Below are 57,671 nucleotides of genomic sequence, written 5' to 3'. Positions count from 1 at the left end.
TGCCTGTTTGTAGCCAGTGAGTTTATGGGATGTAGTGATCATCAGGGACAAGTTGTTACGCCCGGTGTCAATCGAGCACGGGTTAAGACAATAACTCAGGTAACCGGTACAGCCAGCGTAAGTATGATTAGTGCCTTTTCGTATGATGTACAGGGGCGACTGAATTTAATCACGGCCTATCAACTGCCAGACAGTGCCGTAGCTCCGGTGGAAAATACGATGTATCAATACGATTCGCAAAGTCGATTAATCCAGGTTCGGCATACTGTAGTTCGCCGTGGGGCAAATTCAGAAACGTACACGCTTACGTACAATAGTGCCAATCAAGTGGCGGAGTTATCAAACTCGCTGTCAACGTTCAGTATATCGCCCCAGTATAATTTGGGGAATGTGGTAACTGGTTACAGCAAGGGAATTTCTGTGGGTGGCCGATAGGCCACCCACAGTGGTACGCTCACGTTCACCGGAAAAAACGTAACGACTGCCTTGGATGTATTTTCGGTGTTCCGGACGGGTGGATCACCTACTGCTCCTGCTGTGTATAGTAGATCAGTCAATACAACGTATACATTCGATGACAGACTCAACCCGTTCTATGGCGTATTTATTATTCCTGCTCCAGGTGTATTTCATTCCTTCGCGGGTGCAGGGAGTTTCGGTCCTTATTACACATTGTATGGTGGGACTGACAATCTGTTTAATTTAAGTCGAAACAATGTCTTATCGGCTGTAACCGCAAATGGAACGATAACCTACAGCTATACATATAATTCGTCAAGTCTTCCAATCAGTCGGATAACTACCACAGCTGCGGGTGTACTATGAGTACGAATCGTATTAGACTGGTGATCCCCCCTATCTACTAAGCGCTACTAGTAGCGCTTACACTAAAAAGGCCAGCACGAAATTATTCATGCTGGCCTTTTTGCAATCTTACAAATATGTTCCATGAAATCCACGTGAAACAGTGACACATTAAAATATATCACTGTTAACATTCGTATACTGCAGTATACTGCTCTGTATTAATTAAGAGCCAGCTGGTGTGTACTCTTGAAAGGACCCGTCTGTATAGAAAACCAGAATTCGTTCAATTCGTCGATCAACTGCAGTTTCTTCCTCGGAGTAGATTGATTGTTCAGGTGGTAACTCAGTCCGTTGTGGCTGTCGACCAGCGAGCTGGTTAGCTGAAACAGGATTTGTTGGTACGTTTCCATATACTTCTCGATTACCTGTCCCAGTAGTCGGTTGGCGGTTGGGCATAGAACGGGCTCCGTAGCTCGGAGCCGAGAATTGATTATCACTCTCGTCTTCCATAATCCAGTCGTATCCCAGATCTGGAAAGCGACGAATTATTTTCTGAATAATATCGAAGCTAGGGCGGTTACGTCCAGATAAAATATGCGAAATACTTGACCGCTGAACGCCAATTTCGTCGGCAAAATAGGAAGGCGTTAGATTTTTGTCAATCAGTATCTGTTTAATTTTGTCATTAATTGTCATATATCAACTGTTTACATATTACACATCACAAATGTATTGATCAAACAATAATTACAAATGTATAATTATGAATGTAAATATAATAAAAAAGCCCAATCCGTTACGATTGAGCTTTGTAATATTACATATATAAACAGAAATTCTTGTTAGTTATTAGACAGTTACGTTATTCTCCCGGAGTGCGTCATTCAGCGACGTTTTCAAATCAGTTGATTCTTTTCGCTGGCCGATAATGATCGCACAAGGAACGTGGAATTCTCCGGCTGGGAACTGTTTAGCATAACTTCCTGGGATCACCACTGAGTTAGCAGGAACGTACCCTTTATATTCTACTGGCTGGTCGCCCGTCACGTCAATAATTTTAGAGGAACCTGTAATGGTCACGCCAGCACCTAGAACGGCGCGTTTTCCAATATGGGCTCCTTCAACAACGATACAGCGCGATCCGATAAAGGCACCATCTTCCACGATAACGGGTGCTGCTTGGGGTGGTTCCAGGACCCCGCCAATACCAACCCCCCCACTGAGGTGAACATCTTTACCAATCTGAGCACAGCTACCAACTGTCGCCCACGTATCAACCATAGTCCGTTCATCTACGTAAGCACCTATATTAACATATGAGGGCATCAAAATAACGCCGGGTGCTTGGTATGATCCATAGCGAGCCACAGCTGGCGGTACGGCTCTAACTTTGGCTTCGGCGAAATTAGACTTAAGGGGAATCTTATCGTTGAAAGAAAAAATGCCAACCTCGTCCGCTTTCATCTCCTGGCTAACGAAGTATAAAAGGATGGCTTTTTTGACCCATTCGTTTACGGTCCAATCGCCCCCTTCGGCCGTAGGTGGAGTTGCTACCCGGAGTTCTCCCCTATCTAACTGATTGATTATATCCCTAATTAACTGAAGTGATTCGGGTTGTTTCAGCAGGTCTCGGTTCGACCAAATTTGCTCAATTTGTTCAATCATTGGTAAAGTAATGGTTGTATTTATGTATCATAACATACTGATCTATAATGTTTTATAAATATCAGCAAAATTTAATTCGGTAATAAAATAGAGCTGATAGATGATCAGTAAGGCGTTCTCAAAGGTATATAGAAGACATGTATAGTTGAAACATAAGCTGAAAAAAAGTGAGAATGATGATGATTTCAACGCCCCTGTTCTATCAGTGTAAGCGAATAAAGAAAACAGCTATTTGGAGCGCGGAGCTATAATACACTCGAATCATCAGTTAGCCGTTCACCCGACGGTGTCGAATGAACGGAATGCAGTCTATGCCAGTGCTCGGCGTACCTAGTGCAACTTGGTTCGATTCTCAGTCAACACGATTTTGCTGAATGGCCTGGGTCGTTGTAATGAACGGAGGCTATTAATCATTCGTAACGTGTCGTGCTCGAGTAGTCCATAATATTATATAAATATTATATAGTGAAGCTAACTCGGAAGAACTACATGAAAACAGAACCAAGCCAATTGGGCGAATCTATAAGGATTGGTTAATTGCTTATGTCTTCTCCTACTAACTTGCCAAGATGATAGGATGAGTAGTTCAAATAGATTGTCCCTGATACGTATTTACTCCAGTCTGAATTCGTCGTTGGGATGATACGCTCTATATACCTAGAAAGAAAAGAACTTGTACAAGAATTAATCGATCCAGATAGACTAGGTATCTGAATAGACTGTACGTTTTTATGTAGGCAGGAACAATGCCGCAATGGATCAAACTCTAAAATAGCTAAGTTAAAATGGTTATAAACGCCTAATATGAGCTTAAAATGGCCATTTAGTGCAATAACAGAAGTACATTTAATTTAGTAAAGACTCCTACCCCCCATCGATAGTATGAATAATAAGCCTCAGAAATGTGTAGTATATGCTACAAACAATCATCATTAGTAACACAACGATATACATTAGCAATCATACCATTACCGGTAGTAATTAGTTATGATTTTAGCTAATTTTAGTATAAAAATACTAACTTACTAAGTGTTGATTGGCTAAATTGAACCCTTTTACTAATTCGTTTCTCTTAAGAGTACTAATTGCTAAAGTATGCTATTATTATAAGAATACTAATGCTCATCCCCTTTTGTATCGGATTTCATTAGGGATATTAAAAGCTTATATTTGCCGCGGAAATAAACAATTCTTTTTAAGTCCATGGAAAAAATCCGCGTTGCGATTAATGGCTTTGGCCGCATTGGTCGCTTGTCCTTTAGAAGACTGCTTGACAAAGAAAACATCGAGGTTGTTGCTATCAATGACCTGACAGATAACGCTACGTTAGCACACTTGCTCAAATACGATTCCGTTCATGGTAAATTTCCCGGCACGGTTACCTCAGACAGTGAGAGTCTGACCGTAAATGGTCAAAAAATCAACGCTTATGCCGAACGGGATCCAAAGCAACTTCCCTGGGCTGACCTGAAAGTTGATGTAGTATTAGAATCAACCGGCCGTTTCGTTGACGAAGCGGGTGCAGGTCAACACCTGACAGCCGGTGCGAAAAAAGTGATCATCTCCGCTCCTGCTAAAGGAAACATCCCAACCGTAGTACTGGGGGTTAATGATGATACGCTGACGGGTGACGAGACGATCATTTCGAACGCTTCGTGCACCACAAACTGTCTGGCCCCGATGGCGAAAGTTCTGGACGACGTTTTCGGTATCGAAAAAGGATACATGACGACGATCCACGCCTACACTGCCGACCAGAATCTGCAGGATGCTCCCCACTCTGATCTGCGTCGTGCCCGGGCCGCTGCGTTGTCGATCGTTCCAACCTCGACGGGTGCTGCTAAAGCCGTAGGTCTGGTACTACCTCAGCTGAAAGGCAAACTGGATGGTAACGCGATGCGCGTGCCAACACCAGACGGATCGCTGACCGATCTGACGGTTGTTCTGAAGCGGGAAGCTAGCGCCGAAGAAATCAATAACGCAATGAAGGCGGCATCGGAGGCTGGCCTGAAAGGTTATTTAGAATACAACGTTGATGAAATCGTTTCGATCGACATCGTGGGCAACCCACACTCGTGTATTTTCGACTCGAAACTGACGACAACCAACGGTACGCTGGCAAAAGTAGTTGGCTGGTACGATAACGAATACGGTTATTCAAGCCGGGTGGCTGACCTGATCGCGAAACTGTTCGCATAAGCAACAAAAGCCAAGGGGGGCTGCCAATGGCAGCCCCCCTTGGCTTTTTCATTACCCCAAAACGGGCGCAGCTAATCAGCTGCGCCCGTTTTTACATTGCAGGTAATTGATCGAAAATCCTTTGTCGAAAAAGATCTGCTCGTACTTCGTTTTTATCCCTAAGTGGATTGCGTTTAATGGCGAGTTGTACAGGTCCGTCGTGTATTGCAAATCCGTAAAGCCCGTCTCCTGGACCGTCTCTAAACTGTAAGCAAATAACTCTGGATTGTCAGTCTTCAGGTGTAATGTACCACCAGGCACTAACAACTCTTTATACGTGGCCAAAAATCGCGGATGAGTCAGTCGGTGCTTTTCCTGCTTAGGCCGAGGCTGGGGATCGGGGAAGGTAATCCACAGTTCATCAATCTCGCCATTGACGATGAACTCCCGCAGAAAGTTAATGTCCGTGCGTAGGAAACCAACATTCTTTAGGCCCAGTATCTCAGCCTGCTTAGCCCCCCGGGCAATCCGGTCACCTTTAATATCAACGCCCAGAAAGTTCTTGTCAGGAAAAGCCTGAGCCAGACCAACTGTGTATTCACCTTTGCCACAAGCCAGTTCAACGACAAGCGGTTGTGAATTACAAAAGTAATCTACCTTCCAACGGCCCTTTATATCATTGTAAATCTCTTTTCCTCGCTCAACAACTATTGAACTTTGTGAATTATAATCAAATCGGTGTTGTTTCCTTCGTGTCACTATTGTAAATTATGTAGTTCAGCAACAATGTAATTACTTCCTGTTACAAGAATCAATTCTTTGCTTGTTGACATTTGTAAAGCAGCATCTAGCGCATCATTCACGCCTGGGTAGCACATACCTTGTTTACCATGTTCAATTGCTTCTCGTTGTAATTGATCCGCTGGTAATGCCCGTGGCGACTGCGCTTGGCAGAAGTAATACGTTGCATGATTGGGTAAAATAGACAGTACTTTCTGCCGGTCCTTATCACTTACTAGCCCGATTACAATCCGTAATTTGTCATACGACAGCGAGTAAACCGTTTCTAAGAGCGCCGTTAATCCGGCCTCATTATGGGCTGTATCAGCGATGACACGAGGGGATGTCTGTAACGTCTGGAAGCGGCCCAGCAGACCATTCGACGTAGAAACAGCGCCCAGGCCCTCCTGCTGAGCCGCCAACGTCACGGGGAATTTTGGTTGCAATACCGCAACCGTAACCAGTACCGTCCCCAGGTTTTTGAGCTGGTACAAGCCGATTAAATCCAGCAGAAATTCGGAGTTTTCGGAGCGGGCAGTAGTATGGCGCGAATCACCAGCTTGATCTGTTACGGCGACTACCCTCACCCGTCGCTTCCCTTCGATCAAGCCTAGGTCGGCGATCTGATACCTCTGGTCAGCGAACATAATGGGAGCCCGGTTCGCTTCCGCGATTGAGCGGAAAACTGGCTCCGTTTCGGGATGGGTTTCACCAATGATCACCGGTACGTTTGGTTTGATGATACCCGCTTTTTCGCCCGCGATCTGCGGCAGGGTATCCCCTAATATATCGGTATGATCATAGCCAATATTGGTGATGACAGATGCCAGTGGAGTAATGATATTGGTCGAATCCAGCCGTCCTCCCAGCCCAACTTCGATGATCGCTACATCCAGGTTTTGTTCGGCAAAGTAGGCAAAGGCCATAACGACGGTCACCTCAAAAAAGGATGGCTCAACAGTCTCGATCAGCTCCCGGTGTCGGGTGACGAAGGCCGCGACCTCGGACTCGGGAATAGGCTGACCGTTGATGCGAATCCGCTCGGTGAAGGATTTCAAGTGAGGGGACGTATACAGCCCCACCCGATACCCAGCCGCTTGATAAACGGCCGCCAGCATGTGGGAGGTACTTCCCTTACCGTTCGTACCGGCTACGTGAATACTTTGAAACTGGTGCTGGGGATTTCCCAGCGCTTCGCACAGGCGAATGATGTTGGTGAGGCCCGGCTTGATCGCCTTCGGGCCAATTCGATGAAAAACGGGGAGCCGACTATAGAGGTAGTCGATTGCTTCCGGATACTGCATTTATTTAGAGGTAATGATAAACGTAATCGTTCCGGTAGCGCTGGGTGGTGTAGCGCCACCTTTGGGCCGGAGCCGGAGACGCTGTACCGCTTTCCGGTACACATCCACCACGGAAGGGCTAACGGTGGTCTGACGGGTTCGGACGTTGACAATATCCCCGCTCCCGTCGACTTTAATTTCAAAAACAATTTTACCGGTTTCGTCCGAATCGTCATTCACGCTCGGACGTCCGGCCATCGCCCAGCCTGATACGTCAAAGGCAACACCAGTACTGGACCCACCCGGCGTACCGTATAAAGACTTAGCATCAATCTTTCCGTTCGGATTTCCTTTGTCGCCAACCCCACTGGCATCGTCGCCATTGTTATTTCCGCCCGTACCGGACGCTTTTCCTACGGTTCCATTGGAGCCACCGCCCCCCGAGGAGCGTTTAAAGAGCGCGTCATTATTTACCGTTTCGACTTTTTTGGTCGGCGGGGCGGGGGGAGCAACCCGTTCGACGGGCGCGGTTGTCTTTGTCGCCACTTTGGTGGGTTCAGGCCGGGGTGGGCTCGTTACCGGGCTTTCGACCTTACTACTAATGTCCGGCTTTTCGGTGGCTGTTTTAGCCGATTTAGCATTCTCCGCTTTAGCAACGGGCGTCACCCGCGTTCGTTCCAGCCGGGGAGTTGTGTTGGTTTTGGGGTCAGGCCGTTTATCAGACGGACGGACATCGACGGGATTCGGCGAATCCGACGCTTTGTTTCGCGTCTGAATCCGGCCACTCCCCCGGTCGTCGGTGCCGAAGTTCACTTCGACGAACTGAATAGGCGGTGGCGTCATGGGCATTGTCTGCGACAGATGCACGAGTAGCAGGACGATCACCAGCGCCACATTAATGGCCAGCGCCCCCGCCAGGGATTTCAGCCGGATCTCTTTTTCGTTTTCGAACGTAATACGGTTCATGCGGCAAATCGGTTTCAGGTCTATAACGTAGCATCAGCCCGCTTCGTTTATCCCACAACGAGCCGATGAACGTATCCTATAAACAAAGTAACAGAAAATCCAGCACAGATGGCCGACGCGGGTGCCCGCTTCATTGGTTATGTTTGCAAACTCAACTGTTTAATCATTACGTATGCCCGTTCTACAGCCCCTCCTCTCGATCACCGAGATTCTGGTTCAGCAAGGCGTTACCGATGTCATTGTATCCCCCGGTTCGCGCTCGGCCCCGCTCACGCTCGCCGTGGCCCGGCACCCCCGGTTACGGGTTCGGGTACTGGCCGACGAACGCTCGGCCGGCTTTGTGGCACTGGGACTGGCTCAGCAACAGGGTCGGGCGGTCGCCGTCATCTGTACGTCGGGCAGCGCCGTTTACAACCTGGCCCCCGCCGTCGCCGAAGCGTTTTTTCAACAGGTCCCCCTCCTTCTCCTGACCGCCGACCGCCCCCACGAGTGGCTGCACCAGCAGGACGGACAAACGATGGACCAGATCGGTGTTTTCGGCGGGCAGGTAAAACGGAGCTACGATCTCCCCGCCGATTACACCCACCCGGACGCCCGCTGGTTTATCGAGCGGTCCCTCAACGAAGCTATCAATCTCAGCCAGTCGGCCCCCTACGGCCCAGTCCATATCAACGTACCGGTCCGGGAACCGTTCTATCCCACCCCTAACGAAGTTTTTGACTACGGACGCCCCCGAATCATTGACGTATTGACAGCACAGCCAACTCTGGCCCCCAACACCTGGCATACCCTCCTCCGGGAATGGGATCAAAGCGAACGAATTCTGATTGCGGTGAGTCAGCACCCACGGAACCCGGCGCTGTTAAAACTGCTCGGCGAACTGAGTGAGGAATGGGGCATTCCGGTAGTCGGGGAAATTACGGCTAACCTGCCACGTAACGACCGATTCATTACCCATAGTGATACGTTTCTGTCCGGTCTGCCGGTTGATCTCGGTGAACAGCTTCGTCCTGACCTACTAATTACATTCGGCAATTCCTTTTTGACCCGGAATCTGAAAACGTTTTTCCGGACTTATCCTGCCCGACGGCACTGGCACCTGCAACCTACCACAGACCGAATCAACGATTCATTCCAAAGTCTGACCACGCTGATTCCCGCCGATCCCCTGACGTTCTTAGGAAAATTGGTCGCTGACATTGATTACCAGCAGTTTTTACAAGGTGATGACGACACCGACGAGCCTGGAACATTTCTGGCAACCTGGCAGCAGGCTGATCGTCGGGCGGGCCGACTCGTGCAGCAAACGTTAAAGACCAGTCAAGCCCTCACCGACTGGGCCGCCGTGCAACAGGTACTGGAGCACCTCCCCACTGATTCTACGCTGCACCTGGCAAATAGTATGCCCGTGCGCTACGCGAATTTGTGCGGGGTAGACGAGTCGCAGCAGATCAGTGTCTGGAGCAACCGGGGCGTCAGCGGCATTGATGGGTGTCTGAGTACGGCCGTAGGCGCGGCCCTGGCTACCCCCGATCGGCTCGTTACGGTTCTCATCGGCGACATCGCCTTTTTCTACGATCGGAACGCCCTTTGGTCGGCCACCGTCCCGGCAAACCTGCGCATCGTGCTGCTCAACAACGACAGTGGACATATTTTCCGAATGATCGATGGGCCCGCCCGCCAACCCGAACTGGAAACGTATTTCGAAACGCCCCACGGGTACACAGCCAGGAACACCGCGGAAGACGCTGGTGTAGTCTACCACGTATGCAATGAACTGCCAGCGTTACAGTCCCTCCTCCCCGACTTTTTCCAACCAGGCGACCGGGCGCAGCTCCTGGAGATCACAACCGATAAACACCAGAATCAGGAGCAGTTTGCCCAGTACAAAAACGCTTGGCAAAGAAGCACGAACAACTAAAACTACAGTTATAGTTGTTCGTGCTATAGGTAGTAATAATTAGAATAGAGATTGTGGACACACCTGTTATATGCTGGAACAACATGAAGTGGATAGTTCTATTGCTGGCCAGTTTCCTAGGGGTTGGTTGTAGCAGGCCACCAAGCCTGCCTTCAGGCGGCTTTAACATCACCAGCTTACGGGATGACTCTACCTGGTACGCCACTGGGCAAGCAGTCAGCGCGACACCATCGTCTTGCCCGGGGAATCGGTTCGACTTACTGATCAAGACTGACCTACCAATCAAGGGCAGTCAGTCAGGTAACGTTGCCACGGGCTGTCAGGGCGACTGTATGCCTACCCAGCGCCTTAACATCGTTGCTATTCCCCTACGGAAAGGCCGTTATCGCATCGCCAGGCTTGACCCGTATGGAACCACGGAGGCTAAGCCATCTCATTACTGGCTGCTGACCAATGGTTCGGGCATTTTACGTGCCTTTCTGCTTCAAGACCCCAAATCCAGTTGGCTGCGAGTCAATCGATACGATCCTGCTTCGGGACTTATTGACGGGCAGTTTGCGCTGAACTTGGCGGACACCAGCGGTCAAACCGTTCGTTTCAGCAAAGGTCTGTTTCGCGTCAGACTCCAGTAGCAATCGCTAGCGACAGTACGTTTGTCGTTCTCGACGCGCCAGCTCGTCCCCGGCTGTTTCCCCCCGCTGCCAGGCCGTACACGCCCCTGCCGTATTCCCCGCTGCCCGTTCGGCTGTACCTATATAATAATAGAGCTGATCCACCGACGCGTCGAGTTGCTCGGCCCGGCGAAACGACGAGACCGCTTTAGCGGCCTGATTTTGCTTCAGGTAATAAATTCCCTGACTACGATAAGCCCAGGCATTTTGGTCGTCCAGCCGTAACGACTCGTTAATCAACGGCAGGGCCTCCGCGGGTCGATTTAGCATCAACAACAAGTAGGCTTTGTTGTTCTGGTAATAAGGCTGGTTAGGCTGAGTCGCCAGCGCCCGGTCCACAAAGGCCAACGCTTCGGCGTAGTTCCCCTGACGAGCCAGCAGGAGGCTCTGGTTGTTCAGGGCTGCGTCCTGCTTCGGATTGAGTTGAATAGCTTTCCGGATATCGGCTTCGGCGGGGCCATAGGCTTTCTGATTAAAATACAGCGCGCCCCGGTTCGTCAGCGCTTCGACGTTGTTGGGGGTCAGTTGAATCGCCCGGTCGTAAGCGGCCTGAGCGGGCGCGGTCTGGTTCAGCCGCACGTACGTATCGCCCAGCCGGGTCTGGTAACCCGTTGAGTCCCGGTAGTCTTTTTCGATCCGCTGCAAATCGGCCAGACTCCCGGCCGCATCACCCATTTCCAGCAGCACCTCCGCCCGGTTCAGGTAAGCTGCGGCAAAATCAGGATCGCTATCGAGGGCTTTGGTATAGTCAGCCAATGCGCCTTCCCGGTCGCCGTTCCGGAATTTGGCCAATCCCCGGTTGTTGTACGCATCAGCAAAATCGGACTTTTTCTCAATGGCTTCGGTGTAGTAGCGGATGGCTTCCCGGTATTCACGCTTCTGCAACTGAAGATTCCCTTTCAGGAAAAACTGAGCGGCCTCGTCGGTCTGACTATTACAGTTGGTTAGAAACAACGTACTTTGTCCTACCAGCAAGATACCTAAGGCTAGCGTGCGCAGCCGCGGGTCAATTCTGAACTGTATCATTGATCAATAACACCAGCCATTTCACATGCGTTTCGTTCAGGACATCCCCCATCCCCACTTCCGCATTGGGCTTTACGCCTGGAACAGCAAATATATCGTCAAAATCGAAGCGGGCCCGTATGAGCAAACGTATAAGGTCAGCGAACTCGACGTAGCCGATATAAACGATGTGCTGACGATGCTGGATGAACCCTTCCTCACGGCTGTTTCCCAGCGCTTTCAGGCCATGGATACCGACTGGCAAGCAACGGGTGCGCGAAACGATACGTTTTTATAAAGAGTGAAAGAATGAGAGAGCGAAGCCATCCGGTTAGATCGCTCTTTCGCTCTCTCATTCTTTCGCTCTTTGTCTCTGTTCGATAACGTATCGTTATCGCCCATAACCAGAAGTTGGGCATGGGCTGAACCTTTTCCCTGAGTATTTGCCTTATACTTGTACCTGAAATACACAAGAACCAGACGCCGAACTCAATCGGCGTTTCGTTTTATTACATAGTCTTTTAACTCTATAGAGAATATACTTTATGGCTATTCACTTGACGGATCGGGTAAGCGAAGCCGCCCGGCGTGACATTCTGGATCTGGACCGTAGAATTAATTCGTTCCGCTCCGGCGAGATAGCCGACGAAGCATTTCGCAAGTTTCGACTGACCCGCGGAGTCTATGGCCAGCGGCAGCCGGGCGTGCAGATGATCCGGATCAAACTACCTTACGGCCGGATTACCGCCGACCAGCTCGTGCGCATTGCTGATCTGTCCGATACGTACGCCACCGGAAACCTGCACGCGACCACCCGGCAGGATATTCAGCTTCACTTTGTCAAGCTGGAGGATTCGGTACAACTCTGGGCCGATCTGGAAGACGCGGGTATCACCCTGAAGGAAGCCTGCGGCAACACGGTTCGGAACGTAACGGGCTCGGCCCGCGCGGGTATCGATCCAGAAGAACCGTTTGATATTACGCCCTACGCCTACTCGATTTTCGATTATTTCCTGCGCAATCCAATTTGCCAGGATATGGGCCGGAAGTTTAAGATTGCCGTGTCGTCCAGCGAGAAAGATTCCGCTTATGGCTACATGCACGACGTGGGCCTGATTCCACGTCTGCGCGATGGACAGCGAGGCTTTAAAGTAGTGTTGGGCGGTGGCTTGGGGGCCCAGCCGTTCCCGGCGCAGACGGCCTTCAAGTTTCTGGAAGAAGATCGGGTGATTCCATTTATTGAAGGCGTTATCCGGGTTTTCGACCGGTACGGCGAACGGCAGAAACGCCATAAGGCCCGGATGAAATACCTCCTGAACGACATCGGTCTGGAGGAATTTCTTCGCCGGGTTAGTGACGAAACCCCTGCCCTACGCAGTCAGACCTACGCGGTTTCGCACGACGACGTCCCGGTTGTGCTGCCCCAGTACGGCGACGATAAAGCTCAGACGGGCAGCGTTACGTCGGAAGGAGAAAACGATACGGCTTACCAGACCTGGTTGAAAACAAACGTGTTTGAACAGAAACAGGCGGGCTGGTACGCGGTGCAGCTTCGGGTGCTGCTGGGCGATATGTCGTCCGACACCGCGCGGGCATTGGCCCAGGTCGTTCGACAGTACGCAGCCGATGATATACGGGTAACCGTCAACCAGGGCTACCTCCTGCGTTACGTCAAACCCGAACACCTGCCCGCCGTTTTCCAGGCGCTCAGCGCGCTGGGGCTGGCGAATCCCGGTTTCGACACTACGGCTGATATTACGACCTGCCCCGGTACGGATACCTGTAATCTGGCCATTTCGAGCAGCTACGGCATCACCCGTGCGCTCGAATCGATGATGCACGACGAGTTTCCGGACCTGGTCTTCAACGATGACATCAAGATCAAGATTTCGGGTTGCATGAACGGCTGCGGTCAGCACTCGGTAGCCAATATCGGCTACCACGGCTCGTCGCTGAAAAACGGAGCCTACGTGTTACCCGCCCTACAGGTGCTATTGGGCGGTGGTTTCAACGGCAAGGGTGAAGGATTGATCGCCGACAAAGTAATCAAGATTCCATCCAAGCGGGGGCCTGATTCGTTACGTTTTCTCCTGCGGGATTACGAAACCAACGGCTTTGATGGCGAGTACTACTCGGACTATTACGCCCGGCAGGGAAAAAACTATTTTTACCAGTTATTGAAACCGCTGGCCGATCTAAAGACGCTGGTTGATACGGATTACATCGACTGGGATCATACCGAACAGTATGTCACCGAAGTAGGCATCGGCGAGTGCGCCAGCGTCCTGATTGACCTGGTGGCCACCACCCTGACCGAAGCCGAAGAAAAATTAAGCTGGGCGCAGGAAGCACTGGCCGGTGAGCGCTGGGCCGACGCCATCTACCACGCGTACAACACGTTTATCACGGGTGCCCGGGCGGGACTGATGAGCCGTGACGTACCGACGAACACACAGCACGGCATCGTGTCGGACTTCGACCGGGTCTTTGCCGGTGAATCGCTGTTCCACCAGCAGGAAGGCGATTTTAAAGCACTCGTTTTCAGCATCAACAAAAACGAACCGACCGAAGCATTTGCCCGGCAGTTTTTGACCGAAGCCGAAGCGTTCCTCAGTGCCGTCCAGGCGTTCCGCGCTGACCAGATCGAACGCGAGGGCTTCTTCCCCGAGCTTCAGGAACTCGTCCAGGCCAAAGACAGCTAAATCAATGAGTGATTTGCGAATGAGCGAATAGGCTGACGTCTGCTTTATTCATTCACAAATCACTCATTCACTCATTGACCTTATGAAACTTACCCTTGTTGGTGCGGGGCCGGGCGATCCGGACCTAATCACCCTAAAAGGTATTCGGGCGTTGCAGCAGGCCAACGTAGTTATGTACGACGCGCTGGTGCACCCGGACCTGCTGAATCATTGTCATCCCGACGCGCTGAAAGTATACGTTGGCAAACGCCGGGGGGCTTATGCCTGCGTACAGGAAGATATCAATCCGCTGATTGTGCATTACGCCCGGCAGTACGGTCATGTCGTGCGACTGAAGGGGGGTGACTCCTTCGTGTTTGGCCGCGGTTACGAAGAACTGGACTATGCCAGACAGCACGGTCTGGAGACGGCCGTGGTACCCGGTTTGTCAAGTAGCTACGCCGTTCCGGCCTCCGCCGGAATTCCCCTGACAACACGGGGGCTTTCGGAAAGCTTCTGGGTAGTAACCGGCACGACCAAAGCGGGCCAACTCTCGACCGACCTCCACCTGGCGGCTCAATCCTCGGCGACGGTGGTCATCCTGATGGGGATGCATAAGCTGACGGAGATCATGGCAGCGTTCGACGAGGCCGGAAAAACAGCCACGCCCGTCGCCATCATCCAGAACGGCTCCCTCCCCAACGAGCGCGTTGTTACCGGACGAGTCGGCGATATTCAGCAACGAGTCATTGACAGCGGCATTGATAACCCGGCTATTATTGTCGTTGGCGACGTAGCGGCCCTGGGCAACGCGGCAACCAAAGCAAACTTACTCGCTCTGGACACCCCAACGGACGTTGAGTAACTGATCATGTTAGATCAACAAAAAGCCCTGACTCAGCTTGAGTCAGGGCTTTTTGTTTGGGTACTTTTGTTTACTGGCCAAGCGGCATATCGATCAGCAGGAGAATAGCTCCGTCCGATAACGCTTCAAATTCCATGTCACTATGGGTATCGGCCGGCTCGTAGCGAAGGGAAAGACCGTCTTTTTCGTGCAGCAATCGGTTGGCTACTTCAAATACGCCCCGCAGTACAAACACAAAAACGTTACGTCCTGCCGCGGGCACCGTAAACGTTCCTTCGCCCCGTCCATCATACTGGCCAATGAAGCCACGGCTCGTCAGTGCGGTATCGGAGCCAGCACCCGCTGATCCAAACAGGGGCAGCAACATATTTTTGGTGAGTAGCAGAAACCGGTAGTGCGTGACAGTAGAGCCAGCTATTGCCTCAGTCCGTCGCAGCCAGAACTGAAGGAACGTAATGGTTTCGGTTTCGTAGGGATTCGTTACGGAATACGTCGTTCCAGCTGGCAACGATAATACCCCCACCTGACCCGGTTCCAGAAAATCAGGAGTCGATCTGGTAGGTTCCGACGTGGATGTGGCTGTCGATTCGCGAATCTGGTACTCCAGTCCCCCCTCCAGTGGCAGCAGAATAACGTCGGTGGCGTCCTCCACCCGCAGATTCAACGCGGCTCCTGCCCGTAGGGTATCTTCATTCAGTAAGTGTAATACCCCGAACGGTTCTCGCCCCTCGGCTACGTACCGCCCGAAATTAAAGGTATGGTAAGTACGTACTAAATTGGTCTGCGAGCAGCCCCGCTGGTCGGCCAGATAGATTTGTGCGTCGGTTTGGGTATTCATAGGACGAGTGATCCGGGCTGGAAAGACCAGATGTTCAGGTTCGGCTGGAGCATCAGCAGATCCGTGCTGACTTCTTTTCCCTCCGCCAGCAGTTGGCGCTGATCACCATAGGCCACAAATAACGCGCTTCCTAACGTATCAATCCAGGTAATTGGATCGCTATAGAACGTAATAGCTACTTTATGCGCGTCTTTCTGGTTGATGTCGGACGCCAGAATCTCAAACTTGAACTGGGTAAACGGCACGGCTTCCTGACCCGACGCATTAAGCAGATCGGGAATGATCTGATTTAATTGTTGCAGATAGCCCATCGCCACACGGCTCGTCAGGTAATGCAGTTGCTCCGCTTTGGGCACGTTGGCGATCAACTCCTGAAGCGTCTGATAAGTACCGGCCTGGTCGTATTGCTGGGCCTGCATGTAAAACTCCTGGTAGGTTTCATCAAAAACGGCCCTGTCCCAGCGCTTTGCCGACGTACCATCAATAACCTTCCGGTAACTCAGCCGAATCAACCCTTTCATAAGTATCAAAGAGCGAACGTGTGAATGAGTGAAAGAGCGAGTCTTGCGTCAGCCTTCTCGCTCTTTCACTCATTCACACGTTCGCTCTTTACTTTTATCCATTTACGACGATCGTGTGTGCGAGCGTATAGCCAGCGGACAGACTTCCCGACAGGGTCGCCAGTTCGTTGGTGTACCCATCGCCGAAGACATTGTCGCGTTCGTTTAAGGTATCCTGCGCGCCTTTCGTGTATCCGTACGACTGTCCAGTCGTGTACACCGTATTACAGATATCGTATGGAAAGGCGATCTGCGTTACCAGCAGCGACTTACCCGCCGAATTGTATATATGGACGTGGACGTGCGGAGCCCGACCTGAGTACCAGCCCGGAAAAACCGTCGTAAAGTTCACCAGCCCGTTTGCATCCGTCGTCTGCCGCCCCCGCAGGAAATCAACGGTTGTGTAATTTACACTCTGCATACCTGTGCCACCGTATTCCGAGTAATTCCCGCCTTTGTCGCAGTGCCACACGTCAACCAACGCCCCCGCGAGTGCATTACAGCTATTATTGACATTCTTAATAGTAATGTTCATCGTCAGCGCTACGCCCGTCTGCCCATCGCGGATATCACTCCGCACAAATTTCGCGGGCGATTTCGTTGGAAAGGGACCTTCTGTTTCCGAGTTCGTTACGGTGCAGTTGCTGGCCGAACTGCCGTTGGTCGCCCCCGTCGAGGTGCTGGTACCCGTACTCGTTGAAGTGGTTGGATCAATATCTGTCTGGTTGCAGGCTGCCAGAGCGGCTACACTGAACAGGCTACCAAAGCCACGCTTTAAAAATTCTTTCCGTTCCATATTTTTCTATTGCTGCTATGCGGGTAAAACTTGACTGTACGTATAAAGAACTCCAGTAATGACCGGTATTTGTCTACTCAACGCGCTTCACTCTTCTGAGCATTACCCGGCAAAACTACTTATCGGTAAACGAAGCTGTTTTTCGGCAAATGGCTACGTAATCCTTTAAAGAGATTCCTGACGGGCTCAGCGGGGGTGGTTGTCAATTCCAACGATGAAGATCCAAACCTGAGTAGTTCTACGAATTCCGTTTATTTCCCGATACGTGTTTAGGCAACGCTTCGTTGCAGCAACCGATGCATTTTCGGTAAACGGAGCCGTTTCGCCCGAAGCGAGAAGTGTGCGAACTATGTCGTGTGCGGCTTATTTAAACACAAAATTGTAAGCCAGCGAGATAATCGGAGCCGCGAAGATCTGAAGTTGATACGAATTAGTTTTCCCATTCTCCGTACGAAAAAAGACAGAATAGGCGTTCGGTTGCCCGTACAGGTTATAGATGGTAAACGCCCAGCGGCCCTCCCAGCGCCGGTGCCGCATGCTGGGGTTGTAGATGTTCCAGGCCAGGTCCAGCCGGTGGTAGTCGGGCAGCCGCTCGTTGTTCCGCTCGCCGTAATACGGAAACTGCGCTCCGTTGATACTGACGTAGCCCGTCGGACTTGAATAAGGTCGTCCGGTGCTGTAGGCAAACGTAAAGCTAAAGGTGTTGTGCCGCCCCACGTCGATGGTCATATTGGCGTTGAGAGTATGCGGGCGGTCATAGTTGGCGCGGTACCAGCGACCCGCGTTGATCGCCTGCTCAACCGAGACGCCCTGATTCACCTGATTCAGCGTCCGGGCGTAGGTGTAATTCACCCAGCCCGTCAAATCCCCCTTTTTCTTACTCACCATCAATTCCAGTCCATACGCCACGCTACGTCCCTGCAAGAGTTGCGTTTCGGGGTACGGCTGTAACAAAAAATCAGCGCCGGGTTTATAGTCGATGATGTGCTGTGTGGCTCGGTAGTACCCCTCAGCCGTCAGCTCGTAGATGTTCCGGTTGAAACTAAGGAAATACCCCGCCGTTATAAGCTGACTCACCTGAGGCCGGATGTTGGCATCCGATGTTTTCCAGCGCGACGTCGGCAGGGGCGTTGTGGTATTGGTGACCTGTTGCAGATACTGCCGCATCAGGTTATACCCAAATTTCAGCGATGCGTTGGGTGACAGCGAGTACCGAAGCCCCAAACGAGGCTCGGGCCCGCCGTACACCTTGGCCACCTGCCCCGCCCGGTAGCGGATGGAATCGATCACCGAGAAGTCATCCCGCGATTCCCCGGCTGCGTAACGACGGACCAGCGCCGGCCCCAGTGATAAAAAACCGGAGTACCGCAGTCCCGCTGACAGGGCCAGCCGCTCATTGACATTTCGCTCGTAATCAGCGTGCAAGGCCAGTTCCAGTCCATTTTCGGTGGGCGTCGTTACGTAGTTTACCTGCTGACTCTGCCCCGGCAGCAGCGTACCGGGTTCGATACGGTAGTGGGTGGCGGTCAGTCCGACCTCCAGTTTCTGGTTCAGCTCCTGATAATTCAGGGTGGAGCTAACCTGCCGCTGTAGCACCGAGGAGCGCAGGCTAACCAGATTACCACTTAGTTCGGGCGATAGAATCCGGGGGACGTAATGTACGTATACCAGCGAGCTTTGCAGGTTCAGGCGGGGCGACAGGGCCGTAAACCAGCGAAGTAGCCCATTCACCGTCTGGTGATCGTAGCGGGTGGCGGTGCCGTTTACGTTGGGCAGATTTGCCAGCAGGGGCGTCTGGAATTTATCCTTGCTGCCGTATACCATACCCGTCAGCGTATTGCGGTCGTTTACCCGCCAGAACGCTTTGATCACGCCATCGCCGAACTGGGACCGAATTCCCCGCAGCCGCTCGCTCGCCAGGGGCAGCAGAAAGTCATTGAATGCTCCCCGACCCGATACCAGCACCGCCAGGCGATTCTTTACGAGTGGCACCTCCAGGGTCAGTTTATTAGAGACCACGCTAACGCCCCCCGATCCCCGCAGCGAATCCAGGCCGGGATTGCGCAGGGACACATCCAGCACCGAGGCCGCCCGCCCGCCGAAACGAGCCGGTACGTTGCCCTTGTAGAGATTGACCGAGCCAAGCACGTCGGGCGGAAACACGGAAAACAACCCAAACATGTGAGTTGGATTGAAAATTGGCGTTTCGTCGAGTAGAATCAGGTTCTGATCGGTGGTGCCGCCCCGAATATTGAGCCCGTTGGCGGCTTCCCCCACGCTGCTGACGCCGGGTAGTACCTGCAATCCCCGCAGCAGATCCACTTCGCCCAGCGCGGACGGCAGTTTTCGCAGCGCATTAATATTGAGCTGATTGACACCCAGGATAGGTTGACGTACTGTCTGGTCGAACCCCTTTGTGGTCACGATCACCTCTTCCAGGTGACTTTCGACCGTCACCAGGCTAATGTTCACGGTGCGGGGACCGGTGCTACGCGGAACAACCCGACGCACCGGCGTGTAGCCCACCAGCCGGACAATGATGATGTGCTCCTGGGGCGATACGTCGAGGGCGTAGTGGCCACGCTCGTCCGTGTGGGTTCCCGTCAGGTGTTTCTGGTAGTCGATGATCACGGCGGCCCCGACCAACGGTTTACCCGTGGCCGAATCGCTGACAATGCCACTGAGCCGGATCGTCTGCGCCCGAACAAGCCCACTCAGCAACACCCCTACCAGCAGCAGTCGTATACGTAGCACCATAAATCGGTTGTTTGACTATTCGCAAAAACAAGAGCCCCGCCCGGCCATGAAACTCGTTCACCAGCCGGGTGGCACCTGATCGGTCCGGGAGCGACTAGGGATACAGACGGCCGAGGGAATGCCCGAAAACCCTTGTCCGCCATTCCGGCTTAGTTCCAGGTTCGGCACCCGCCCGTTGACGGCGTAGAACAGTCCCTGAAACCGCCCCGCCGACGATGGTACGTTTGACCGCACGATCCGGTGACTGCTGGTCGACACCGAAGCCGCCGAGAAATACCCGACGACGTTCTCCGTCGGGTCGGCCTGATTCCGGACGTTACCCGCAACCGGGGCTGGGGGCGAGTCGGCCAGCGTTCCCGTGTTCTGCGTCTGATCGGCAAACAGTTTATAGTATCGGTATGCATCCGCCGACAACGACAGTTGCTCAATGGTAATTGATGCCTTGTTAAGCTGGTAAATCGGTACGCTGGCTACCTTATGCCCGACCTGCAACTGCCCGTTGGTATAACTGTCGGCAAACACATCGATGTCCTGGTTATAAAAAATATCCCAGCACAGGCCCCGGCACGGGTAATCAAATAGATTCCGCGTCGGCAGGGTCGTGTCCCGCACGCAGCCCAGCACGGCCAGCGGGCCACTGCCCAGCGGTCCGATGTCCTGCACAACGTATCGGCCCTGCTCACAGGTGGCGCACCACTGCTGGGTTTCGTAGAGTCGCCAGCGCCAGAGGTAAAAATTACGGGTGCCCGCCGGGTCCTGAAAATCAACGTAAATCTCGTTGACGGGCGTTGGTAATGCATCCGCCGTTTTTTTGGGGCCTAGGGGGTTATATGTATCGTAGGTCCGCAGAATGGCCGGTACGCCAGTCATCGTTTCCACCGACGATTGATAGGCAACTCCCTCTTCCGTTCGAAACCGTAGCTGGTAGGTATTCCCCACTTTTCCTACGAAGCCGTCGGGCAGTTGATATTCACCCGGCTGCACCTCCCGTAGCGAAACGATAGTTTCCCCGTTAACGGCCAGCGTTACAGCGGCCCGCTGAATTGGCGTAGTGGCGCTGGAATCCGCACTCGACCGCGCCCGGCTCAAAAAAACGGTCTGCGTTCCAGGCTGATCCGTAATGATCCCATTGACGACTACCAGGTTGGCACTCAGCTGTACGTTCGCATCGTAGGGACTAACGCAGCCCTGGAGCAGACACAGCCAACTCCCCAATCCTAGGAGTAACCAGTTGACCAGGCGTCGATTAGCCGCTTCGTTGCGTTCCCTGTCCTGTCTCATCTATTTATTTGGCGCCACTAATGGTTGGATAGACCCCGACTGTTTTATCCCGTTGCGCCAGTACCGGGCTCGACACGATGACGCCCCCCGTCTGGAACGACCAGCGTAATCGGCCAGACGACCGATCGATGGCATAAAGGCGGGTGTCATTACTGCCTACGTAGACCGTGCCGCCCGTCACCAGCGGGGTTGCGTACAGATCATAGTTGGCCTGAAACAGCGGATTGCCCCGCCCCGTGGCTACATCCACCACGTAAAGCGCATGATCCCGACTGGCCACATAAACCTGATTACCGACGACGACCGGGCTGGCGTAAATCGACGTGTCCGTCCGGAACCGCCAGCGCACCGTACCCGTGGCCGCATCCAGCGCGTACAGATTATTGTCGTAACTACCCACGTACACGACACAGTTGGCGACCACCGGACTGGCGTAGATGACCTCGTCGGTTACATAGGCCCAACGCCGGGCGCCCGTAGCCGCATCCAGCGCATAGAGCCGTTTGTCCGAACTACCCACGTACACGGTGTTTCCAACCACCACGGGACTCGATAAGATATAGCCCTGGGTCCGGAATCGCCACCGCAACCGACCCGTAGCTGCGTCGACGGCGTACACGTCATTATCCTGACCACCAATGTATACCATCCCGTTCAGCACGGCCGGGCTACCGTATAATCCATACACGCGGCTCGCCAGCCCAAAAGACGTATTCAGCACCCAGAGCAAGCTCCCCGTTGTGGCATCCAGCGCGTACAGAGTTCCATCCTGACTCCCCACGAACAGCCGCCCATCGACGACGGTGGGACTGGAATAAACGGCCGAGCCCGTCCGAAAGGACCAGCGACGCGTTCCCGTCGCGGCATCCAGCGCGTAGAGGCTGTAGTCGTTGCTGCCCACGTAGACCATGCCGTAGGCAACGACCGGACTAGAATGAATCGACGTATCAGCCCGAAAGGACCAGCGTACCGCTCCAGTAGTTGTATCCAGGGCGTACAGGTGATTGTCGTAACTGCCCACATAGACGTACGGTACGGTCAGGCTAACGCTGGGGGGCGTGGTCACGACGGGAACCGGCGCAGGGCCAGCTGATGGAATAACGGCATCGGGCGCGTGACAGCCGACGACCGCTACCACAAGTAGCAGCCACAGCCACACGGCAGAGTTATTCCCACCCCATCCGACCTGTCCGTTCATACACTCAAAAAGCCTGATTTATCGGCTTCTACCCGGCCCAAACGCAAAATACCCGTTGCAAACCTCACCGGTACGTATCCGGTTCAGGTGCAACGGGTAACTTCTACTAAGAAACTCCTGAAACAGGATCAGTTGACTGACCAGCTCTGCTGAGCCAGCTCGTCCTGGGCTACCCGGCGCTGTTCGCCGGTAACCATATTTTTCAGGGAGACGGTACCGGTCTGCACCTCTTCGGAGCCGATCAGCGCTACGTACGGAATCTGTTTGGCGTTGGCGTAATCAAGCATCTTTTTGACTTTGGCCAGATCAGGGTACACTTCAGCGGCAAGACCAGAGGCCCGTAGCTGGCTCAGCAGCGGCAGGGCCACCGCGCGGGCTTCCGCGTCGAAGGGTACGAACAGGACGGTCGTACCCTGGCCAGCACTAGCCGGAAACAGGTCCAGTTCGTCCATGACGTCGTAAATCCGATCAACGCCGAAGGAAATGCCCACCCCCGACAGACCCGGCATGCCGAAAGCGCCCGTCAGGTTGTCGTACCGACCGCCCCCACTAACGCTGCCTATACTCACGCCGTTGGCTTTTACTTCGAAAATAGCGCCGGTATAATAGGACAGCCCACGAGCGAGCGTAGGGTCCAGCTGCACCTTCGAACCACGTAGACCGTATTGCTCCGCGAGTTGCAGCGTTTCTTCCAGTTCTTGGATTCCCTGTTGCGCGGTTGCCGAATCAGCCAGCCACGTTTTCAGCGTCTGCATCAACTGGGTGGTGTCGCTGGTATCCAATGTGAAGAGCGGCAACAAGCGGCCGACAATGTCGTCGGAGAAGCCGCGCTCCCGGAGTTCATCGAGTACCTTATCCTGCCCGATCTTATCCAGTTTGTCAATGGCTACGCTTAGCGTTCCCTCCTGACCCGGCACACCAATGGCTTCGGCGATGCCCGCCAGAATTTTTCGGTTGTTGATTTTTAGGGTAAAGTCGGTAATGCCCAGGTTCTGGAAGACTTCGTGGATCATCAGAATAATTTCCGCTTCGCACAGCAGTGAATCCGTGCCTACAACGTCAGCGTCGCACTGGTAAAACTCCCGGTAGCGCCCCTTCTGCGGCCGGTCGGCGCGCCAGACGGGCTGCATCTGGTATCGCTTAAAGGGTAACGCCAGCGAATTCCGGTTCATTACGACGTAACGGGCAAAGGGTACGGTCAGATCATACCGTAATCCCTTCTCAGCAATTTTCGGTGTCAGGGCTTTACTCCCGGCCGTCAGGTCCGGTTCGGTCAGCCCACCCGCGAAATCACCGGAGTTAAGGATTTTAAACAACAGCTGATCGCCTTCATCACCGTATTTCCCCGTCAGCACCGACAGGTTTTCCATCGTGGGGGTTTCGAGCGGTTGAAAGCCAAAGCGTTGGAATGTCTGCCGAATGGTATCAAAAATAAAAAGCCGCTTCCGCATCTGCGTCGGGCCGAAATCGCGAGTCCCTTTGGGTAAGGTTGGTTTTTGCATGATAACAGGGAGCCCGTCACGAGTAGACAGGCGATCAATCCAGAGAAATTGCCATTTAGCGACCGAAAGGCCCTAAACAAGCCGCAAAATTACGGCGAAGCATTTACTTTCTCCCGCAGAAACGCTATTTTTGCGACCTGCTTTGTCAACAGACTGCGTTCTTGTTGTCAGGCAATCGAACGAGAACCGACAATTTCAATTAAATAAAGTCATGGGAGTAACTGAACTGAAACGTAAAGGCCGTAAAAATCGGGCCGTTGCCAATAACAAAACCAACGCCATCAAGCAACTGCTGCGTAAGCCAATCATCAAAAACGTGGACGTAGACGCGATCAAAGCATCGTTCGCGGAGAAGAAAGCTGCATAAGCTTCGTCTGCCTCGCTTATTCAGGAAGCCTCGCCCTTACTTGGCGAGGTTTTTCGTTTCTGACGGGACCGGTCCCGGTTAACTTTCTTCAGCTCCCGACGCACAAACCGCCGGTAGTCAATCTGCACCCGGTAGCGCACGGCCTGCCCGAATAGCGACAGCCCTCCGTTGATCAGGATCAAACTGTACGTCCCCCAAAGAAACCACTGCCGGAACGGAGCATCCATATGCTTGGCATGGGCGGCTTCGCTGAACACGCACAACCCCGCTCCAATTAATACCAGACTGACCGGAGCCAGCAGCAGCCACTTGGTGCGGGTACTCATGCGTTTAATTAATTGTTGGCCGGGTGGTTGTCCAGGTTTCGCCATCGATACTCGAATCGGGGATAGGTATGTATATACGTTAGAAACGTAGCGCCCGCCAATTTAGTTACGGATGAGCATTTTTACGATGGATATTCCATATTCGCCCCCGTTTCCCGAAAATGTTTAGGCTCCCGTAGCCGTTTCCAGCCTTCGCTGATAAAGCCAATCCCGTAAGCCGTCAGTTGCACGAAGGCCGCTTCGACGCTCAGCAGTCCCACCCGCAGGCTCCGCTCCTTTCGGGTGGCGTCGATCAGGATCAATACCGCCAGGAGTGCCAGTGCACCCACTGCCAACCCAAACAGGACCGGGCTGATCAGCGCCCAGAGGGGAACCGAGAACAAAAACAGGGTAAACAGCGCCGGAAAGGTGTGCACCAGCTTGAGTTCATTGGGGTAATAGCGGGAAATATTGATCCGGGCGCGCCCGAAGAAGCGGATCTGTCGGAAAAACTGCCCGAAGTTGGTCCGGCGTTTGTGGTAAATGAATGCCTCGGGAATCAATCCGGTTTTAAAGCCCGACTCGATGATCCGGATCGCGAACTCGATATCCTCGCCCATCCGGCTCAGTTTGTACCCCCCCGTTGTTTCCCATACGTGGCGGGACAAACCCATGTTAAAACTCCGGGGATGATACGTACCGCCTAAATTTTTCTTACTACCCCGAATCCCCCCCGTCGTAAAGGGCGACGTCATGGAGTAGCTGATGGCTTTCTGCACCGGGGTAAAATCAGCATGAGCCGCGTCCGGGCCGCCGTAGGCATCCCGCCAGTCGGTGGTCAGGCGTTGCTGTACAGCCTCAAAATAATGCGAAGGAATCAGCGCGTCCGAATCAAAGATGACAAAATAATCGCCCGTTGCCCGTTCAAAGCCATAATTACGGGTAAAGCCCTGCCCGGAGTTTGGCTTGGCAAAATACCGAATCGACAGGCGGTCGGTAAACTCGGCCACGACGCCGTCGGCTTTTTGAACGGACCCATCCTCGATCACCAGCACGTCAAAGCGGGTATACGTCTGCCGGGTAAGACTCGTCAGCAATTCGCGCAGTTCGTCGGGGCGGTTATAAACGGGAATAATAACGGAAAAGAACATACTTATAACCGGGGCAGTAGCCATTCTTGACATGCATCAACCGACTCAAACAACGCGTCGGGCTGTAAGCTGGCTAACCGCTCCGGTTCAGCCGTACTGGCCCAGGCCGCAGCCGCAATTGGTACGCCCGCCTGCCGACAAGCCAGAATGTCGCTGGGGGCATCCCCAACGTACAGGACCTCCCCTGGCTGCACCGCCCAGTCGCCAACGATGCGGGTAATGTTCCCAGTTTTGCTGTTCGAAGTCAAATCACCGTAGCCAAATTTGCTGAAATACGGGGCCAGCTCGTAAAACGCCAGCGACATACGAGCGCTCGGCTCTCCTTTCCCCGTCACCAGCGCCAGTTGTACGTTTCGTTTGTGGAGTTCCTGCAGCAAAGGCAGTATTCCCGGAAACAGATCAGGGTAGTCGGCATGGTACTGTTCGTAATGTGCCAGATAAGCCGCGACGCCTTCTTCGTACGCATGGGGAATCAGCGCCTGGATCGTTCCTCGTTCCGATGGGCCAAACGTAGCGATGATCTCCGCATCACTGACCGGGCGGCCCAGTCGGGGTTCGATCGATGACCGAAATGCCCGGATGCACAAGGGCAACGTATCGGCGAGTGTGCCGTCAAAATCAAAGATTATGCCTTTAATCATGCCGTAGCCATTACCTCAACTAAACTTTCTTCGTTCGCCTGAATAACCTGATCGATCAGCTCATCGGTCAGCGCGACGGAAAGGAACAGGCTCTCGAACTGCGACGGCGCCAGATAGACACCCCGCTTCAGCATAGCGTGAAAATAGCGACCAAACAGGGGCAGGTCGCAGGTTTTAGCTTCCGAGAAGTTTGTTACCGGCCGCTCGGTCATGAAGAGCGTGAACATCGACCCAATGTGATTGATGGTGTAATTCAGCCCCGCTTTGGCCAGTCCATTCCGGAAACCAGCGACGAGTTTATCCCCAATTTCCTCCAGCCGGGTGTACACCTCGGGATGCTCGTTCAGGTGACGTAACATGGCCAGCCCCGCCGACATGGCGATTGGGTTACCCGACAACGTACCGGCCTGATAAACCGGTCCCGCCGGCGACACTACGTCCATAATATCAGCACGGCCACCGTAGGCACCGACGGGCATGCCGCCCCCGATAATTTTGCCCATCGTTGTCAGATCGGGGGTAATGCCAAAACGCTCCTGTGCTCCCCCTTTCGCCAGGCGGAACCCGGTCATCACCTCGTCGAAGATCAGCAGGACACCCTGCTTCGTGCATAACTCCCGCAGCCCCGTCAGGAAACCAGCCTCGGGCAATACGCAGCCCATGTTTCCCACCACAGGCTCCAGAATAATGGCGGCTATCTGGTTATGATTGGCATCCAGCAACGCTTCAACAGCCGCCAGGTCATTATACGGTGCCGTCAGCGTATCGACGGCCGTAGCCTTCGTTACGCCGGGCGAATCGGGGGTGCCCATCGTCACGGCTCCGCTCCCGGCGGCAATCAGAAACGAATCGCCGTGCCCGTGATAACAGCCTTCAAACTTGATTATTTTGTCGCGGCCGGTAAATCCGCGGGCGACCCGAATCGCGGCCATGGTGGCTTCGGTGCCAGAGTTCACCATCCGGACCTTCTCGACCGACGGTACCATCTGCGTGATCAGTTCAGCCATTTCAACCTCCTTGCGGGTTGGGGCACCAAACGAAAACGAATACTGAATGGCGTCCCGAACGGCTTTCTCGACGGGTTCGAACGCATGGCCCAGAATCATTGGCCCCCAGGAGTTGATCAGCTCGATGTACTGCTTACCATCCTCATCGACGACATACGGCCCGTTGGCCGATTTGATAAACAGCGGATTACCGCCCACAGCCCGAAATGCCCGCACGGGTGAGTTCACCCCGCCAGGAATCAGGGTCTTCGCTTTCTCAAAAAGTTGTTCGCTCGTTGTCATAGTTTGAATGAGCGAATGAATTAATGAGTGATTGAGTGATTGAGCGACTGAGTGAATAGCTACCGCATGTTTACTAATCCGGATGATATTCACTCACTCGCGCATTCACTCATTCACTCATTTACTCATTCACTAATTAATTTTCACAAACCGGCCGTCCTGATACTTTACGATCGGAACGACCTGGTTGTCATTGTTTTGCGTATAATCAAATCCAGACGACAGATAATCGTCGGCCTCGGAACGCATATCGCTCCGGTTTACGGGACCGGGTCCTCCTTTAGCCAGTTGTCGCCCGAAAAAGAGCAGCATATCGTATCCCTGTCGGGCAAAAACGGATGGAATGGTATTCCGCTTCGCCAGATAGTCTTCGTCGAATGAGGCTACTACCGGACGAGTCGTGTCTACGTAATCGGGACTGATCAGGTAGACATCGCGCCGGGTAAAGGTCGAGCCAGGATTCTTGTAAAGGTCAAACGCACTTGAGGTCGCAACCAGGGGGGCATTGGCTTTGCGCCGGCTGAGTGCCTCAACTAGCCGTGGGCCGTCGTTTTCGTTGCTACTGGCCAGAAATACGTGGTGCAACGTCGGGCCGACGGATGCGCTGGTCCCCGATGAAGCAGGAGCGCTCGATGTAGTCAGTTTCATCACGGTTGCCATAGTCTGCGCCGATCCACTGAGCTTCCGGAAGTCGACAATCTGATACCGCTGCGCCAGCAGTTCCTGCTGATACGCTACGGCCAGCAATGAATCCTTACGAGCCGTCCCGTAATAAATTGCCGCCCGACGCGGGCCAGACAGGGACTGTGTCTGTGCGGCCGCCACCCGGGCCTGTTCGAGCAGTGACGGTTGCGCCAGAAAAGCCATGGGCTGTTCGGCGACCAGATCACTATTCGTGGCAATGGGATTCAGCAGCCAGATGTTCTGCTGATTAGCAAAGGCCGTCGCGATTCGGTTCGGTTCAACGTAGAGCGGCCCGATAATCATATCCGTTTGCGCGAAACCCGGTGAACTGACTAACTCCAGCGCTTTATTAGCATCATTATCAACGTCATAAGCCAGTAGGTTCACGTTGATCCCCTCCGTCTGGAGTTTTTCACTGGCGAGTTTCATCCCGTTGTACAGATCGTACACGTATTGATTCGACCGGCGCTTATCGGTTTCTTCCAGCCGGAATGGAAACAAAACGGCTACGTTATATCGGTTTCGGGACCGCCCCGGTCGGGTCATGGCTGGGGTATTTGCCGTGGTGGCGGGCGCTGTTTCGACCGAGGGTGTAGTGGCGGGAGCCGGCGCATTACTTGGTGCACCAAACCGGTTTGTTAACCGATCCGATAGTTCCAGGTCGGACTTGTCACTACCCGTCCGTTGAATCAACTCTACCAAAGCCAGGCCTACCGTCCGGTTTTCGGGAAACTCCCGATTCAATTGTTTCAGCCGCCGAAGGTCAGTAATCCGGGGAATAAACGCCTGTTCGAGCTGCGTCATGACGGGCCGCAGGGATGCATTCTTGATCTGACCCAAGGCCGTTAGGGCGTCTTCGTACTGCCCCGTTTCCATGCAGCTGGCCGCCAGTAGGTACTGGGCATCGTCCAGCTGTACCCAATCGGGATACCGGGCAATGAGTTGCTTCAGCATGAGCCGGGCCTGCGAAAAATTCTTTTGCCGGAACGACGCCAACGCGTAATAGTAGTGCGCAAAGGGACCGTAGGGCCCCTCCCGCTGAATAATGGTGTTTAATTCGGCTTTTGCCCGCTCGTACGCCTTATTCTGCACCAGCCGGACAGCCGCCTGGTACCGGCTTTTGCCGTCGGACAAGGATTGTGCCCAGGCAGTCTGCAACCCAACCAGACTAACGATCAATCCGGTGTATCTGAGTAAGCGGCTGTTCATGGATTGTCTAGATGAATACGCAAAAGCAACGCATTGGCGTTGCTTTTGGTTATAACAAAAGTAGGGTCTTGGGGCAAAAAGTCACTCGCCCGTCCAGCCGTAAGCCAGGGGTTTATTTTTTCTGTTTGGCTTTCCGCTGGGCTTCTTCGGCCTGCTTACGAGCCTCGTCGGCTGCCGCCAGCTGGCGTTGTAATAAGGCCTGGAAGCCGCCTGGTTTTTTCCCCTCTCCCTTCGCGTTCTTCGCCCGGTTTTCGTCCAGGATTGCCCGGATCTTTCCTTCATCCACAAACCGACGAATCAGTTGCTGCTGGGTAATAGTCACGATATTCGATACGAAGTAATAGAACGTCAGACCGGCGGGGTACGAGTTCAGTACGAACATGAACATCAGCGGGAAGACGTAACTCAGCGCTTTCATGTTCACGGGACCGGGCTGCGTAGGCGTTGTCTGGTTGTTGTAATACGCGTACGCAATCGAGGAAGCCGTCATCAGTACGGTAAACAGACTCAGGTGACTACCGATGAAGGGTATCGTGGGGAACGTAACAAACGCATCGTAGGTCGAGAGATCACCCGCCCACAGGAACGGTTTCTGGCGCAGCTCGATCAGGTTCGGGAACAGCATGAACAGCGAGAACAGGATCGGCATGGTCGCCAGCACCGGAATACAACCGCTCAGCGGACTCACGCCCACTTCCTGGTAGAGTTTCATCTGCTCCGACTGCTGCTTGGCCATGTCGTCGCCCACGCGCTCCTTGATCTCGTTGATCTCCGGCGCCAGTACCCGCATCTTGGCCATACTGACGTACGAGCGGTATGTGAGCGGGGTCAACAAAAGCTTCACGAATACCACCAGCGCGATGATCAGCAACCCGTAATTTGAGATAAACTTCTCCAGGAAGCTAAACACCGGCACAAAGAAGTATTTGTTGATCGGTTTCAGAATCGAATACCCCAGGTATACGTTCTGATCGAACTCGGGGGCAACGTCGCCCAGCAACTGAAAATCGTTCGGACCGTAGTAGAACTTGTACTGGCCTTTACCCGCCTGTACGTCGGCCAGTGGCAGACTTACGTCGGCAATGGCGGTCTTGACAATGCTATCGCCGGGATTAACCAACGCTTTAAACGTAGCCTTCTGCAACGGTGCGTTCTTCGCCACAAAAGCCGACAGGAAGTATTTGTGTTTAATAGCAAACCACTGTACGGGTTCTTCCAGGGTTGCTTCTTCGCTCGCGTCGCTTTCCTTTAGCTTGTCGAAATTTTCATCCTGCGTCAGGTAGTCGATGGTTGCAGCCCGGCGGTTGTTCATGAAGTCATTCTCATACTGCTTCATCTTGTCTTCCCAGAAGAAGCGGATGTTCTGACCGGCTACCGTATTGTTCAACCCGTTTAGTTTTAGGTCATACCCCAGTACGTAACCTTCGGCGGGCATGGTATAGACCTGCTCTACGGCGTTTCCGCCACCCGTCGTTGCCCGAAAGGTTATCTGACGGGGTTGCCCTCCCACGGTTCCACTCTGAGCATCCGTCTGGTAATACAACTGATGCAGGTCAACTTTACCCTGACGGGTTGGCAGTTCCAGTACGGTCCGGCTGCTTTCCGCGTCGATCAGCACGAGCGGCTTCTGATCGTACGTCTTGTAATTCTTTAGTAACACTTCCTTTACGCGTCCACCCAGCGTACTGAAGGTTACTTTCATGTCGTTGTTTTCCAGGACGATCTCCTGTTCCTGCCCCGTAGCGGCCGACGCAAAATCACCGAACTGGGCGCGGGCAGCCGCCGAATCCAGCGGCTGCTCAGCCGGGCCGCGTTCAGCCGAACGCGGCCCGGCCTTATCAATGGCAGCAGCCGCATCGGCCGCTGTTTTTGGGTTACTCGTCTGGGTTTGTTGCGCTGGTTTCTTCTCCGGCGCGGGTTTTGGCACCAGGTACTGGTAGCCAACCAACATTGCCAGAATCAGGACAATGCCGATAATTTGATTACGATCCATTCTATAAGTTTGAAAGTCAACCCTGTCTGGCCATCACGACCGGACAGGGTCACTTGTGTCGCGCAAAAATACGCCAATCTGGGCGGTTAATCAACCACGCCAGCGGTTTCTGCTTCGGTAGATACAGGAGCGGTCAGAACGCTGGCATCAGCGGACGTAACGGGCACATCCAGCTTCTGGCGGTGGTAGGCCAGGGCCGCCTTGACGAACTGCACAAACAGCGGGTGCGGGTTCATCACCGTACTTTTCAGTTCGGGGTGGAACTGCACACCCACGAACCAGGGATGACTGGCTACCTCAACGATTTCAACCAGGCCGGTTTCGGGGTTAATACCCGTTGCCCGCATTCCCGCCTTGGCAAACGATTCCAGGTAGTCATTGTTGAACTCGTAGCGGTGACGGTGGCGTTCGCTGATCTGCGTTTTACCGTAAATCTGGTACGCTCGTGAATCTTTTTCGATTTTACAGGGATATGCCCCCAAGCGCATCGTGCCGCCCATATCGGTTACTTTTTTCTGCTCCTCCATCATGTTAATGACGGGGGCGTCGGTGTGGGGGTCCATCTCGGTCGAGTGAGCGTTTTCGATACCCAGTACGTTGCGGGCGTATTCGATGACGGCCATCTGCATACCCAGGCAAATCCCCAAGAAGGGAATTCCATTTTCGCGCACGAAGCGAACGGCGTTGATTTTTCCGTCAATTCCGCGTTCGCCGAAGCCCGGTGCTACCAGCACGCCGTCCAGCTCGCGCAGTGTTTCGGCGCAGTGGTGCTCGTCGACCAGTGTTTCGGACTGAATCCATTCAAGCTTTACTTTACATTCGTTCTGCGCACCGGCGTGAACAAACGCTTCAGCGATGGATTTGTAGGCGTCGTGAAGCTCCACGTATTTACCCACCAGACCGATCCGCACCGTTTCGCCGGGATTACGTAGCCGCCCCAGGAAATTCTTCCAGGCGTCCAGCTCCGCGTCTTTGTCATTGTACATACCAAGCATGTACAAGGCCCGCTGATCGAGCCGCTCCTTCTGCATCAGCAGCGGCACGTCGTAAATCGTCTCCGCGTCCATCGCTTCGACGACCGAACTAACCTGCACGTTACAGAAGAGGGCAATTTTTCGGCGAATGTCCTGCGGCAGCGGATGCTCGGTGCGGCAAACGATGATGTCGGGCTGCACGCCGTTCTCCAGCAGCATCCGTACCGAGTGCTGGGTGGGTTTGGTTTTCAGTTCACCCGCCGATTTCAGGTACGGAATCAGGGTCAGGTGAATTACCAGCGTATCCCGTTCGCCGAGTTCGAATTTTAGCTGACGTACCGCTTCCACGAAGGGCAGCGACTCGATATCGCCCACGCAGCCGCCAATTTCGGTAATGATGATGTCGTACTCTCCCGTATCACCCAGCAGCTTAATGTTCCGCTTGATCTCGTCGGTGATGTGCGGTACTACCTGCACGGTTTTCCCCAGGAAATCGCCCCGGCGCTCACGGGTAATGACGTTGTTATAAATACGTCCCGTCGTGATGTTGTTCGCCTGCGACGTTGGCCGGTTCAGAAAGCGCTCGTAGTGCCCTAAATCAAGGTCTGTTTCCGCCCCGTCGTCGGTGACGTAGCATTCGCCATGTTCGTAAGGATTGAGCGTACCGGGGTCGATGTTGATGTACGGATCGAATTTCTGGATCGTTACCGTAAGTCCCCGTGACTGAAGAAGTGTTGCTAGTGAAGAGGCAATGATGCCTTTACCGAGTGATGAAGTTACCCCGCCCGTAACAAAAATATATTTCGCGGATTTTGGTCCCGTAGCCGCCATGATGCAAACCTGTTTTGGTCGTTACGGGGCATAAAGGTACGCAAAATTTAGGGGGATCGCGTGGTATTTCTGACTAAAAGTTACCCGTTCCGGCGACAGACAGAGCCAGTAGGCTGATTACCGGTGTTTTACCCAGCATTATTTCTCTGACCAGCTATAAAGCGAATGAGTGAGCGCGCGAATACAACGGGCTCCTTTTCCTAACAGGAGCCTTCCTGGCATCGCGATCGTCTGACAAGTGGCCGCGGTTATTGTTTGTTGCTTTTTTTCATGGCTGTCCGAACGAAGCTATGACCTGGACTGGCGTCATTCCCTGCCTGGGAGCAGGGCAACTGATCTGAACAGTCTCACCCATCAGGTACTAAAAAAGCCATCGGCTGCACAGTCGAGGGCTTTTTTAGTACTAGTTTATGGAATTAGACGATGGCGTCGACACCCGCTTGGGCAACAGCATGGTCGTTGTCGACGGTACTTCCCGACACACCAATGGCCCCAATGATCTCCCCCTGTGCATTTTTGATCGGAATTCCCCCCGGAAACGTAATCAGGCCACCGTTGGCGTGTTCTATGTTGTAGAGTGAGCCACCGGGCTGCGATAGTTTGCCGAGTTCACCGCTGGGCATGTCGAAATAGCGAGCGGTACGGGCTTTCCGCATGGCGATGTCAACGGAACCCAGCCAGGCTCCATCCATACGCACAAAAGCGGTCAGGTTAGCGCCAGCGTCAACCACGGCAATGTTCATCAGCGTGCCAATCTCGCTGGCTTTCTGTTTGGCAGCCTCCACAGCCTGCTGCGCTTGGGCAAGGGTAATATTCATAAATTCTGGGTTAGGGTTCGTCGTACTAACCAGTGGTAATCCACTAAGGTTTTCGACTAGTCCTATCGAGCTTATCTTCTAGTTACCCTGAACTCCGGTTTAGCCACTAACAGCCGAAGCCCCGCTCAATGAACGGGGCTTCGGCTGTTAGTGGTAAAGTCTTACTTAACCTTTGTAATCGTAACCGCGTAGTTCGCGTTCTTCGTAGGCCAAGCCGTACTGTTTCAGGACGTCTTCGGGAACACCGTCCCACTGGTTAGGCACGTTGCCAACGTAACCAAGGTCCTTCACCCCCATCTGGCTGCTATAGAAGCCCGAAGCGGTCAGGTTACGCATGAGCGTAAAGAAAGCCGCGCCCTGCGTCATATCGGGTTTAGCCAGCTTTGGGTACGCAATCTGGTCCACTAGCTCGATCTGCTGCGCTTTCGTACACTCAACGAATGATTTACCGTAGCGCTTCGTGCAGGTATTGTCCAGCCAGCGAATACCGCCCCGCATAGGGGTCTGATTCTGCGGCATATCCTTCATCATAAACTCGATGAAAGCCGGCACGCCGGCCTGCGAGGCACTCCCCGACCGCTCATCAGCCGGAATAATGATATCCGACAGTACCGTTACGGTCTGAAGCTCATGGGGCGTAAAGAACTTCTGCGCGTTCAGTTTGGCATCACGCTCAGCTTCAAACTTTTGACGGCCACCCGGAACAACCAGCGGTTTTTCGGGTGGAGCTGGAACGGCGGCTTCGACGGGCGTAACGGCCAGGCCGAAACCCGTCAGCGATAAAGCTTTTAAGGAATCTCTGCGTTTCATGGTCAGATATTTTTCTTTTTCACTTCGTCAATCAGATACTCCGATGTGCGCATGGATGACGCCAGGATCGTCCACGTTACGTTTTTATCGCCCTGCGATGGGAACGCAGCCGCGTCCACCACAAATAGGTTCTTCACGTCGTGGGCCTGCTGATAGCCGTTCAGCGCCGATGTTTTTGGGTCCTTACCCATCCGGGCCGTACCTACTTCGTGAATGATCTTACCGGGCGCTTCCAGACCGTAGTTGTTCTCGGGTCCTGGCTTTCTACCCAGCGCGATGCCGCCCATCGAGTGGATGATCTCTTCGAAGGTATCCTGCATGTGCTTAGCCTGCTTCACCTCGTAGTCCGACCATTTGTAGTTGAACCGGAGTACGGGAATACCGTATTTATCCACGACGTTCGGATCGATTTCGCAGTAGTTGCTTTCGAGTGGGACGGGTTCTCCGCGACCGGCCATCCCGACGTACGCCCCGTAGAACCGGCGATAATCGTCTTTCAGGCCAGCGCCGTAGCCACCGCCGGGTTTGTTCTTTCCGTCACGACCCGGAATCATTTCGTTCATGCCTTCGATCCCCCAGCCAAAGCCGTAGGCGGGCATGCCCATACCACCCCAGTACTCAATGTGGTACCCACGGGGGAAGTCCAGTTTTTTGTTGTCTAACCACCAGGGCGTAAAGACGTGCATACCCCCAACGCCATCTTCGTTGTAGCGTTTGCGATCCATCAGCGCCGGAACAAAGGCCGAACGGGAAGCCCCCGTTGAGTCGTTGATGTATTTACCGACCACATTGCTCGAATTGGCCAGTCCCGTCGGGAACCGGCTCGATTTTGAGTTGAGCAGCAGCCGCGCCGTTTCGCCCGCGCTGGCAGCCAGCACGACGACTTTAGCTTTTACGGTTACCTCCTGTAGTGTCTGGGTGTTGACGTAACTCACGCCGGTTGCCAAGCCCGTTGCCGGATCAGTCAGCACTTCGCGTACCATGGCACCGTTCACCAGCGTTACGTTCCCCGTTTTCAGGGCTGGTTTAACCAGTACCGACGACGACGAGAAATCGGCGTAGGCCTGGCAGGCCCGGCCACACTGGCTACAGTAGAAACACTGCCCCCGCTCTTCGTTAATGGGTTTGGTCAGGATCGACAGCCGCGATGGAATTACGGGAATACCGATACTACGGGCGCCTTTCCGGATCATCATCTCGTGCAGCCGTGGTTTCGGCGGAGGCAGGAAGATCCCATCCGGTTCAGATGGCATGTTTTCGACCGAGCCAAAGACCCCAATCAGGCGGTCAACCCGGTCGTAGAATGGTTTGAGATCATCGTAGCCGATCGGCCAGTCTTCACCCACCCCCGTCATACTTTTCCGGCGAAAATCGTCGGGCGCAAAGCGAAGCGAAATCCGACCCCAGTGGTTGGTCCGGCCACCCAGCATCCGCGAACGGAACCAGTGAAACTCCGTTCCTTTTGCCGTTGTGTACGGTTCTCCTTCGATGTCCCAGCCTCCCCAGGCGGCATCGAAATCACCGAAGGGACGAGTTGAGCTGGCGCCACGACGGGGCGACTCCCAGGGCCATTTCAGTTGCGTAATGTACTTCGGATCGGCAGGGTCGAAATAACCACCAGCTTCCAGCAGCGCTACTTTAGCGCCGGCCTTAGCGAGGGTATAAGCCGCCATGCCGCCCCCGGCACCAGAACCCACGACGATTACGTCGTATACGGTCGGAGCTTTTTGAATCTGAAACGAGTCCATGTAAAAAAGGTATGTTTAATCGTACTCAAAAACGGTCTATCATTAGCCCGAATTAATCTATTAACGAAAATTCATGATACTACAATCATCTATCTCCGTAATTTTTATCGGCTGTTGTCTTTCCCGAACGGGTCGTTAATTGATATACAGCCACTTGGTATACAACGCTTTCTGTTCGGCGGTCTGATTGGGCAATGGCACCAGCCGGTAGCTCGCCAGCGGATTTGTCGTCAGGGTAATGGGCAGCCGACGTAAAAAGCCACCCCGGTTTACCAGTACATTCAGCGTTTCGCCCGCCCGGCGACCGCTGATGAGTCGCAACAGATCGTCACCCACCCGCACGCTGTCGACTGAAATAATTTCGTCACCCACGTTCAGCCCGTCCGTGTACGAAGCGGAGCCGCGACGCACACCCGTTACGTACACTTTTCCGTTGTTTACGGTCGTAGCTGCGCCCAGGTAGCCGTCCTGCGTTTTAGCCGCCCGGTTTTGCAGTTGCAGCCCCACCGGAGCGAAATAGCGGTTATAATCGATCTGCTCGGCCGAATTGACAGCAATAGCAAAAAAATCATTCAGGGGCTGACCGGCGATTTGCTCGGCCGCCTGCCGGAATTCCTCGTCCGTAAAGCCACGCTTCTGTTTTTTATAGTATTCGTTGTATAGATACCGCATCAGGTCGTCCATACTCTTTTCTCCTTTACTTCCCGACAGAATAGCCAGATTTAATAAAGTCCCCAGCACGCTTCCTTTACTGTAATAGGAGATCGTTGTGTTGGCTGAATTCTCGTTTGGCCGATATTCTTTGATCCAGGCATCCCAGCTCGACTCAGCCGCCGACTGTACATGACTTCCCGGCTGGTTCTCAACCCGGGTAATGTCCAGCGCGATAATATCCTGGTAGGCTTCGGGCGTATGGTAACCCGCCCGGCGCAGAATATAATCCTCGTAGAACGACGTACAACCTTCTGACAGCCAGAGCATGTGGGTATAATTCTCGTTCTCGTAGTCAAAGGGACCGAGGGCAATGGGTCGAATTCGTTTGACGTTCCAGAGGTGAAAATACTCGTGGGCTACCAGCGTCAGGAAGCCTTTGTAGTTCGCTTCGGTCGAATAGGCAAAGCGATTCGTTTCCAGGGTTGTGGAGTTGAGGTGTTCCAGGCCACCGCCCCCCTGCGGAATGTGATGCACGATAAATGTATAGTCTTTACAGGGATGCTCGCCCACCACGCTGGCAGCTGTTTCGCAGACTCGTTTGTAGTCAGCCGCCAGCCGCTTTTCGTCGTAATCCACCTCGCCGAACATCGCCACCGTATGCGGTACGTTACTGGCCGAGAACGAGAACGTTTTGTGGTTACCGATCTCAATCGGTGAGTCAACTAGCAAATCGTAGTCCGGCGCTTCGTACGTGTACGTAGCGCCCGTGACTGGTTTCAGGCCCGTCGCGACGTTTTTCCAGGTGGTATAGGGTTGTACAATGACCCGGTGCGGCTGGTTCTTGAGCGCATCGTGGAACATGAACATACTGGCGGGGGTCACGTAGCCGTGGTCGGCATCCACGAAGCTCGTCCGAACGGTGAGTTCGTTGGCGTACACGCGGTAGCGAACGGTCAGCTCGTCTTCGTTCGTGTACACCCGCCAGGCATTCTTGCGAATTTTTTCGTTGCGCACTGGTTTGCCATTGGCCGTTGTCGTAAAGCCTTCCACGTTCTTGGCGTATTCCCGGATCAGGTAGGACCCCGGTGTCCAGACGGGCATCTTGATATCAACGTAGCCGTTCTTCTTCGCAGCCGTTGCGACGGCTGCGTTTTTTAACTGCATTGTCACCTCAAAGTAGTGCGTTTGCGGTTCCGGCATAGCCAGTGTGTACGTAACACTAGGGATCGGCGCGGCCGGATTTGGTTCTTCCGCAGCCCCTGGTCGGGCGGATATGGAAAGGGGGGCAAAAAATGTCCAGACAGTAAGTAAATAAAGTAGCTGGGCGTTTTTTTTCATACGGAAAAGCGGAATGCTTCGTTTTTTGTCCAGATTTGACCTGAAATTTGGCAATTCGTCAGCGAAGCTACGACGCAATCCAAGCATTCACAACCGTTGATTTTGTTTATGCCCCATTCCCAAACCCAGTTGGATCATGCCCAGTCAGTCGGTTCGTTAACCGGCCGCTTCGTTTCTACGCTGATCCTTGGGCTGTTTACGACGCTGGCAGCTTCGGCCCAGCGCACCCAGAGTTACGCCGAACCCGATTATCATTACCGCAACGGCCTGGAGTTATTTGAAAAAAATAATTACGCAGCCTCTCGTTACGAATTCCGACAGTATCTGGAGCCCCTACGCGGTAACGGCTCCCGCACGCTGCTGAACACGAATAATCAGAACGTGGTAGAGGCCGAATACTACGTGGCCCTGACGAGTCTGTACGTCGACGAGCCGGGCGCCGAGTTGCTCGTGGATCGTTTTGTCAAGAACCACAGCGAACACCCCAAAGCCAGCCAGCTCTACGGCGATCTGGGCTCGTACTACTTCAACCGGCAGGATTACGCCAAAGCCGCGGGTTTTCTGGAGAAGGCTATTGCTCAGGGGGGCAGCAACGCCCAACAGACGGCCAATAAATACAAGCTGGCGCTGTCCTATTACAACACTCAGGATCTGCAACGGGCGCTTCCGTTGCTGAACGAGGTAAAGAATGACGCCAGCTCGCCGGATGCACCAGCTGCGTCTTACTACGCCGGAGCGATCAATTTCCAGAACCGGAACTTCAACGAAGCGGTCACGGACTTCCGCAAGATCGAGAAGAATCCGCTCTACCAGGACCAGGTGCCTAACTGGATCGCGCAGGCCCTGTACCGCCAGCGTCGGTTCAATGATCTGCTGGCCTACACGGAACCGCTGCTCCAACGTTCCTCCGCAGCGAACCTGAATGATGTAGCGCTGTTCACCGCTGAGGTGTATTACCAGCAGAACCAGTTCGCGAAAGCGATTCCGTATTACAAACGATACGTAACGGCCGCGGGTGCCCGCACGCCGGGGGCCGTTCGTTTTCGGTACGGCCAGTCGCTGTTTCGGACCAATTCGTACCAGGATGCCATTACGCAGTTGAAAACGCTGTCGGGCGGCAAAGACACCACGGCGCAATACGCAGCCTATACACTGGGCATTAGTTACTTACAGACACAAAACCCAACATTTGCCTTATCGTCCTTCGATCAGGCCGGTCGATTGTCGTACAACCGCGAGATTCAGGAAGAAGCCCGGTTTAACCACGCCAAGCTGCAACTGGACCAGAACAATGGAGCTGATGCCGTGAAAGAACTGACGGTCTTTCTGAAGGATTACCCCGGCAGCAAGTTTGAAAATGAAGCCAACGAACTCATCAGCGAGGCTTATTTTGCCTCGAACAATTACCCGGCCGCCATTGCCTACATCGAGGGACTCAAACGCCGAACACCCAAGATCAACGGTACGTACCAACGACTGACCTACAACCAGGGCGTGAGCGATTTCAACGCTGAACGGTACCCACAGGCGGTAGCAAACCTGGACAAATCCCTGAAGTTTCCGGTCGATAAAGACCTGCAACAGGGGGCTCAGTTCTGGAAAGCCGAAGCTTATTCGGCGGGGCGTCAATACGATACAGCGATTCCACTCTACACCACCGTTAGCCAGGGCGGGGGTAATTATGCCATCCGGAGTTTGTACGCCCTTGGGTATGCGTACTACAACAAGAAAGAGTACAGCCGGGCACTCCCCTATTTCCGCGATTTTGTGAGCAAAGGTAGCCGCGCCGACGGAGCTGATGTAGCCGCCCAGGTTCAGGATGCCACCATTCGACTCGCGGACTGCTATTTTGCCGGTAAACAGTACGAAAACGCCATGCGCGCCTACGATCAGGCCATTGCTCAGAACGCGCCGGATAAAGACTATGCCGCTTACCAGAAAGCCGTCATCTTGAGTTACGTGGGCCGCGACGCGGAAGCCAAAGCGCAATTCGATCAGGTGCAACGGCAGTTCCCTAATTCTCGTTTCGTGGATGAATCGCTGCTACAAACGGCGAACGTAGACTTTGAAAAAGGATCGTACCAGGCCGCTATTCAGGGTTTTACCAAGCTGATTCGCGATAAGCCACGGAGTGCGCTGGTACCAGCCGCCCTGCTGAAGCGAGCTATTGCTTACGGGAACCTGCAACAATATGACAACGCCATTGGCGACTACCGGAAAATACTGGCCGACTACGGCGATTCAGAACAGGCACAGAGTGCGCTGCTGGGCATACAAAATACCCTCAACGACGCCGGGCGTCCCGAAGAATTTTCGCAGGTACTGGGCCAGTACAAGAAAAGTAACCCCACCAGCACCAACGTGGAGCGCGTTCAGTTCGACAACGCCAAGAACATTTATTTCAGCGAGAAGTACGATCAGGCCGTTCAGTCGCTGCAGTCCTTCCTTCAGGATTATCCGGCCAGCCCGAACCTGAACGAAGCCCGGTTCTACCTGGCCGAAGCGTACCGGCAGACCAACGATCCGGCCAGCGCCATTCGCTACTACAATCAGGTCGTTGCCAGCAACCAGACGGAGTTTCTGGTACGGGCCGCTACGCGGGCTGCGGAGTTGGAAAACAGCCAGAAAAATTACAGCCAGGCCATTCGGAACTACCGGGCGATACTGAACCGGGCGCAAAACCGGGCGGATCAGGTAACGGCGCAACTGGGCCTGATGGATACCTACTTTGTTTACCCCAAGCTAGATTCATCCCTGACAATTGCCCGCGAGTTAGCCGCTGGCGGCAGCATCGTACCGGGCGCTCAGAACCGGGCGCAGTTGATGCTGGGTAAAGTAGCTTTTGCGCGAAATGACTACAAAACGGCTAAAACGGAGTTCGACAAGACGATTGCGCTGGCGAAGGACGTAAACGGTGCCGAAGCGCAGTACTACCTCGGCGACATCCTGTTCCGGCAGAAAAAGTACAAGGAATCCGTTGCTGCGCTGCTGAAGTTCAACGAGAATTTTGCCGAGTTCGAGTACTGGAAGGGAAAAGCGTTCCTGCTGGTAGCCGACAACAATATCGCGCAGGATGAATTAGCCCAGGCTAAAGCCGTTCTAAACTCCATCATCGAAAACTCATCGGATCAGACAATCATTGCCGAAGCCAAACAAAAACTAACGGGACTGGAAGGCAAATAAAAGCCTCCTCTCCCTGTTGTTTGTTCCGGTCAGTTTCAATGTATATGCATCATCCCAATCGTTCCTACCTACTGCTGTCCTCATTGCTGCTGTCGACAACGCTGTTTGCGCAGCAGCGCCCTACGCGTCCCGTCAAGGAGGGTGAAGTAGATACGCAGGAAATTACCATCGAGAAGAGTCGCCGAATCGAGCTGCCTCCCGCTAACCGAATTTTTAACCGCATTCCATCGGTTAAGCCTTCGGCCGAACAGCGGAAAATGATGTATGAGTTCGAAGATCGGAAGCTAACTGTCGGCGACCCACGTATCACCCCCGGCGTACTGGCCCCGTCGGCCACCCAGGCCGAGGAGAACCCAGCCTACACCAATTACGTCAAGCTCGGTGCGGGCAACTACAGCTCGTTTCTGGGCGAAGGGTTTGTGGGCGTTGATAACGGCTCAAACCTGTCGCTCGAAGCATCGGCCCGACATCTGTCATCGGCCATTGGTCCGGTCGACGGGCGAAACTCGGGCCAGAGCGATACCCGCGCCCGCGTAACGGGTAAGTACCTGACGGATGCCTTTAAGCTACAGGCCGATCTAGGCTTCGATCGTAATTCATACGGCTTTTACGGCTACAGCCGGGCGTTTGCCGGCACCGAAGGCGTTTCCCGCGACGCGATTCGGCAACGCCTGAATACCGTCAATATCAAGATCGGTATCGAGAATGTAAACGCCGAAAATGCTATTGATTACTCGCTACAGACGGGCATTACGAATTTACGCGATTTGTACAATGCCGGGGAATTTGACTGGGGTACCAACTTCAACGCGTCGCTGGGCATCAGCGATAATTTCTTCGCATTGGTAGCGGCCGATGCATACGTAACGCAGCGTACCGATGGCCCTATCGTCGACAACCGCAACCTGTTCCGGGTTAAACCCACGTTTAAATATACATCTTCTCTGTTCACCATTACGGCCGGTATCAATGCCGTTAACCAAACCGACCAGCGCCAGAACATCAACAATACCCGCGCGTTCCCCGTGCTGGATATAGACGTAGTACCAGCCGGCAACATCCACTTTTTTGCGGGTTTAGACGGCGATATTAACCGAAATACGCTCCGTTCGCTGCTCGGTGAGAATAAGTGGTTATCTCCTCAGGTCCTGTTGGTTAACACTGTTAAGGCGCTGGATATCTACGGGGGTTCCAAAGGTGCTTTGGGTGGCGGATTCTCTTACGAAGGGAAGGTGTCATTTGCCCGGTACCGGAACTTCTCGACCTTCAATAACACCCTACCCGACACCAGTAAATTCTTTGTTCTTTACGACGGCGGCCTCGCCCAACTGCTGACCGTTTCGGGGCAACTCAGCTACGCCCAGAAAGATAAATTCCGTTCGACGCTGAAAGGCGACTTTTTCCGCTACGGTCTCGACCGGCTTACCGAAGCGTGGGGACGTCCTCGCTTTGCGGGTTCCTGGACCAACTCTTACACCCTGAACAAAAAGTTATTCGTTACCGCTGATTTGTACTTTTTAGAGGGCATCAAAAATAAAAACCTAGTCACTAATACCGTCTATACGTTGAAACCTATTTACGACCTCAACGTAAAAATTGACTATTTCCTGGGTAAACAGGTAGCGGCCTTCGTTTCGTTAAATAATATCATTGGTCAGAACTATCAACGCTATTTGTATTATCCAACCCAAGGGCTTAACTTTCTGGGAGGAATTAGTTACTCGTTCTAATCACCGACCCGGCATTCGATGGCATCTGTAAACGAATATCTCAAAAAGCTTCTTTATCAGTATGACTGCGTGGTCGTTCCTGACCTGGGAGCTTTCCTGACGCATTACCAGCCTGCTACATTCGTGGAAGCCAGTGGAGTCTTTCTCCCACCCCGCAAACGGGTCGCTTTCAACGAAGCGTTACGGCTCGACGACGGTATTCTGGCGAATTACATCATGCTGCATGAGCCGCTTACCCGCGAGGGCGCCCAGCGTCATATCGGCCGGTTTGTGGACGGGTTACGTCAGCAGATTCAGGAACAGGGTCATTTTGACCTGGATGGAATCGGCACATTCACCTACAACGAGGAAAGTCGACTTCAATTTGAACCAAGCCTGCGGCACAATTTTTTTGGCGATGCCTATGGAATGACGGCCTTAACAGCCCGGGCATTAGTACCGCAAGCGATCGAGCCCCAACTTATTGAAGTAGCGCCAACGGTAGCGCTCGGTCCGGTTCGGCAACTGGAGCACGAACCCGTGTTTATGCCTTTGCCCGCGGCTCGCTCTTACTGGCGATATGCTGCAGCCGTACTGTTGATTGGTTCACTTGGTCTGGTTAGTTATTTCTCGGTTATCAAACCGGGACAACCGCTACAAAGCAGCGTCGATCCAGCCAATTTATTTCGGTTACCGGCTACCTGGTTTGCCAGTCCTGCTCAGCAAACCACCCCGGCCCAGACTGATGTTGTCCCTGCCAATAACAAGGTAACAGCGGTAACCAGTGAGTCACCTGAACCAGTATCTCCTGTAGAGGTGACACCTACGGTGGTAGCACCCGAGCCTGCATCAGTACCTTCGGTGCAACCTACTGCTCTTTCAGTACCGACTCCTACGCCAACTGAAACTCCGGCAGTAGCCGTTCGTTCGACGCCCCATTTTACGGTGATTGCTGGCAGCTTCGCCAGCAAAGCAAACGCTCAGCGCCTGAAGCGGCAACTTCGCAAAGCCGGTTACGACGATGCTTTTGTTATCGTTCCTACACAAAAAGGCCAATTATATAAGGTAGCCGCCACGGGTTCCCCAGATCGGGACGTTGTGATTGCTGACCTCGAAACAATAAGTGACATTACTGGCACTCGCGCCTGGATTTATACGAATTAATGCAGTACCAAAATACCAAAACCAAAAAGGCCCAGTCGAATTGACTCGGCCTTTTTGGTTTTGGTATCTTCGACGATCACCTCGCTAATAAACAAGTTGGGAAAAGACTGATCTCTGCAGCTGATCCATAGATACAAAAAAGCCCTCGCTTTCGCAGAGGGCTTTTTTGTATGAAAAGGTACCTTATCCTAGATACGTCTTCAGCGCTTTTGACCGAGACGTGTGACGTAGGCGTCGAATTGCTTTTTCTTTAATCTGACGAACGCGTTCACGGGTCAAATTAAACTTCTCACCGATTTCTTCCAACGTCATAGCATGCTCGCCGTTCAGACCGAAGTACAACATGATCACGTCGGCTTCACGCTGGGTCAGCGTAGACAGCGCGCGTTGCACTTCTTTACGAAGCGAGTCGTTGATCAGTCCAGAATCAGGCTTGTCTTCGCCGTCATTTTCCAATACGTCCAGCAGGCTGTTTTCTTCACCCTGAACGAAAGGTGCATCCATCGAGACATGACGACCCGAAATTTTTAGCGTGTCAACAACCTCAGCGGCAGAGATTTCGAGCACGGCGGCCAACTCCTCAGGCGATGGCTCCCGTTCAAATTTCTGTTCGAGGTCGGAGAACGTTTTCGATATTTTGTTCAGCGAACCAACCCGGTTCAGAGGCAGACGAACAATCCGTGATTGCTCCGCCAACGCCTGCAGGATCGACTGACGAATCCACCATACGGCGTACGAAATAAATTTGAATCCGCGGGTTTCGTCAAAACGCTGGGCGGCTTTGATCAATCCCAGGTTTCCTTCATTAATCAGGTCACCCAGTGAAAGCCCTTGGTTCTGATATTGTTTGGCTACCGACACCACGAAGCGAAGGTTTGCTTTTGTCAGACGCTCCAGCGAGAGTTGATCTCCCTCCCGGATTTTTTGCGCCAGTGTTACTTCTTCATCGGGCGTAAGCAGATCTACTTTACCAATTTCCTGCAAGTATTTATCCAGTGACTGGCTCTCGCGGTTGGTAATTTGTTTTGAAATTTTTAGCTGTCTCATAGTACGTTTACACCGGTGGCGTGACTAAATAACGCCTTTCTCAGACGTCGTATTACGCGTGTAGGTAACATTTAACTAGGTTGTTTTGTTCTCTGGTTTCGGCAGCAGTGCCTTCCGAGATAAACGGTATTTTCCGGTCTTTTTATCGACGTCTATTAGCTTGACTGTCACCTCTTCGCCAACCTGTAAAACGCCTTCCATCGACTCAAGACGCTCCCATTTAATTTCCGAAATGTGGAGCAGGCCGTCCTTACCCGGCATGAATTCAACGAACGCGCCAAACGGCTGAATGGTCTTTACTTTACCAACATAGGTTTCCCCTACTTCTGGTACAGCGACGATCCCTTTCACGCGCGACACGGCCTTATCCATGCTCGTTTTGTTGGTGGCAAAAATGCTGACCCAACCGGCATTGTCGTGCTCATCAATGTTGACGATCGCACCTGAATCTTTTTGGATATCCTGAACGACTTTACCGCCGGGTCCGATAACGGCACCGATCTGGTTCGTATCAATCTTGATCACAACGGCGCGTGGTGCGTGTGGTTTCAGATCGGAACGTACCTCGGCGATACCTTTCCGCATTTCACCCAGAATGTGTAGCCGACCTGCACGCGCCTGTTCCAGGGCCTGCGCTAGTACTTCGTACGATAGGCCGTCTACTTTCAGGTCCATCTGGCAGGCAACGATTCCCTTTTCAGTCCCCGTTACCTTGAAGTCCATATCACCTAGGTGATCTTCATCACCGAGAATATCCGACAACACAGCGTATTTCTCGCCATCCGAAATCAAGCCCATGGCAATCCCTGCTACGGGTGCTTTGATTTTGACCCCAGCGTCCATCAGCGCAATGGTACCCGCACAAACAGTAGCCATTGATGATGAACCATTTGATTCCAGAATATCCGATACGATCCGAATCGTGTATGGGTTCTCTTCCTCGGGTGGTAATACCTTTTTGATTGACCGGTGAGCCAGATTACCATGACCAATTTCGCGACGACCAGCGCCCCGGTTTGGTTTTACTTCACCCGTCGAAAAACCAGGGAAGTTATAGTGTAGCAGGAATTTGCTGAATCCTTGATACATGGTTTGATCAACGATCTGCTCATCGGTTTTTGTACCGAGCGTTACCGTCGTCAGCGACTGGGTTTCTCCCCGGGTAAACAGCGCCGATCCGTGTGGACCAGGCAGGTAACCCGCTTCCGCTGAGATCGGCCGGATCTGGTCAAGCGCCCGACCATCCAGACGAGTCCGCTCGTCGAGCACCAGCCGACGGGAGGCTTCCCATTCCAGATCGTGGAAATAGGTTTTGACCAGGCCAACATTTACGACAGCATCTTCGGGGAAGGTAGCCAGGTATTCTTCACGCACAGCGCGGAAACCTTCGGCACGCCCTTTCTTGCTCGGGTTCTGCTGACGAGCTACTTCGTAGATTTTGTCGTAGCAGTACGCCCGAACGGCAGCCCGCAGTTCTTCATCGTGCGTTTCGTGGTTGTATTCCCGCTTTACGGTCTTTCCCACTTTCGCTTCCAGTTCTTTCTGCGCCTGGCATTGCACTTTGATGGCTTCGTGCGCTGCTTTAAGCGCTTCCACGACTTCGGCTTCTGAACATTCGTTCATTTCACCTTCCACCATACAGATATCTTTCTCGGTAGCGGCTACAATCAGGTCGATCGTAGCACGTTCGATATCAGCCGTTTTCGGGTTGATAACGTACTGACCATCGATTTTTGCCACCCGTACTTCCGAAATTGGTCCGTTAAACGGAATATCCGATACGGCCAGGGCTGATGATGCCGCCAGAGCCGCTAAGGCATCGGGCTGCACCTCAGGATCAGCCGAAATCAGGGTGATCATCACCTGGGTATCAGCATGATAGTTATCAGGGAAGATAGGACGAAGCGCCCGGTCAACTAGGCGGCTGATCAGGATCTCGTGATCGCCCAGGCGACCTTCCCGGCGCTGAAAGCTACCAGGGATTCGTCCAGCCGACGCAAACTTCTCTTGATAATCAACGGATAACGGCAGAAAGTCGACGCCTTCTTTCGCGTCTTTATTCGAAACAACGGTGGCCAACAACATGGTGTCGCCCAACCGTACGACCACCGCACCATCCGCCTGACGGGCTAGTTTTCCGGTTTCAATGGTAATTTCCCGCCCATCGGGCAGCGCAACGGATTGCGTGGTGATGTTAAACATAGATAACTTTTAAAATTCCCTTCTCTTACAGCGTTACAGCAAAAACAGCTTTACTTGGCGGTATAACCCCAAAACAGGCCATTCCAGTTCTTGAAACAGTCCTTGTTTTCGAGAATACGTTCTGGTACTTAATAAACCAAAAAAATCAGGGAATCTACTTGCGTGGATTCCCTTCTTTATGGAGATTGATTACTTACGTAATCCGAGCTCGGCCAGAATAGCCCGGTAGCGGGTGATATCTTTTTTGAGCAGATAGTTCAGCAGACGACGGCGTTTACCTACTAATTTTAACAGACCCAGTTGTGTGCCGTAATCGTGCTTGTGAACTTTCAGGTGCTGGGTCAGGTGACTGATCCGGTACGTGAACAGCGCGATCTGGGATTCGGCCGACCCGGTGTCCGTTGCGCTTTTGGCATGACCCGAGGTGGAGAAGATCTCCTGTTTTTTTTCGGTCGTTAGATACATCTTCAGACAGCTAATAAATGAATAATTGAGATAAATTGAGGGGGCAAAGGTAATAAATTTTCAGGATTTTTTGTCTGGCATTGCTCTTTGCTGAGCCATTTTCCGGAAAAACACCCAATTTTTAGACTGAGGCTGCTTCAGCTGGCTCAGTCGATCGCTGGCGACGGGCCTGCCACCGCTGCTTGAGTCGCTGCCAAGCAATCACATAAACGTCTTTATCAAACAGGCGTGAATCGTGACGAGCGCGCTGCATGAGGAATAAACCGATCGGAAACAGGACCAGATTAGCCATCCAGGCACCCAATGGTACCCATAGCAATCCATCCTTGGCGTATTTATCACCCGTCAGTGTCAGGACGTAGAGCAGGATAAAGAAGATAATTGATACCAGTACCGGCAGGCCAAAACCGCCTTTTTTGATGATGGCTCCCATCGACGCGCCAATCAGGAACATGACAAAAACCGACACCGACTGGGTAAATTTATGCTGGGTTTCCAGTTGGTAGCGCCAGATGTTTTTTTCTTTATCATTCAGGTACGTTACGTTCGAGCTGGCGTACGACAGCATGTTCTGCGCTTGTCCCAAAGCCATCTGCGCAACGGCCGACTGGGGTGCTGGCCTTTTAGCGAGCACCGAGTCAACCCATTTTCCTGTTTTCAACGGTTTGGGCTGAGCTGGCGTGACAACCGGTGGCGTTACGTTCGCCTTGAATTGGTAGTTATAATACTGCCGCGATGTAGTAGCGACGTTCTGACTGGTCTTCGTGTAATCCTTCTTCAAGGAATCGGTCAGCGTCGTCAGTTCGCCCAGATTCTTCATGAACTCATGGTACTCAAACTGATTTTCGTCGGTACGCTTGATCCCGAAAGATTCCAGGCTGATAACCAGCCGGTAATCTTTAAACCCGTTCCGGACAAACTGACCGCCCTGATTGACCCCGTTGCTGGCGTAGCTGACCGAGCTGTTACTACTATACTCCTGATAATCGTTGCCGTTGAAGAGCTCAAATACCAGGTACGTCCGATCTTTGTCGGTATACATCCGCCCTGAATCAGCCAGAATAATTTCCCGATTGCCCGATTCAACGCCGTTAGTCGCCTGTTTGTAGATGACCAACCCTTTGAGGAGATCGCCCGTCGTACTCTCTTCGGGAGCTTTTACCTTAGTATCTACTTTAATACTGTAGCCAGGCAGGTCGTTGTAGAAAATTCCTTCCTTCAGGTTCAGCGTTGCCTTCGCTGTTTTAATATCATACAACAGACTATACCCCTTGAGGTTAGCCCAGGGTGACACCTTATTGTTAAACCAGAACGAGAAAATACTAATGAATAGCGCAGTTACCAGTAGCGGCCGCATAGCCCTTGTCAGGGAAATTCCGGCACTTTTCATCGCCGTCAGCTCGAAAAACTCCCCTAGATTACCAAACGTCATCAGCGACGACAGCAAAACGGCCAGCGGCAACGCGGTAGGGATTGTGAGCAGGGCAAAGTAAAAAAGCAACCGCCCGAACGTAGCAATGTCCAGGTCTTTGGAAACGAACTCGTCGATGTAAAACATCAACAGTCGCATCAGGAAGATAAAAATGACAACGCCGAGCGTCAGGACAAACGGCCCCCAGAATGAGCCGAGTACTAGTTTATCTATTTTTTTCATGCAGCCGGTTAAGACATAGGCTGAAGCGAGACAGATACGCGCACCTGTTGACGAAACGCCAGCGGTCGGTAAAAAGTCGGTCTATGTAGGTAGATTTAGTATTTTTTAACTACCGACAATCTCTTTCAGCTTATCCAGTAAACCATCCCAGAGATCGTAGAGTTCGTCTTCATCCGTCGTCGGCGAGTAGTCAGTAATGCGTAGAAAGGTGGATTGGGTTAGTTCAGACTGATCTACCCGGAAGTCAACGTAGTTATTTTCCGTTTCGGCATCCCCCGTCTCCAGAAACTCAAACCGCACCCCTTTATTCTGACGCATGGACACCTGACGGGCAATGTGGCTTTCATTGTCCCATTGAAAATCGAGTCGCTGCTCCGGTAGCGTATTTACTTTGCTGGCAAACCATTGCGAAAGGCCTGATGCCGTACTGATGTACGGGAAGAGTACTTTAGGAGACGCCCGAAGCTCGTATTCGACTACAAATTTAATTTTCTCCATATCAGCCATTAAAAAAGGGGGTATGAGCAAAGGTAAACGATTTTTTTTGCGAAAGTCAACGAGCCTGTTTGCTTGCTGACAATTTTTGCCTACTTTTGTGCCATCAACAAGGCGGGGTAGCTCAGATGGTTAGAGCGTAGGATTCATAACCCTAAGGTCGGCAGTTCGATCCTGCTCCCCGCTACTTAGACTTACAGCCGTTACCTGATTCATCAGTAACGGCTTTTTTATTGGGCGTAACATACGGACAACCGTCGACTTTATCGTCCCGCTAGTCAATTTTTATTCAGGCAGAGGCTCACCGGAATATTTCTGTAGCCGACAGACCTGGACTATAGCCGACCGGCTCTCCCTACTCCGTAATAACTAACTCGTATTTCTTCAGCAGACCAGGCAAGTTATGCAGGGAAAAGCGGGCCTTCTTGAGCTTATTCTCGTCGGGGTCCAGGCTGATGTTGTAGGAACTCGAAAAATCGACCTGACTTAGGTTGTTCTGTTCGAAACGGGCTAACTCCAGGTTACACCGCCTGAATGCGGTTCCGGTGAGATCGCAGTTCAGAAACTGAACTTCCCGAAGGGAACACTCCGTAAACCGGCCTCTCTTCAGCTTGCGGTTCAGAAAAAGGGCGTAATCCAGCTGGCACTCTTCGAAGTTAACGTGGAAGCCGAAGGGATTACACGTACCAAAATCGACGTATAGGAGTTTACAATCCGTAAAGCTTACGTCGTACAGTTTAGTATTTTTCAGGGTTGCCTGCGTCAGTACGCACGACTCAAAACGGCAGTTGATGAAATTAGCGCCGTTTAATTCATTCTTTGACAGCTCCAGCTTCCGGAACGTACACTGTTCAAAGTCATGCCCACTCCACTGGTTGGGTAAACGATCAGAATGGTCAAATACCTCGTTAAAATTCTCCATTCGTACATTATCTATTATCTACAGAACGAACGTAAAGGTAGGATGGGAATCTTCACCTAGAACCGTATCCCCCCGAAAGTCATTTATTACATCGGGCCTCTCCCACTATTTCCTACTGACTCTTAGCTAATTACCTTACCGACATCTCATAAATAGTAACCTTTACTGTTACTGACAGGTTGAATTGGCACGTTATTACGTTCCTTTAGTACAGAACGTAATGTTCTTAACTTTCCTGAACCAGTATGGAGTCCAAGCAACCGAACATGAGTTTTTCAGCCAGTCGGTCCGAGGTCGATGACTTGGCGGAACCCGTCAACCAGCTGCCCAGAGCCGTCTTACGTCCTAATAACTATCTCCTGCTGGATGGGGAATGGCGATTTTCTCTTGACCCTGATGATCTGGGATTGACCGATCACTGGTTTGTGGGGCACTCGTTTGACGGGACGGTACATTGGCCTGGTTCCATTGAAGATCATATGGCCCAGGCCAGGGGACAGGTAGCGTCAACGGGCTGGCAGGACAAAATAGTAGCCTGGTACGAACGGGAGTTTACGTTGCCTGTCCGTAGTGAATCGCAGGCATCGTCGCTCATTCAGCTTACGTTCGGTGCCTGTGGCTACGAAACACGTGTCTGGCTCAACGGTCACCTGTTGCATACGATCGAAAATGAGGACGTTCACTTTGGTGAATACACATCCTTCTCGTACGAGTTACCCGATGAATGGCTTCGGGAAACAAACCGGCTGACGGTACGGATCGCGGATACGATGGACGCCGAAATACCACGGGGTAAACAGGAGTCGCACGTATTCAAACGGGGTGGCATTTGGTACCAAACGTATACGGGTGCCGTCCGTAGCATCTGGCTCGAAACGGTAGAGCGCAATCGACTGCGATCCAGAGTGGGCGTGTTTAGTATCGTCGAAGACCGGCTCGTGCGTTTTACCCTGACAACGCGCATCCACGATCCGGGAGACTACATGATTAGGCTACAGGTGTTTGCGCCGGGCGCTGCAACGCCAATGGCTTCGTCCGATTATCCGATCCGGTTAGATGCCGGGCAGAAGCAACAACGACTGGTGCTCGATCTGGAGGAGGCCGAGTTGTGGGCGCCCGAAACGCCTGTCCGGTATAAGCTGGTTGCGCAGTTGATCGACAATACGGGCTATACGGCACAAATCGAAACGCATTTCGGCCTCCGCAAAATTGAAGCGCGTGGGCGACATATTTATCTCAACAACGAGCCAATTTACCTCGACGGCATTCTTTATCAGCCTGGCACAGCTACATTCGACGAGATGCAGCAGCACATGCGATCGATGAAAGAACTAGGGTGCAATCTCGTCCGGGTACATATTGCGGGAGTCGATCCGCGCATTTATAACCTGGCCGACGAACTAGGGCTTCTGCTGTGGGTTGAAGTTCCCAGTCCGCACGTTTCTACGCCCCTGAGCCGCAAGAATCATCAGGCTGAACTGCAACGCATGGTGGCGCTGATCGGCACGCATCCTTCGGTTGTTATCTGGAGTTTATACAATGAAGACTGGGGCGCTGAGGATATTGCCACCAATCCCGATACGCGTCGGTATATCATTGACACGTACCATTATATGCAGCTGGCTTTCCCCCAGTTTCTGGTTGTGGACAATGACGGCTGGCATCACATTTCCTTCGAAGGACGGTTGAAGTCAGATTTACTGACCGCTCATCTCTACACCCCCGATTTACACCGCTGGCAGGAGTTATTGCAGCGACTGGTGGCAGGTGAACTGCTGGGCGTTGCGGCCTTTCCGCTGGTTGTTGGCGATCCGTTTTTCTACCGGCGTCAGGTTCCTTTGATCGTTAGCGAGTGGGGCGGTTTTGGCTTTGTCAATTACGGTGGTCCCGACGAAGCCGAAGACCGGGCGGAACGTATTCGACTTTTTAAGGATGAGCTGCGTAAACATCCCATTGCGGGTGATATTTACACCCAGGCAACCAATATTGAAGACGAACGTAACGGACTGATCGATCCCCAAACCGGTGAGCTAGATGTACCAGCCGGGTTACTTAACTCCCGCGATGCTCATCCGCTTTCCGTTGTTAAGTAAGCAAATCGCCAGCCCGATTACCTAACGACTGAACAAGACTAGTAGTGAGGTTGCGGACCCAGGGGTCCACAACCTCACTATTTTGACATATAAAGTAGCTGGTGTTACCCGTTGTCAACTTTACCCATACGAATCCGTTACATTGTTTTCTGGCTTTCTGAATGTGGCGCTGAGCTGCTGGTAAGTCAGTTGTCTTGTCAAGGTAACGAACGATATTATGAGTGTTATAAAGCCTGCTCTTCAACACCCTGAACTGATTGCTTATTTTTCCGGCGCTAACAACTATTGCTGGCTTCACTACCGGGATGGTCAGAAGAAATTATTGGCGAAACCCATTAGTTACCTGGAAACACTGCTTCCCAATTTTGTACGGGTTCATAAGACAATTTTGATCAACCCTACCAGTGTCCAAAGCCTTCACCAGCCCCCTCGCCCGAAAATGTCAGGCGAGATTCAGCTGGTTACTGGCGATACGTTTCCAATAAGTCGTCGGCGCTGGTCAGAGGTGGTGAGTAAGCTCCAAACGCAAGTGGCGGTCAGCCCGCCCGTTACCCAGGAGAAGGTAGCTGTCAAACGGGCACTTCCACAACCCCAGGCCGAGGAAAAACCTTATGTGATGCTGGTTTCTGATGATACGCGCGCTAGCGAACTGGCTAAAGTAGCCTTAAAGGATCGCTGGCCATCACACCAATTTTATGCGCTCGGGCAGAGTACCGATCTAACTAGCTTACTGGGGCAGTTATCGGTTAATGAGCTTCCTGCGTTGTTATTTCTGGATGCCCGTACTGCCATGCAGGAACGCCTACGAGCACTCCAGCAACTAAAAGCGAATCGGCAACTAAATTATATTCCGGTGATTCTATTAGTGCAACCCAAAGACGAATCAGTACTGGCGGGCTACGCATTACAGGCCAATTCCGTTATTGCTCTATCCAGCGACTCTTCGTCCCTTGTTGCCATTATTGAACGAGCCTGCAATTTCTGGCTGCAGACCGTGGCACTTCCCGCGTTTATTCATTCGAAAAGCCACGTCAGTTTGTAGTAACTTGTCTAGAGGACAGAAAAACTCATGGGTGGCAACGTAACAGTTTCCCACCAGTACGAACGTAGTTCCTGGAAATAAGCCACCCACTCCGGAAACGTAAGCGGTTTAACCAGGTACGAAGAACTACCTCGCTGGTAAGCTTCGTTGATATCATCGACGTCGTTAGACGAACTAAACATGACGACCGGAATCCGACTACAGGGAGCCGGCAGCGCTTTGATTTGCGCCAAAAGCTGCCACCCTTCTTCCCGGCTGGGTAAATACAGATCCTGCAAAATCAATTTGGGCACTTCCCATTCCTCCTGACACCAGTCGTTCAACAAAGACAAGGCCTGCTGAGACGAGCCTGCCCAAATCGGCATAACTTCATTTAAACACTGCTGCATGGCATTTTTGATTAGATGCCAGTGGTCTGCATTGTCATCGATAACTAGTATCTTAGCTCGTTTAAAATTTGTCTGAATCGAAGTTTCCTTTACTATGGGCATACAGGCGGTGTTTTCGTTTGCAAGCTAATTTACACCCATTCTTCCACTAACGTAGTATATAAAGTAAAAAGAGTATTTCCCCTTCGGACAACAAGTATCATAAACCCTACAAATCAATAGATTACATAGATTTTTATTATTTAATTCCCCCCTCATGTGCGCAATTCAGGGCTGATTTGGCCCTGTAATACCCCTAGTTTTGGGTTACCTTTGTGCATGAATTACTTTACCAGATTACTGGATTTATTAAAGATTGAGCGAAATGAAGACCGGGATCAATACCATCGCCTGACAGAGTCTACCTCTATCGCCGAACGCCGGGCGAACGGTCTCGTCTGGTATCCTATTGCCATTCGGGGATCTGAATTAAGCCGCGGAGATTACCTTACCGTTGAAGTAGAACGCACAACGCATCAGGACATAGCTCATCAGTTCAGGGCGGGTATGCCTGCCCTGTTTTTCAGTAATCACGACCCTAAAACCGACCGGGTAGAGGGAACCGTTTCGTTTCAGAGCGGTAACCGGCTTAAAATCACTTTACATACGGATGAGTTGCCCGAGTGGTCGCGCGATGGCAAATTAGGAATCGAGCTATTATTCGACGACACGACCTACGATGAAATGCAGGCAGCTTTAAAGCAGGCTAGTATGCTGGCTGAAACAAAGAAAAATCGGCTGGTCAGTATTCTCATCGGCGACCATTCTCCCAGTTTTCATACGCAACTTACCACGCCCGCTATTCCACAGCTGAACCCCAGTCAACTCCGGGCTGTAGGGAATATTCTGGCGGCTAATGAACTGGCCATTGTTCACGGCCCTCCCGGTACGGGTAAAACCACCACGTTGGTTCAGGCCATCAAGGCGCTGATTCAACGAGACAAACAACGCATCCTGGTGGTGGCTCCCAGTAATACCGCGGTCGATCTGCTTAGCGAAAAACTTCATGAACAAGGGCTAAATGTAATTCGCATCGGTAACCCAGCCCGTATATCCGACCGGCTGACGGCGCTTACGCTTGATCACAAAATGAGCGAGCACCCGCAGATGAAGGAGAGCAAGAAGCTCAAAAAGCAGGCGGGTGAATTCAAGAACATGGCCCATAAGTACAAGCGTAATTTCGGGAAAGCTGAGCGCGAGCAACGTAAAGCGCTGTTCGACGAAGCTCATCGAATTATGAAAGATGTAGCCAACACGGAGCAATACATTATCGATGACCTGCTTGCGCGCGCGCAGGTCATCACGGCAACACTCGTTGGTTCAGTTAACTACACCATACGCGATCTTACTTTTCAGACCGTCGTCATTGACGAAGCTGGTCAGGCGTTGGAACCTGCTTGCTGGATTCCCATTCTAAAAGCTCAGAAGCTTATTCTCGCGGGCGACCACTGCCAGCTCTCCCCAACCATCAAATCGAATGAAGCGGCCCGTAAGGGACTAAGTACCACCCTCCTGGAAAAAAGCGTGACGCTGCATCCCGACTCTGTTACGTTACTTGAGGAGCAATACCGAATGCATGAGCACATTATGGGGTATTCGTCGCAGATATTCTATCAGAATCAACTTCGAGCGCATGCGTCCGTGGCAACGCACACCCTGTTTCCGGGGGATAGCTCACTGGTATTTATCGATACAGCAGGCTGTGGTTTCGAGGAAAAACTGGACGGTACCAGCTCAACGAACCCAGAAGAAGCCGCTTTGCTGATTCGGCATCTGACACAATTAACGGAGGGATTAAGCCAGCACTACTCACCAGAATCATATCCTAGTATTGCTGTCATTTCTCCTTATAAACAACAGCTTAGTGTCCTCAATGAGCAACTAGCCAACACATCCGTTTTGCAACCGTATCGCTCCTGGATTACGGTCAACACGATCGACAGTTTTCAAGGGCAAGAACGCGATATTGTGTACATCTCCATGACGCGTAGCAACGCACAGGCTGAAATCGGCTTCCTAGCGGACGTTCGACGAATGAACGTAGCGATGACCCGAGCGCGTAAAAAGCTCATCATCATTGGTGACAGCGCTACGCTAGCCGGTCTCCCCTTTTACGCTGATTTTATTACCTACGCCGAGTCGCTTAACGGATACCAGAGCGCCTGGGAATGGATGTGAGTTTGGCTAGGAATAATCAACTACGCTCAATAAAGTGTTTTGCCGGATAAACCAGTACTGGTTTATCCGGCAAAACACTTTATTCATCAAAATAATGCTCTAAAGATTTTTTCCGCCAAGAAACGTTTTATGTTATAACTAGTCCGATTACGTAAAACGAAAACGCATATAAACGCGAAGAGCCGACCTCGTCTGAGATCGGCTCTGTTCGCTTCACAAAATCTTAGGTGGCACCTTCCTACTCTCCCGCTTGTGACAGCAGTACCATCGGCAGTACGGGGCTTAACGGCTCTGTTCGAAATGGATAGAGGTGACCACCCGCCTTAACAACACCAACCTAAGTATATCTTCCAGTGGACCAAGCCCGCAGGCTCACTGTCCACTAATACCTTTCGTCTTTTTCCTCACAGAGAGTAAATACACATACACAACCACCATAAAAATAACGTATACATGGCAACTCGCCCTCGGGCACATTAGTACGGCTCGGCTCCATGGCTCTCACCACCTCCACCTGCCGCCT

45 protein-coding genes, 1 tRNA gene and 1 rRNA gene (1 of these 47 running past the window's edge) are annotated in these 57,671 nt (G+C 52.6%); 15 read left to right on the top strand and 32 right to left on the bottom strand.

Annotation, left to right across the window (positions count from 1 at the left end; all coding sequences use genetic code 11):
- Positions 1-435, top strand: the 3' portion of a protein-coding gene (locus tag ACYVAD_RS11850; protein ID WP_461139705.1) for a hypothetical protein. 33 nt of this gene lie to the left of the window's left edge; the window shows 435 of its 468 coding nt (coding positions 34-468); its start codon lies off the left edge, out of view; it ends in the stop codon at positions 433-435.
- 594 nt (positions 436-1,029) lie between these two features.
- Here ACYVAD_RS11850 and ACYVAD_RS11845 read toward each other — a convergent pair.
- Positions 1,030-1,503: a helix-turn-helix transcriptional regulator gene (locus ACYVAD_RS11845; RefSeq protein WP_461139704.1), complete on the bottom strand. Its 474-nt coding sequence runs from the start codon at positions 1,501-1,503 to the stop codon at positions 1,030-1,032.
- A gap of 153 nt (positions 1,504-1,656) precedes the next feature.
- On the bottom strand, positions 1,657-2,472 hold the full coding sequence (locus tag ACYVAD_RS11840; protein WP_461139703.1) for a 2,3,4,5-tetrahydropyridine-2,6-dicarboxylate N-succinyltransferase: 816 nt from the start codon (positions 2,470-2,472) through the stop codon (positions 1,657-1,659).
- A 1,203-nt stretch (positions 2,473-3,675) separates the two neighbouring features.
- Here ACYVAD_RS11840 and gap point away from each other — a divergent pair.
- Positions 3,676-4,671, top strand: a complete 996-nt coding sequence (gap, locus tag ACYVAD_RS11835; protein ID WP_461139702.1) for a type I glyceraldehyde-3-phosphate dehydrogenase — start codon at positions 3,676-3,678, stop codon at positions 4,669-4,671.
- A gap of 75 nt (positions 4,672-4,746) precedes the next feature.
- On the opposite strand, the gene trmB is transcribed toward gap, so the two are convergent.
- Genes trmB through ACYVAD_RS11820 form a run of 3 tightly spaced genes read right to left on the bottom strand, consistent with a single transcriptional unit; the run spans position 4,747 to position 7,679 of the window.
- Positions 4,747-5,409 carry a tRNA (guanosine(46)-N7)-methyltransferase TrmB gene (gene trmB / locus ACYVAD_RS11830; RefSeq protein WP_461139701.1) on the bottom strand — a complete coding sequence of 221 codons (663 nt, stop codon included), beginning with the start codon at positions 5,407-5,409 and terminating at the stop codon, positions 4,747-4,749.
- On the bottom strand, positions 5,409-6,734 hold the full coding sequence (locus ACYVAD_RS11825; protein ID WP_461139700.1) for a bifunctional folylpolyglutamate synthase/dihydrofolate synthase: 1,326 nt from the start codon (positions 6,732-6,734) through the stop codon (positions 5,409-5,411). The genes trmB and ACYVAD_RS11825 overlap by 1 nt, the downstream gene beginning before the upstream one ends.
- On the bottom strand, positions 6,735-7,679 hold the full coding sequence (locus tag ACYVAD_RS11820; protein ID WP_461139699.1) for a hypothetical protein: 945 nt from the start codon (positions 7,677-7,679) through the stop codon (positions 6,735-6,737).
- A gap of 172 nt (positions 7,680-7,851) precedes the next feature.
- Between ACYVAD_RS11820 and menD the strand changes: the two genes are divergently transcribed.
- Together menD and ACYVAD_RS11810 are read left to right on the top strand one after the other, a co-directional pair.
- Positions 7,852-9,600 (top strand): 2-succinyl-5-enolpyruvyl-6-hydroxy-3-cyclohexene-1-carboxylic-acid synthase, encoded by a 1,749-nt coding sequence (gene menD, locus ACYVAD_RS11815; protein WP_461139698.1) that lies wholly within the window; start codon positions 7,852-7,854, stop codon positions 9,598-9,600.
- An 83-nt stretch (positions 9,601-9,683) separates the two neighbouring features.
- Positions 9,684-10,232, top strand: a complete 549-nt coding sequence (locus ACYVAD_RS11810; RefSeq protein WP_461139697.1) for a hypothetical protein — start codon at positions 9,684-9,686, stop codon at positions 10,230-10,232.
- A 6-nt stretch (positions 10,233-10,238) separates the two neighbouring features.
- Here the strand turns inward: ACYVAD_RS11810 and ACYVAD_RS11805 are convergent, their stop codons facing one another.
- Positions 10,239-11,297, bottom strand: coding sequence for a tetratricopeptide repeat protein (locus tag ACYVAD_RS11805; RefSeq protein ID WP_461139696.1), 1,059 nt, complete (start codon positions 11,295-11,297; stop codon positions 10,239-10,241).
- A gap of 25 nt (positions 11,298-11,322) precedes the next feature.
- Here ACYVAD_RS11805 and ACYVAD_RS11800 point away from each other — a divergent pair, with 25 nt between their 5' ends.
- From ACYVAD_RS11800 to cobA, 3 genes are all read left to right on the top strand, one after another.
- Positions 11,323-11,574, top strand: a complete 252-nt coding sequence (locus ACYVAD_RS11800; protein ID WP_461139695.1) for a hypothetical protein — start codon at positions 11,323-11,325, stop codon at positions 11,572-11,574.
- A 247-nt stretch (positions 11,575-11,821) separates the two neighbouring features.
- A complete protein-coding gene (locus ACYVAD_RS11795) occupies positions 11,822-13,978 on the top strand; it encodes a nitrite reductase (protein ID WP_461139694.1) in 2,157 nt (718 codons plus the stop codon).
- 82 nt (positions 13,979-14,060) lie between these two features.
- Positions 14,061-14,822 carry a uroporphyrinogen-III C-methyltransferase gene (cobA, locus tag ACYVAD_RS11790; RefSeq protein ID WP_461139693.1) on the top strand — a complete coding sequence of 254 codons (762 nt, stop codon included), beginning with the start codon at positions 14,061-14,063 and terminating at the stop codon, positions 14,820-14,822.
- A gap of 70 nt (positions 14,823-14,892) precedes the next feature.
- On the opposite strand, the gene ACYVAD_RS11785 is transcribed toward cobA, so the two are convergent.
- From ACYVAD_RS11785 to hisS, 7 genes are all read right to left on the bottom strand, one after another.
- Entirely contained in the window at positions 14,893-15,660 is a 768-nt protein-coding gene (locus ACYVAD_RS11785) for a pirin family protein (RefSeq protein ID WP_461139692.1), read from the bottom strand.
- Positions 15,657-16,181 (bottom strand): hypothetical protein, encoded by a 525-nt coding sequence (locus ACYVAD_RS11780; protein WP_461139691.1) that lies wholly within the window; start codon positions 16,179-16,181, stop codon positions 15,657-15,659. Before ACYVAD_RS11780 ends, ACYVAD_RS11785 begins: the two co-directional genes overlap by 4 nt.
- 94 nt (positions 16,182-16,275) lie before the next feature.
- On the bottom strand, positions 16,276-17,016 hold the full coding sequence (locus tag ACYVAD_RS11775) for a dioxygenase family protein (protein WP_461139690.1): 741 nt from the start codon (positions 17,014-17,016) through the stop codon (positions 16,276-16,278).
- 363 nt (positions 17,017-17,379) lie between these two features.
- Positions 17,380-19,773, bottom strand: a complete 2,394-nt coding sequence (locus ACYVAD_RS11770; RefSeq protein ID WP_461139689.1) for a TonB-dependent receptor — start codon at positions 19,771-19,773, stop codon at positions 17,380-17,382.
- Between the two features lie 57 nt (positions 19,774-19,830).
- Positions 19,831-21,054, bottom strand: a complete 1,224-nt coding sequence (locus ACYVAD_RS11765) for a DUF4249 domain-containing protein (protein WP_461139688.1) — start codon at positions 21,052-21,054, stop codon at positions 19,831-19,833.
- Positions 21,055-21,058: 4 nt separating this feature from the next.
- Positions 21,059-22,252, bottom strand: a complete 1,194-nt coding sequence (locus ACYVAD_RS11760; RefSeq protein ID WP_461139687.1) for a beta-alanine-activating enzyme beta-propeller domain-containing protein — start codon at positions 22,250-22,252, stop codon at positions 21,059-21,061.
- 128 nt (positions 22,253-22,380) lie between these two features.
- Positions 22,381-23,754 carry a histidine--tRNA ligase gene (gene hisS, locus ACYVAD_RS11755; protein ID WP_461139686.1) on the bottom strand — a complete coding sequence of 458 codons (1,374 nt, stop codon included), beginning with the start codon at positions 23,752-23,754 and terminating at the stop codon, positions 22,381-22,383.
- A gap of 211 nt (positions 23,755-23,965) precedes the next feature.
- Between hisS and ACYVAD_RS11750 the strand changes: the two genes are divergently transcribed.
- The gene (locus ACYVAD_RS11750) at positions 23,966-24,121 is read left to right on the top strand and encodes a hypothetical protein (RefSeq protein WP_461139685.1); all 156 of its coding nucleotides are present in this window, start codon (positions 23,966-23,968) and stop codon (positions 24,119-24,121) included.
- Between the two features lie 20 nt (positions 24,122-24,141).
- Here ACYVAD_RS11750 and ACYVAD_RS11745 read toward each other — a convergent pair whose 3' ends face one another.
- The 11 genes from ACYVAD_RS11745 to ACYVAD_RS11695 form a co-directional block, all read right to left on the bottom strand.
- Positions 24,142-24,447 carry a hypothetical protein gene (locus ACYVAD_RS11745; protein ID WP_461139684.1) on the bottom strand — a complete coding sequence of 102 codons (306 nt, stop codon included), beginning with the start codon at positions 24,445-24,447 and terminating at the stop codon, positions 24,142-24,144.
- Positions 24,448-24,569: 122 nt separating this feature from the next.
- Positions 24,570-25,577, bottom strand: coding sequence for a glycosyltransferase (locus tag ACYVAD_RS11740; protein ID WP_461139683.1), 1,008 nt, complete (start codon positions 25,575-25,577; stop codon positions 24,570-24,572).
- A gap of 2 nt (positions 25,578-25,579) precedes the next feature.
- Positions 25,580-26,218 carry an HAD family hydrolase gene (locus ACYVAD_RS11735; protein ID WP_461139682.1) on the bottom strand — a complete coding sequence of 213 codons (639 nt, stop codon included), beginning with the start codon at positions 26,216-26,218 and terminating at the stop codon, positions 25,580-25,582.
- The gene (gene hemL, locus ACYVAD_RS11730; RefSeq protein WP_461139681.1) at positions 26,215-27,507 is read right to left on the bottom strand and encodes a glutamate-1-semialdehyde 2,1-aminomutase; all 1,293 of its coding nucleotides are present in this window, start codon (positions 27,505-27,507) and stop codon (positions 26,215-26,217) included. The genes ACYVAD_RS11735 and hemL overlap by 4 nt, the downstream gene beginning before the upstream one ends.
- A 132-nt stretch (positions 27,508-27,639) precedes the next feature.
- On the bottom strand, positions 27,640-29,400 hold the full coding sequence (locus tag ACYVAD_RS11725; RefSeq protein WP_461139680.1) for an ABC transporter substrate-binding protein: 1,761 nt from the start codon (positions 29,398-29,400) through the stop codon (positions 27,640-27,642).
- Positions 29,401-29,512: 112 nt separating this feature from the next.
- Positions 29,513-31,393 carry a membrane protein insertase YidC gene (yidC, locus tag ACYVAD_RS11720; protein ID WP_461139679.1) on the bottom strand — a complete coding sequence of 627 codons (1,881 nt, stop codon included), beginning with the start codon at positions 31,391-31,393 and terminating at the stop codon, positions 29,513-29,515.
- A gap of 86 nt (positions 31,394-31,479) precedes the next feature.
- Positions 31,480-33,198 carry a CTP synthase gene (locus tag ACYVAD_RS11715; protein WP_461139678.1) on the bottom strand — a complete coding sequence of 573 codons (1,719 nt, stop codon included), beginning with the start codon at positions 33,196-33,198 and terminating at the stop codon, positions 31,480-31,482.
- A gap of 416 nt (positions 33,199-33,614) precedes the next feature.
- Complete coding sequence (locus ACYVAD_RS11710) at positions 33,615-34,016, bottom strand: GlcG/HbpS family heme-binding protein (protein WP_461139677.1); 402 nt, start codon at positions 34,014-34,016, stop codon at positions 33,615-33,617.
- Positions 34,017-34,181: 165 nt separating this feature from the next.
- Positions 34,182-34,826, bottom strand: a complete 645-nt coding sequence (locus ACYVAD_RS11705; protein ID WP_461139676.1) for a gluconate 2-dehydrogenase subunit 3 family protein — start codon at positions 34,824-34,826, stop codon at positions 34,182-34,184.
- Positions 34,827-34,828: 2 nt separating this feature from the next.
- Positions 34,829-36,574 (bottom strand): GMC family oxidoreductase, encoded by a 1,746-nt coding sequence (locus ACYVAD_RS11700; RefSeq protein ID WP_461139675.1) that lies wholly within the window; start codon positions 36,572-36,574, stop codon positions 34,829-34,831.
- Between the two features lie 135 nt (positions 36,575-36,709).
- Positions 36,710-38,566, bottom strand: a complete 1,857-nt coding sequence (locus ACYVAD_RS11695; protein ID WP_461139674.1) for a M61 family metallopeptidase — start codon at positions 38,564-38,566, stop codon at positions 36,710-36,712.
- Positions 38,567-38,674: 108 nt separating this feature from the next.
- Between ACYVAD_RS11695 and ACYVAD_RS11690 the strand changes: the two genes are divergently transcribed.
- Genes ACYVAD_RS11690 through ACYVAD_RS11680 form a run of 3 tightly spaced genes read left to right on the top strand, consistent with a single transcriptional unit; the run spans position 38,675 to position 44,622 of the window.
- On the top strand, positions 38,675-41,749 hold the full coding sequence (locus ACYVAD_RS11690) for a tetratricopeptide repeat protein (RefSeq protein ID WP_461139673.1): 3,075 nt from the start codon (positions 38,675-38,677) through the stop codon (positions 41,747-41,749).
- Positions 41,750-41,793: 44 nt separating this feature from the next.
- On the top strand, positions 41,794-43,479 hold the full coding sequence (locus tag ACYVAD_RS11685; RefSeq protein ID WP_461139672.1) for a TonB-dependent receptor: 1,686 nt from the start codon (positions 41,794-41,796) through the stop codon (positions 43,477-43,479).
- Positions 43,480-43,497: 18 nt separating this feature from the next.
- Positions 43,498-44,622: an HU domain-containing protein gene (locus ACYVAD_RS11680; RefSeq protein WP_461139671.1), complete on the top strand. Its 1,125-nt coding sequence runs from the start codon at positions 43,498-43,500 to the stop codon at positions 44,620-44,622.
- 183 nt (positions 44,623-44,805) lie between these two features.
- On the opposite strand, the gene ACYVAD_RS11675 is transcribed toward ACYVAD_RS11680, so the two are convergent.
- The 5 genes from ACYVAD_RS11675 to ACYVAD_RS11655 form a co-directional block, all read right to left on the bottom strand.
- The gene (locus tag ACYVAD_RS11675; protein WP_176567429.1) at positions 44,806-45,669 is read right to left on the bottom strand and encodes a sigma-70 family RNA polymerase sigma factor; all 864 of its coding nucleotides are present in this window, start codon (positions 45,667-45,669) and stop codon (positions 44,806-44,808) included.
- A gap of 75 nt (positions 45,670-45,744) precedes the next feature.
- Positions 45,745-47,871: a polyribonucleotide nucleotidyltransferase gene (gene pnp / locus ACYVAD_RS11670; protein ID WP_461139670.1), complete on the bottom strand. Its 2,127-nt coding sequence runs from the start codon at positions 47,869-47,871 to the stop codon at positions 45,745-45,747.
- Between the two features lie 189 nt (positions 47,872-48,060).
- Positions 48,061-48,336 (bottom strand): 30S ribosomal protein S15, encoded by a 276-nt coding sequence (gene rpsO, locus ACYVAD_RS11665; RefSeq protein WP_176567427.1) that lies wholly within the window; start codon positions 48,334-48,336, stop codon positions 48,061-48,063.
- Positions 48,337-48,457: 121 nt separating this feature from the next.
- The gene (locus ACYVAD_RS11660) at positions 48,458-49,990 is read right to left on the bottom strand and encodes an LptF/LptG family permease (RefSeq protein ID WP_461139669.1); all 1,533 of its coding nucleotides are present in this window, start codon (positions 49,988-49,990) and stop codon (positions 48,458-48,460) included.
- Between the two features lie 105 nt (positions 49,991-50,095).
- Positions 50,096-50,488, bottom strand: a complete 393-nt coding sequence (locus tag ACYVAD_RS11655) for an START-like domain-containing protein (RefSeq protein WP_461139668.1) — start codon at positions 50,486-50,488, stop codon at positions 50,096-50,098.
- 110 nt (positions 50,489-50,598) lie between these two features.
- Here ACYVAD_RS11655 and ACYVAD_RS11650 point away from each other — a divergent pair.
- Positions 50,599-50,672: transfer RNA gene (locus ACYVAD_RS11650), tRNA-Met, on the top strand.
- 168 nt (positions 50,673-50,840) lie between these two features.
- On the opposite strand, the gene ACYVAD_RS11645 is transcribed toward ACYVAD_RS11650, so the two are convergent.
- The gene (locus tag ACYVAD_RS11645; RefSeq protein ID WP_461139667.1) at positions 50,841-51,407 is read right to left on the bottom strand and encodes a pentapeptide repeat-containing protein; all 567 of its coding nucleotides are present in this window, start codon (positions 51,405-51,407) and stop codon (positions 50,841-50,843) included.
- A gap of 245 nt (positions 51,408-51,652) precedes the next feature.
- On the opposite strand from ACYVAD_RS11645, the gene ACYVAD_RS11640 reads away from it, so the two are divergent.
- Both ACYVAD_RS11640 and ACYVAD_RS11635 read left to right on the top strand, forming a co-directional pair.
- Positions 51,653-53,500, top strand: coding sequence for a glycoside hydrolase family 2 protein (locus ACYVAD_RS11640; RefSeq protein ID WP_461139666.1), 1,848 nt, complete (start codon positions 51,653-51,655; stop codon positions 53,498-53,500).
- Between the two features lie 217 nt (positions 53,501-53,717).
- A complete protein-coding gene (locus ACYVAD_RS11635; RefSeq protein ID WP_461139665.1) occupies positions 53,718-54,542 on the top strand; it encodes a response regulator transcription factor in 825 nt (274 codons plus the stop codon).
- Between the two features lie 8 nt (positions 54,543-54,550).
- On the opposite strand, the gene ACYVAD_RS11630 is transcribed toward ACYVAD_RS11635, so the two are convergent.
- The gene (locus ACYVAD_RS11630; RefSeq protein ID WP_461139664.1) at positions 54,551-55,033 is read right to left on the bottom strand and encodes a response regulator; all 483 of its coding nucleotides are present in this window, start codon (positions 55,031-55,033) and stop codon (positions 54,551-54,553) included.
- Between the two features lie 216 nt (positions 55,034-55,249).
- On the opposite strand from ACYVAD_RS11630, the gene ACYVAD_RS11625 reads away from it, so the two are divergent.
- A complete protein-coding gene (locus ACYVAD_RS11625) occupies positions 55,250-57,148 on the top strand; it encodes an AAA domain-containing protein (protein WP_461139663.1) in 1,899 nt (632 codons plus the stop codon).
- A 225-nt stretch (positions 57,149-57,373) separates the two neighbouring features.
- Here ACYVAD_RS11625 and rrf read toward each other — a convergent pair.
- Positions 57,374-57,485, bottom strand: a 5S ribosomal RNA gene (rrf, locus tag ACYVAD_RS11620).
- Positions 57,486-57,671 lie beyond the last annotated feature (186 nt).

Source organism: Spirosoma pomorum, from assembly GCF_054776615.1.
The sequence above is the reverse complement of the archived record's forward strand: the minus strand, read 5'-3'. Positions and strand labels throughout refer to the sequence as shown.

Coding starts and splice junctions, on each gene's coding strand:
- hisS (WP_461139686.1), bottom strand. CDS start 23,754: ATGCAAAAACCAACCTTACCCAAAGGGACTCGCGATTTCGGCCCGACG.
- ACYVAD_RS11780 (WP_461139691.1), bottom strand. CDS start 16,181: ATGAAAGGGTTGATTCGGCTGAGTTACCGGAAGGTTATTGATGGTACG.
- ACYVAD_RS11700 (WP_461139675.1), bottom strand. CDS start 36,574: ATGGACTCGTTTCAGATTCAAAAAGCTCCGACCGTATACGACGTAATC.
- ACYVAD_RS11825 (WP_461139700.1), bottom strand. CDS start 6,734: ATGCAGTATCCGGAAGCAATCGACTACCTCTATAGTCGGCTCCCCGTT.
- ACYVAD_RS11845 (WP_461139704.1), bottom strand. CDS start 1,503: ATGACAATTAATGACAAAATTAAACAGATACTGATTGACAAAAATCTA.
- ACYVAD_RS11680 (WP_461139671.1), top strand. CDS start 43,498: ATGGCATCTGTAAACGAATATCTCAAAAAGCTTCTTTATCAGTATGAC.
- pnp (WP_461139670.1), bottom strand. CDS start 47,871: ATGTTTAACATCACCACGCAATCCGTTGCGCTGCCCGATGGGCGGGAA.
- ACYVAD_RS11710 (WP_461139677.1), bottom strand. CDS start 34,016: ATGAATATTACCCTTGCCCAAGCGCAGCAGGCTGTGGAGGCTGCCAAA.
- ACYVAD_RS11800 (WP_461139695.1), top strand. CDS start 11,323: ATGCGTTTCGTTCAGGACATCCCCCATCCCCACTTCCGCATTGGGCTT.
- ACYVAD_RS11630 (WP_461139664.1), bottom strand. CDS start 55,033: ATGCCCATAGTAAAGGAAACTTCGATTCAGACAAATTTTAAACGAGCT.
- ACYVAD_RS11750 (WP_461139685.1), top strand. CDS start 23,966: ATGGGAGTAACTGAACTGAAACGTAAAGGCCGTAAAAATCGGGCCGTT.
- ACYVAD_RS11765 (WP_461139688.1), bottom strand. CDS start 21,054: ATGAGACAGGACAGGGAACGCAACGAAGCGGCTAATCGACGCCTGGTC.
- ACYVAD_RS11655 (WP_461139668.1), bottom strand. CDS start 50,488: ATGGAGAAAATTAAATTTGTAGTCGAATACGAGCTTCGGGCGTCTCCT.
- ACYVAD_RS11625 (WP_461139663.1), top strand. CDS start 55,250: ATGAATTACTTTACCAGATTACTGGATTTATTAAAGATTGAGCGAAAT.
- ACYVAD_RS11725 (WP_461139680.1), bottom strand. CDS start 29,400: ATGAACAGCCGCTTACTCAGATACACCGGATTGATCGTTAGTCTGGTT.
- ACYVAD_RS11770 (WP_461139689.1), bottom strand. CDS start 19,773: ATGGTGCTACGTATACGACTGCTGCTGGTAGGGGTGTTGCTGAGTGGG.
- ACYVAD_RS11645 (WP_461139667.1), bottom strand. CDS start 51,407: ATGGAGAATTTTAACGAGGTATTTGACCATTCTGATCGTTTACCCAAC.
- cobA (WP_461139693.1), top strand. CDS start 14,061: ATGAAACTTACCCTTGTTGGTGCGGGGCCGGGCGATCCGGACCTAATC.
- ACYVAD_RS11695 (WP_461139674.1), bottom strand. CDS start 38,566: ATGAAAAAAAACGCCCAGCTACTTTATTTACTTACTGTCTGGACATTT.
- ACYVAD_RS11805 (WP_461139696.1), bottom strand. CDS start 11,297: ATGATACAGTTCAGAATTGACCCGCGGCTGCGCACGCTAGCCTTAGGT.
- ACYVAD_RS11785 (WP_461139692.1), bottom strand. CDS start 15,660: ATGAATACCCAAACCGACGCACAAATCTATCTGGCCGACCAGCGGGGC.
- ACYVAD_RS11675 (WP_176567429.1), bottom strand. CDS start 45,669: ATGAGACAGCTAAAAATTTCAAAACAAATTACCAACCGCGAGAGCCAG.
- ACYVAD_RS11685 (WP_461139672.1), top strand. CDS start 41,794: ATGCATCATCCCAATCGTTCCTACCTACTGCTGTCCTCATTGCTGCTG.
- ACYVAD_RS11715 (WP_461139678.1), bottom strand. CDS start 33,198: ATGGCGGCTACGGGACCAAAATCCGCGAAATATATTTTTGTTACGGGC.
- menD (WP_461139698.1), top strand. CDS start 7,852: ATGCCCGTTCTACAGCCCCTCCTCTCGATCACCGAGATTCTGGTTCAG.
- yidC (WP_461139679.1), bottom strand. CDS start 31,393: ATGGATCGTAATCAAATTATCGGCATTGTCCTGATTCTGGCAATGTTG.
- ACYVAD_RS11660 (WP_461139669.1), bottom strand. CDS start 49,990: ATGAAAAAAATAGATAAACTAGTACTCGGCTCATTCTGGGGGCCGTTT.
- ACYVAD_RS11795 (WP_461139694.1), top strand. CDS start 11,822: ATGGCTATTCACTTGACGGATCGGGTAAGCGAAGCCGCCCGGCGTGAC.
- ACYVAD_RS11820 (WP_461139699.1), bottom strand. CDS start 7,679: ATGAACCGTATTACGTTCGAAAACGAAAAAGAGATCCGGCTGAAATCC.
- ACYVAD_RS11760 (WP_461139687.1), bottom strand. CDS start 22,252: ATGAACGGACAGGTCGGATGGGGTGGGAATAACTCTGCCGTGTGGCTG.
- ACYVAD_RS11735 (WP_461139682.1), bottom strand. CDS start 26,218: ATGATTAAAGGCATAATCTTTGATTTTGACGGCACACTCGCCGATACG.
- ACYVAD_RS11810 (WP_461139697.1), top strand. CDS start 9,684: ATGAAGTGGATAGTTCTATTGCTGGCCAGTTTCCTAGGGGTTGGTTGT.
- ACYVAD_RS11705 (WP_461139676.1), bottom strand. CDS start 34,826: ATGAAACGCAGAGATTCCTTAAAAGCTTTATCGCTGACGGGTTTCGGC.
- rpsO (WP_176567427.1), bottom strand. CDS start 48,336: ATGTATCTAACGACCGAAAAAAAACAGGAGATCTTCTCCACCTCGGGT.
- ACYVAD_RS11635 (WP_461139665.1), top strand. CDS start 53,718: ATGAGTGTTATAAAGCCTGCTCTTCAACACCCTGAACTGATTGCTTAT.
- ACYVAD_RS11640 (WP_461139666.1), top strand. CDS start 51,653: ATGGAGTCCAAGCAACCGAACATGAGTTTTTCAGCCAGTCGGTCCGAG.
- gap (WP_461139702.1), top strand. CDS start 3,676: ATGGAAAAAATCCGCGTTGCGATTAATGGCTTTGGCCGCATTGGTCGC.
- hemL (WP_461139681.1), bottom strand. CDS start 27,507: ATGACAACGAGCGAACAACTTTTTGAGAAAGCGAAGACCCTGATTCCT.
- ACYVAD_RS11740 (WP_461139683.1), bottom strand. CDS start 25,577: ATGTTCTTTTCCGTTATTATTCCCGTTTATAACCGCCCCGACGAACTG.
- ACYVAD_RS11745 (WP_461139684.1), bottom strand. CDS start 24,447: ATGAGTACCCGCACCAAGTGGCTGCTGCTGGCTCCGGTCAGTCTGGTA.
- ACYVAD_RS11690 (WP_461139673.1), top strand. CDS start 38,675: ATGCCCCATTCCCAAACCCAGTTGGATCATGCCCAGTCAGTCGGTTCG.
- ACYVAD_RS11840 (WP_461139703.1), bottom strand. CDS start 2,472: ATGATTGAACAAATTGAGCAAATTTGGTCGAACCGAGACCTGCTGAAA.
- ACYVAD_RS11775 (WP_461139690.1), bottom strand. CDS start 17,016: ATGGAACGGAAAGAATTTTTAAAGCGTGGCTTTGGTAGCCTGTTCAGT.